The sequence below is a fragment of the Leisingera sp. SA32 genome, from assembly GCF_056033425.1.
In genome coordinates, this window is record NZ_JBVYHB010000021.1 from 1 (window position 1) to 57,671 (window position 57,671).

Here is a 57,671-nt window from a genome sequence, read left to right on the forward strand (position 1 = left end):
ACATCCTGACCCGCGGACCAACCGAGGTCAGACGAATGCCAAACGGTCATGTGATTTCCTTTCACTGGCGATCAGCCGCGGAGTGGCGCGACCAACACTCTTAACATTGCGAAACAGCACTCACCGGAGCCAGGTGCGTAAGACAGATCCGCAACATCAGGACAGATCCCGGGTGCCGCAGGTGTCTCAAGCCTCTCACCGCCGGAAAGCGGATTTACTGCTGAGTTTGCGGCGACCTAATGCGCAAAAGGGTTAACAGGAAGGAGGGAGCGGCTTGATGTCAACAAGCCGGCTTTTTTTGGCCGATTTCGGGTTCGTCATTCGCAACGAACCGCGCAACGGCGGAAAATCACCGACCCGGGCAGACCAATGCATCGACAACCGGGCCAGAACCAACCAGAATGGCAGGTTTTCAAATCTAGCGGCGGTGTCGCGGGGGCTGGCGGCACCGCCCCGCAAGGCGCCACAACGGCCTGCCTCGCGCCCCAGGAACGGCCCGACCGCATATGGAAAATCTGATGCGGTCTGGCGCGCGCGTTCAATGAGGCGGCTTCTCTCGCGACCGCCCTGATGGTGGCCAGATTGGCTCCGACTTGGAATCCATCGCGTTTGCCACATACTTATGGATTGATGGGACTTTACAGCACTCTCGACGGTGTAATGGAGCGCTCTGGGTGGCCAGGCGCGGTTTGGGTTAAGGGGTTTTGATTTTATGTACGCAAGACGCTCGAAGTTTGGGGACCACCCCCGGCCCAGGGAAAATTCTCCAGAATATGAACCTTATGGCCTGCCAGAGGAAAACCGGGCCGACCAGACCCTGGACACACGCGAGATGGCGCTTGCGCTATGGCGCGGAAAACTGCTGCTGGCGGTCTTCGCCATTGCCGGATTTCTGCTCGGGTTTGCGCATGTCAGCCGCCAGGATCCCGTGTACCGCGCGGTGAGCAGCATCCTCTATGAACCCGAGCGCATGCAGATCGTCGATATTTCAGAGGTGCTCGTTCAGCCGGAGACCGGTGCCGGTATCGGCAACCAAGTGGAAATACTCCACTCCACCTCTTTGCTGGGCAATATTGTCAGCGTGCTTGGTGCGGACACCATCCTGCAAGACAGCCAGGACACCGAGGCGGCCTCAGGTTCTGGCGACAGCTGGCGCAATGATACCGCGGCATGGCTGCTGAACACACTGCCAGAACCCGTTTCCCAGGAGTTGAAACGCTTCGGTTTTTCCGAGCCACCGACCGCCGCGGGAGCCGAGACCGATGAGCCGCCGACAGAGGGCGGGCAAATGGCGGCCAAACGGGATGCAATCGGCCATCTGCGGGATAACCTGCAGATCGAGGTCGTGAGCGGGTCCGGGGTGATTGAGCTGTTTTACAACTCGTCAGATCCCGTCAAAGCCGCTCTGATCGCCAATACGATCAGCGAGCAATACATCGCTTTTCAGAAAGAATCCAAAAACAGGGACGTCCTTGCGGCCATCGATTTGGTCAACAATCGCATCGAAGAACTCAGACAGAGGGTCGTGGACTCCGAAAGAAACTTGGAAACCACACGCCTGGACCTGGCACGGCGCCGCGCGCAGAGTGCTGATATGACCAGCATTCAGCTGGCCGCGAACAATCAGGAGCTGTCAACAATCCGGTTGCGCCTGTCAGAATCCCGCGCCCGTTTCAAACGGGCCGCAGCAGCGCTGGCGGAAGGCACGGATCTCTGGAGTGTAACGGAATTTCGCGAATCCGAACTGATCACCGATTTTCGCAGACGGGAGGTCGAAATCCGGGAAACGATTGCGCAGGAACGCGCCATAAGCGGCAGTATCGTCACACCGTCCAGCGTGCGCAGCGCCGCTCTGCTTGAGCAGACGCAACAGAGCATCCGAGAGGAAGCGGCCTATATTGTCGCCGCGCTTGAGTTCGAAGTCGCCTCGCTGGAACAGCGGGAGCAGCAGCTGGAGGTCATGGTCCGGGAACTGGAAATCACGTCGATCGAGCGGACCGCCGACGAACTCTTCATCTCCCGCCTTGACCGCGAGGTTCTTGCCAACCAGACATTGTTGCAAACCTTCGTCGTGCGGCAAAAGGAGATAACGGAACAGGCCAACCTGCAATCGGCCGATGCCCGTATCCTGTCCCGGGCCGAACCGCCCTCCCACCCGGACAGGGAGGCCAGCAACCGCGTCCTGCTGGCCTCCAGCGCAGGCGCTCTGTTCCTTTGCGCGATTTTCCTGCTTTTGCGGGAGCGGATGAACAATTCAGTCCGCGATCCGCGTGACCTGGCCGAAATCACACCGCTCCCCGTGCTGACCTCGCTACCGCTGACCGGGAAGCGCAAAAGCCTGCAGAAACGCGCGCGGGAATTCGTGACGCGCCCGAAGTGCCTGCTTGCTGAAAGCATCCGAAATCTGCGGACGAGTCTGCTTTACAGCGATCCCGACAACCAGCCGCAAGTCGTCATGTTGACGTCCTCCGTGCCTGGGGAAAGCAAAAGCGTCACCTCATTTCTGACTGCATTGGCCAGCCAGCACACGGAACATGATACCATTCTCGTCAGCTGCGATCTGCGAGATGCGTCCAATGCCCGCATCTATTCGAATTTTCCACGCCTGGTCCCGTCCAAGGCAAACTCCGGGATGATCGGTTACCTGCGAAACGATTGCAGCCTGGAAGACGCGCTGGCCCTGCACCCGGAGTCCGGGCTGCATATTCTTGCCGCGGGAAAGAAAGAACGCTTTCATCAAAGCCCGGCAGATATTCTGTCTTCCCCCCGCTTTGCCGAGATGATCGAGACCCTGCGCGAAAGGTACAGGCTGGTCATCCTTGATGCCCCGCCAGTGCTGGTGGCGGCGGATGCCCGGCTGCTGGCCCGGATGGCCGATAGCATTGTCTACATGGTGCATTGGAACCGAACCTCCAAGAATGCCGTGCGCGAAGGGCTGCGCGAGCTTCGCTCTGTGAACGCCCCTGTCGCCGGCTGCGTGCTAAGCTTGGTGGCGCAATCCAAAGCCCGGAGATACGCGGACAATGAGTTCATCTACAAACAGCATTATGCTGGCTATTATCGCTGACGCGCCGGGCCACCTGCCGTGATGAAAGTCTGCCACATCGTGGACAATGCCCGCCCTGGCGTCGGCGTGACCCAGGTCGTTTATGATCTCATGACCGCGGACGTCGCGGAATGCCGCGGTATTTTCACGGGCCAAAGTGAGCTGGACCCGCGATTTGCCGGTCTGGTCCGCCAAGGTGCGGTGGAATTGGCCGCATCGCCGCTGGAGCTGGTCCGCGCCCTGTCGCGGCTGCGGCGCGAGGGGGTCAGGCTGCTGCATGTTCACAGCCGCAAGTCAGCCTGGATCTTTGCGCTGGCCCGGCTTTTCGGGTTCCGGATTGTGCGCACGCAACATTTCGGAACACTTGCGGACGGCAGGCAGAAATGGCCGCAGCCCTTGGCCCACCTGCGCAACATCCTGACAGGGCAGAGCTGGTGGATTGATCGATGGGCTGCCGTGAGCCGGACCTCGAAATCCTATATTCAAGCCAGGTGGGGGATTCCGGACACGCGGATTTCAATCATCTTCAACGGTATAGACGTAGGCAAATTCACGCCGTGCCGGGCCGGCCACCGACCCACCCTGCGCCAACAGCTGGGCTGGGAGGCAGGCTGGATCGTGCTGATCTCTGTCGGCTCCCTGGTGGCGCGCAAACGTCATGATAGCACCATCAGAGCCTTTGCCGACATCCCGAACCGGCCCGACACTGCCCGGCTGGTCATTCTCGGCGAGGGCGACGAGCGGGCAGGGCTTGAACGGCTGGTGGCCTCCTGCGGGCTGGACGGAAAGGTCCTCCTGCCCGGCAGACGGGACGATGTGGCCGATTGGGTGGCCGGTGCCGACATCTTCGTACATGCGGCCCTGGATGAAGCTTTTGGCCTTGTCGTGGCCGAGGCAATGGCCTGCGGCATACCGGTCATTGCGGCAGGCGCCATGGGACCTGCCGAAATCGTGGAAGACGGGGAAAGCGGCCTGTTGGTCCCGGATGGCAGTGTTGCAGGGCTGTCCAGGGCCATGGCGCGCCTGATCGCGGACGGCGCTTTGCGGGCGCAGATGGGGCAGGTTGCCCGGAGCCATGCGGTGCAACGCTTTTCCCTCTCGGCCATGTCCCAAAACTATGCTGCGCTCTACAAAAGCGTACTCGCCATCCCGGTTGGTACAAATGGCTGACAGGCGGCAAGCAGATGTGCAGCAGGGGGCGCGGACCATACTGACACCGCACCGCAGCCAGCCCGGTCCCGCGCTGCGCATTCTCATGGTGCTGCTGGGACAGGAGGACAAGGCCAGTTCGCGGGTCAGGGGCTACTGGATCGCCGACGCACTGAAAGCGCGGGGCCATTCGGTCCGGATCCGGCATGCCGGGCGGCGGATGCAGTATCTGTCTCTGCTGGCCGCGGCCGGCAATGCGGACGCCATTGTGTTCCAGAAGAAGTACGGACGCTACGACTTGCTGGCCGCCCGTCTGCTGCGGCGACTGGGCAAGAAAGTGTTCTTTGACATCGACGATGCGCCCAGCCGCACGCAGGCATCGGCCACAATGCAGCGGGCAGACAGAATGATGGCCCTGTCCAGCGGCGTACTGGCGGGCAGCCAAGCGCTGGCCCGGATCGCGCGGCTGCACCAAAGGGCCGTTCACCTGTTTCCCTCCGGGGTCCAGCTGACGAACTACCGCGTCAAAACCCACCAACCCCAACAGAAAATCTGTCTTGGCTGGATCGGCAACGGCGCGCATTACGCGGATGACCTGATCCGAATACTGCGGCAGCCCTTGCAGCGTGTCGGCGCCCGGCGCCCCGTCATCTTCCGCATCGTGGGCGCCTGCGGGGTGCAGAAACTGTATGAGGCCTTTGCGGACATTGATGGCGTGACACTCGACTTCATCGACCAGATCCAATGGTCCGACCCCGGTGCCGTGGCAGATGCAATTGCCCCCTTCGACATTGGCCTCTACCCGCTTTCGCAGGACCCCTTCAACGAATACAAATGTTCCTTCAAGGCGCTGGAGTACATGGCCAGCGGCCTGCCGGTTGTGGCCAGCCGGGTGGGCGCCAACACTGAGACCGTCATCGATGCAGAGACCGGTTTCCTGTGCCAGTCCACGGAAGACTGGGTAAGGGCCATCAATACCCTGACCGACGACGCGGAGCTGAGGGCCAGTTTCGGGGCAAACGGGCGGGCGAGGGTCGAACAGCTTTACGATGTCGCCCGGCTGGCTGCCCGGCTCGAGGGTATTCTGCAGACCTGAGCCATGGACTGGCAGTGGGAGATGTCAGCGACCGGGGGCAGCACGCAGGGTCCAGGGCTGCAGATCGTGCCCTGTAAGCGCCTGCAACTTTGCGATATCGGCAGCATAGTAGCGGCGTAGCGCATGCCAGGTGTCAGGGGCGACTTTCGGGCTGTCCAGCACTTTGCTGTAGATCTGTGCCCGCAGCTTCTCCCGCAGGATCCGCGGGACGAAACGCCGGATCCGGGCCTTGGGCAGGTTCAGAAGCCGCATGAGCATCGCGCTGCGCGGCACGCCTCCCCGCTGGGTATGCACAATGGCCGGGCTGAAGTCCGGATCCACCTCCAGGAAGCGATAGATCTGCCGTGCAACCTCCGCCGGTCTGGACTTGAGGTCATCGAAATTGATGAAGTGGATACGCTCCAGACCGAACACATCGATCCAGCTTTGCAGCAGATCGGCCTGCAACCCTTTGCCGAGGCGCGACCGCTCCGAAACGTCAACAAACCCCTGTTCAGGATCCAGCCGCGCATCCTGAGTGATGAAATCCTCGAAACTGCCGCTGAAATACCCGCTGCGCATACGGAAAAGATACTCGGAAAACATCCTTTCCGCCGGATCCCGGACCGAGATCAGGATACGGGCGTCGGGGGAATGGCGTCTGATCAGACCGGGAACCTCGGGATGATAAATGTAATGTGACGCTTCCCCCGCCCATTTGACCGCTCCGGCCCCGGCAAAGAGCCCTTCATAGGGACTACGCGTCAGAAAGCGGCCGTTTACCCTGCCTTCAAGCGGCTCCCCCTTCTGCCGCAATGTCTCGGCATACCAGAACATCGGCTCCTTGATCTCTGCCATGAAGATTTCGGGATGCTGCGACAGCAGAAGATAGATCGTTGTCGATCCGCATCGCATGCCACCGATAAAAAACAGGTTCGGCATTGCCATTGTCTTGCCTCTTTTCCCACCGGCTGAAATTCAGGGGCCTGCAAGAAAAATGAACTTGCGCGCATCCAGCCACCAAAACTTGAATATGTTCCGGTTTCGCGACCCGGCAAGCGGATCGCTGAAGGAGACGTCCCCAGGCCCCGGAAGGGGGGGGCAGGGCAGGGCTGTCTTACCGCAGCGCCCTGAATTCCCGCCCAATCGAGACGAAGACGGCATGAGAATGCGCCCTCGGCTCTGCAAGCTCTTCACGCATGCGGTAGCGATATCCGGTGTTCAACGACCAGTCTTCCGTCAACGCATATTTGTACTCAGCCGTGAAACTGGCCCTGTCGGTACGGCCAGCGGTCTCATCGGTGATGGTATAGCCAGCCTTGAGGCCAACGCTGGAGAGGCCGTTGATTTCATGCGTGTAGTCGACCAGAAATGCGGTTCTCAGCACATTTCCGTCCTCCTCGTCAAAATCAACCCAGCGCCGCAGCTGCGCATTGAGGCCGCTGCGGGGCAGGTCTTGGCTCCAACCAAACGAGCCGATGATCTTCGATTGGCCGATGTCAGAATCCGCCGCCCCCAACGTGGCTGACAGCGCACCATTCGGCAGCTCAAGGCGGCGGCCGACGCTGATTGTGCGGATAGTGCCATCGTCGGTGACATACTGCTCCGCTTTTGCGGTCACAGTGCCGTTGGGCATATCCCGTTCAAGGCGCAGCAAGCCTTCCACCCCACTGCTTTTTGTTGTGGCTCCGAATTCCCTGGTATCGATCGAGGCATATCCGAGATTGGCGTCAAAGCGCAGAACCGGGGTCACTTCAATACTCACCCCGGCATAACTGCGCGAGGTATCGCGACGGGTCTGTTCGGCATCTTCGGCTTCATACAGCCGGTACCCCAGCCCCAGCCTGGCGACGGCCACCGGTGAGAGGCGAAAGCGCAGTTCGGACGCCGCTTCGCTGAGATCATTGTCAAAAAGATCCGGGTCCGTGGTGCCGGAATACCGGAAAGCCAGGTAATCTGCGCTAAACGACGCGCCGACAGGCGCCTCGCGGCCAAGCTCCAGCGCAACCCCCGCGGCATAGCGCTCACGGTTGCCCCTGCCGCTGAGATCGTCGAGATCCGGCGGCAGGTCAATCTCGCCATCGTCATCCATGATATCGTCAAGCGGCTCCAGGAACTCGATGTTTGACTGCAGATAGCCGATATTGGCCTCAAACCCCGCGTTAGCGCCCTGGCGGGCATAGCTCAGATCGAGGCTCTGGTCATCCAGCCCAGATTCCGCTCCAGGTCCGTTCACCCCCCGCAGCACGCCCGACGCGAGCAGGCCGAAGCGGTCCAACCGGGTTTCCCGGGTCAACCCGAAGGACAGCTCGGTCGAGGTGAAGGTCGTACTGCCAAGACTAACTGGATCAAGATCAAGATTGTCGGTGGTCTCCAGCCCCTGACTGAAGCCAAACACCATTTCCGTACCGCCGTCCTGGGCCGCAACAGGCAGCAGCCAGCAGAGGTAAATTGCACTTGCCAGAATGCTGCGATTGACCAAATGAAGTTCCACTAGCGCCTCAACCTTGCTCTTGTCCTTAGTTCGCTGTCTCGGCAGCGCCTGTCTGTTCAACCGCCATACGTACATGCGGTGTCTGCACCTGCCCAGCCGATCCTGTGACGTGTGTACCGTTTTGCCGACGGCAGGCCCCGGAAAATCTTCGCCCGAACAGGATTAGTTTTACGCCGTATTGGGATTGCAACATGCGGCGTCCTCAGGCCCCGCAACGCCGCTGTGCGGCTCTCCCTCGCGCCTCAGCCGGGCCTAGCTCCGGTTGTAGACGTCCTCATAGCGGACGATGTCATCTTCGCCCAAATAGGCGCCCGTCTGCACCTCGATCAGATACATCGGCACTTTTCCGGTGTTTTCCATCCGGTGGATTTCCCCCAGGGGAACATAGACCGACTGGTTCTCCGACAGCAGCTTGACAGTATCGCCCACAGTCACCTGGGCGGTGCCGGCAACGACAATCCAATGCTCCGAGCGGTGGACATGGCTTTGCAGGCTCAGGATGCCGCCCGGCTTGACCATGATCCGCTTCACCTGGAACCGGTCACCAAGGCACAGGGTCTCGTACCATCCCCAGGGCCGGTAGAACCGAGGATAATCCGCTGCCTGCGGCACCCCGTTCTGTTTCAGGACCGCAACGGCTTTCTTGATGTCCTGGGTATGGTCCAGATCGGCAACCAGAACCGCATCGCGCATGGCAACTGCAGCAATGTTCTTCAAGCCAAGCCCAACCAGCTGGATCCCGTCTTCTTCGCTCCGCAACAGGGAGTTCTCACAGTTGATCGCCGTCACCGGGCCCATTTCCGTCAGGCGCTCCTGCCCGTTTGCTGACAGGGCGTGCAGGGAATTCCAGCTGCCGAGATCGGACCAGTCAGATTCCAGCGGCACAGCCACGATGTTTTCGGCCTTGCCCATGATCGCGTCGTCAATCGAAATCGCCTCGAGATCCTCGTAAGGCCTGGCGCCAAGCCGGAAGAATCCCAGATCCTCTTCCCCCTGCGCAATCGCCGCATCGCAAAGCGCCAGCATATGCGGCGCATACGCTTTGTACGCCTCAAGAATATCGCAGACCCGGAACAGGAACATGCCGGCATTCCACAGCACGTTGCCTTCTTCCAGCAAGGCTGCGGCCTGCGGCCTGTCCGGCTTTTCCAGGAAACCGGCCAGCGGCACAGCCTGCCCGGCCACGGCCGACTCCGCCAGCTTGAGGTAACCGAAACCTGTCTCGGGGCGTTCCGGCACAACGCCGAATGTGACCAGCACGCCGTCCTGCGCCGCCTTTGCAGCCACCGCCACAGAGGCCAGAAACCCCTCGGTGTCGCGGATCATGTGATCCGAGGGCGCAATCAGCATCAGCGCCTCGGGCTGGGTCTTGAGGGTCAGCGCCGCCGTCAGCACCGCTGGCGCCGTGTTGCGCATGGTCGGCTCCAGAATGATGCGCCCATCCAGAAGCCCCAAAGCTGCCGCCTGTTCTTCCACGAGAAAGCGGAAATCTTCGTTGGTGACGAGGATCGGGGCATCAAAATCCGGCCCGCTCAGGCGGGAGAGCACAGTTTGGAAAAGGCTTTGTTCTCCGGCAAATGCAGCGAACTGCTTGGGAAACGCCCGCCGCGAACTTGGCCAAAGCCGTGTCCCCGAACCGCCGCACAGAATAATAGGATAAATCATTGAACACTCTCCAACCACGGTCTTAATCTATCCTGAAACCATCCATGATCAATCTTTGCCCCGCAAGACCTATGAACCGTGCCGACTTGCCCCTGTACAGGTGGGCGGCTATCACGAGTTTAACGGCTCAGGATCCGATGTGCGGCCCAGCACAGGGGCCCGCTGCATCCAGAGGGTCAAGGGAGAGGTGGTGATCGTGTGGTCGTCCTGGTTCCAGAAATTCGGCGAGTGGACCGGGCAGGGTGTGTCCTTCTCTGATCCCGCGCCGGACACGCCGCTTTGCGTGATCGGGGATGTGCATGGTTGCCTGCCGCTGCTGGAGCGCATGTTGCAAAAGGCACCAGGGGATCACCGGATCATTCTCGCCGGGGATTATATTGATCGCGGCGAGCAGAGCGCCGACGTGCTGCGGTATCTGAGCGCGCGTCCGGATCTGACCTGTCTAATGGGCAACCACGAGGACATGCTGCTGCGCTTTTTGCGGGCTCCCGGTCGCGAAGGCGGGCGCTGGATCCGCAATGGCGGGCTGCAGACCCTGGCCTCTTTCGGCATCCGCGGTGCCCGGGGCCAGATGACCGGAGAGGAGCTGCGCGACTGCCGCGACCGGCTGCAGGATGCGATGGGCGCGGCGCTGATCGCCTGGCTAGCGCAGCTGGAGACCTCGGTGTTGTCGGGAAATGTTCTGGCCGCCCACGCCGGAGCGGATCCGCGCGTTGCCCCGGATGCGCAATCGGAGGAGACGCTGATGTGGGGGCACCCGGAGTTCTGCCGCACCGCACGGCGGGACGGCCTCTGGGTGGTGCATGGCCACACCATCGTCAGCGAGGCCATTGCGCAGCAGGGCCGCATAGCGGTGGATACGGGGGCCTATGCCACCGGGATCCTGTCTGCTGTCTGCCTGGATGGCAGCGCCCCACGGTTCCTCTGCGCGAGGTAGCATGGCCCTGCACAGATCATGAGGGCGTAACGCGGCCTCAGAAAGCCGACCCTGCTTGCGATTGCTACCAGGTTTCGGCTGGCTTGCATTAGACAGCGCCCGATTGGTCCCTTGGGTCTTTGCCCAGGACGGCAGATATGACCGGGGCACCGCGTTGTACGACTGCGGCACAACCACCAGCGAAGCGTTCCCAAGACTGCAAGGAGCGTGGAAAGCGCAACAATACAACATAATACAGATTACAGGTGATGCGAGTGTACGCGGGCACATTCCAGAGTGGGGTGCGACAATTCTCCTGTCTCGCTGAAAACCCAAGGGCTGCCCCCGGCTTCCGCCCCGCAACCTTTTGCTCAGAACAGAAAGTCATCCGCGTCCAGCTGGACCGGCTGCAGATCCTCCAGAAAGATCCAGCCCTTGCCGGTGCCCAGCAGCGTGCCGCCATCCTGGCGACTGAAAGAGAGGTCCTGCTGCCCCTCCGCGCCAGTGCCGCGCAGGTCCAGCAGGTCACGTCCGGGCGTGAAATCCGCAACCGTGTCGCGGCCATGGCGCTTGCCGAAGACAAACATATCATCGCCGCCACCGCCCTTCAGCCAGTCCGCCCCCTGGCCGCCATCCAGCCGGTCCACGCCGCCATGGCCCTGCAAGCTGTCCCGTCCGCCGCCGCCCTTCAGCACGTCGCGGCCCGTTCCAGCCTTCAGCAGATCGCGGCCGCCGCTGCCCTCTAGCCGATCCCCGCCGCCGCCGCCCTTCAGCGTGTCACGCCCGCCGCCGCCCTGCAAACTGTCCCGGCCCGCGCCGCCGGTCAGGTGGTCGCGCCCGGCCAGCCCCCAGATGCCGTCGCGCCCCGCGGTGCCCGCAATCCGGTCGCCCCCGGCGCCGCCCTGAAAACTGCCGCCCTCCAGGGTCTCGCCCGCCGCCTGCCGTTGCGGGAAGTCAAACCGCAGGTCCTGACCGAAGACATCCTCCAGCTCCAGCCGCCCGCCGCCGGCCTGAACCACCGCGATCCGGGTGTCGCCCATCTCCAGGTCGATGCCATAGCTGCGGCCGCGGCTCTCCAGCTGGGCGGGGCTGTAGAGCCCCTCGAACAGCGACAGGTCCAGCCGGTCCGCGCCGGGGGTGAAATCGCGCAGCGTCACCCCCTCGGCGGCCGGATCAATGACAAAGACATCCGCCCCCGCGCCGCCCGCCAGCGTGCCGCCACCCGCTCCCGCCACCAGCACGTCATCGCCGGCATGGCCATACAGATCCACCCGCGCCGCGCCGCCTTCCAGCACGTCATTGCCGCGGCCGCCCTCCAGCCGGTCCTGGCCCGCGGCCGCCTGGCGCAGCACCCCCAGATCGTTCAGCGCCAGGGTGAACTGGCTGATGCCGCCGGTGGCGGTGGAACTGGCAAAGATCTGCAACTGATCCCCCAGCACCACCGCCTCCAGCGCGGTCACGTTCTGCAGCCCCAGCCCCGGCTGATGCGCCAGGCTCTGCAAATGGATCAGCGCGCCGCCCGGCGTCAGGGTGAACAGGCTGAGCCCGCCGTCATTGCCCGCCGCCAGCACCAGAAGGTGGTCCTGCACCTGCACCACCTCCAGCGCCGAGAGGCCGCCGAAACGGGTCATCGCGCTGTCCTGCAACTGCGCCTCCAGCATCAGGCTGCCATCGGCGCCCACCCGGAACAGGCACAGGCTGCCGCTGCCCGCCGCCCCCAGCAAGGCCCAGGCGCTGTCGCCGGCGTCAAAGCCCTCCAGCACGCTGACACCGCCCACCGACAGGCCCTGATCAGTGCCCAGGGTGCCGGCTGCGCGCAGCCCGCCGCCCGTCGCATCCACCGCAAACCCGTGCAGCCCCTGCCCGTCTGCCGCCAGCAGCACCGCGCCGCCCCCCGGCAGCGGCACGCAGGTCAGCAGCGCCGCGGGCTCCAGCGTATAGGCGCTGTCCCCCCCCCGGATCGCCACCGCCCCGCCAAGGCTGCCGTCCGCTTCCAGCCGCCAGCCCTGCAACTGGCCGCTGCCCGCCGCCACCGCATAGACAGCCGAGCGCCCCTCCGCCAGCGCCTGCAGCGCCACCGCGCCCAAGCCCTCGCCCGCATCCCCGGCCGCCAGTTGCACGCGCTGCTGGCGGCCGGGGGCGCCGTCGTCACCCAGCTGGTAGAAGGTCAGCTCGGGGCGCGCCGTCTGCGCCTGCACCAGCCGCAGCGTGCCCTCCGCCTCGGCCAGCTGGAAGGCACCGGTGCGCAGGGTGGCCTGACCGTGCAGCTGCTGCCCCGCCAGATCCGGCAAGCTGCCATCCGCCGCCAGCTGCCAACGGCTGAGCCCCCCGTTCAACCCGTTCACCCCGAACAGCACTGCCGCGCCGTCCTGCACCGCGATCTCCAGATCGCGCAGGTCGGGACCAAAAATCATGTCCTGGTCCCCGAAACGCCCGGCAAAAGCCAGCCCTGCCACCAATGTCATCTTCCGCGCTCCCCATGCCGCCACCGCAGGCAGACTGGCCGCACGCCCAGGCAGAAGGCGGGAAGCAAACCGGGCAAAATCAGGGAGATTGTTTACAGCTTGACGACAATTGCGCGAACAGGGCGCAAACAACCGCGAACAAGGCAGGAACGCGACGGCGGCCCCCGCGGTCGGCTCCGGGGTGTTGCGCGGCCGGCGTACGCGGCCTTAGCGGCGTCTTGACCCCGGCGTGGCAGGCTGACGCGCAATCCCGATCCCAGCCACAGGAGCCCCCGATGAGCGACCAGACCCCCGCCCAGGCCTCAGCCGTTCTTGCCCTGCCCTACCTGATGCCGTCGCAGGCGCAAAAACATGTGACCCACAACGAGGCGCTGCAGATTCTGGATGCGCTGGTGCAGCTCCGGGTGCAGGCGATTGAGGCCGAGACCCCGCCCGCCAGCCCCGCCCCAGGCGAAGCCTATGCGCTGGGGTCCGCCCCCACCGCGGCCTGGGCGGGCCAGGCGCAGCGGATCGCCGTCTGGCAGGGCGAAGGCTGGCTGTTCCTGGCGCCGCGCCCCGGCTGGCGCGCCTGGGATCTGGGCGCGGGCGAGCTGCGGGTCTGGGACGGCAGCGCTTGGCTGCTGCCGCCCGCGCAGACCCAGAACCTCGGCCCGGTCGGCATCGGCACCAGCGCCGATGCCGCCAACCCGCTGTCGGTCGCCGGCCCGGCGACGCTGCTCAATCATGCGGGTGCGGGCCATCAGCTCAAGCTGAACAAGGCCGCGGCTGCCGACACCGCCGCGCTTCTGTTCCAGACCGGCTGGAGCGGCCGCGCCGAGATCGGGCTGGCGGGCAATGACGATGTCTCGGTGAAACTGTCGGCCGACGGCAGCAGCTGGACCACCGCGCTGGCGTTGCAGGCCAGCGGCCGCGCCGGCCTCGGCACCGCCAGCCCCGCCGCGCATCTGGAGATCCTGGGCGGCAGCGACGACTACCTGCTGGCGGGCGATGGCAGCCCCGATTTCCGGCTCGGCGCCGACGGCAACGGCAGCTGCTCCGGCGCCTGGAGCGGCGGTGGCGCCGATTACGCGGAATGGTTCGAATGGGCCGACGGCAATCCGGCAGGCGAAGACCGCCGCGGCCTGTCGGTGGTGCTGGAAGGCGCAAAAATCCGCCCTGCCCGCCCCGGTGAGACCCCCATGGGGGTGATCAGCGGCAACCCGGCGGTGGTGGGTGATGGCGACATCGACGGCTGGAAGCATCGCTGGCTGCGCGACGACTACGGCAGCCTGCTGCGCGATGCCGACGGCCAGCCGCGGCCCAACCCCGCCCATGATCCGTCACAGGCTTACGTGCCGCGGAAGGAACGCCCGGAATGGACGCTGGTGGGGCTGCTGGGCAAGCTGCGCCTGCGCCGCGGCCAGCCGACAGCGCCGGGCTGGATCCGCATGCAGCAGGTCTCGCCGCAAGTGGAGGAATGGTTGCTGCGCTGAGACGCCCGCGGCCTTAGCCCTTGGCCCCCTGGCCGCGAGCATAGACATCCTCGTAGCGGATGATGTCATCCTCGCCCAGGTAGCTGCCGGTCTGCACCTCGATCAGCACCATCGGCACCTTGCCCGGGTTCTCCATGCGGTGCACCGCGCCCAGCGGGATGTAGACGGACTGGTTCTCGGTCACCAGCTGCACCTTGTCATCCACCGTGACCTTGGCGGTGCCCTCGACCACGATCCAATGCTCCGAGCGGTGGTGGTGGCTTTGCAGGCTCAGCGCCGCACCGGGATGCACATGGATGCGCTTCACCTGGAAGCGATCGCCCACCGCCAGGCTTTCGAACCAGCCCCAGGGGCGGTGGTCCTTGGGAAGCTCGGTGGCCTGGCGCGCGCCCTTGGCCTTCAGCGCCGCCACCGCCTGCTTCACATCCTGGGCGCGGGAGGCGTCCGCCACCAGCACCGCATCCGGCATCGCCACGGCGATGATGTTATCCAGCCCGATGCCAACCACCTCGAGGTTTTCATCCTCCGAGCGCAGCAGGCTGTCGGCGCAGTCGATCGCGGTCGCGTTGCCGCTGGTGGCGACGCCATCGCCGTCCCGCTCCGTTTCGCGCCAGACCGCGTCCCAGCCGCCCAGATCCGACCAGCCACCGGCAAAGGGCACCACGGAGAGGTTTTCCGCCTTCTCCATCACCGCATAGTCGATGGAAATGTCCGCGGCACCCTCCCAGGCCTGCGGATCCAGCCGCAGGAAGCCGAGATCCGGTTGCCCCTGCGCCACCGCCTGGCCGACCGGCGCCATCAGCTCCGGCGCGTGCTGCCGGAAGGCCGCCAGAATGGCCTTGACCGAGAACAGGAAGATGCCTGCGTTCCACAGGTACTGGCCCGACTCCAGCATCGCCTCGGCGCTGGCCTGGTCGGGTTTTTCGACAAAGCGTCTGAGCCCGATGGGCCGGGGCGCGAAATCGCCGGGGTCCTCTGACAGCTCAAGATAGCCATAGCCGGTTTCCGGCCGGTCCGGCCTGATGCCGAAGGTGACCAGCTGCCCCGCACGTGCCGCCGCTTCGCCCGTCGCCACCGCGGCGCGAAAGGCCGCGGCGTCGGGCACCACGTGATCCGAGGGTGCCACCAGCATCAACCCTTCCGGGTCGGTCTGCTCCAGCCACAGCGCCGCCGCCAGCACCGCGGGCGCAGTGTTGCGCCCCTCGGGCTCAATCAGCACCGCGCCGGGATCCAGCCCCACACCGGCCAGCTGCTCGGTGACGATGAAGCGGAAATCGGAGTTCGTCAGCACCATAGGGTTGGCAAACCCCTCCCCCGACAGCCGCCGGGCCGACGCCTGAAACAGCGTCTCCTCACCGGTGAGCGGCACGAACTGCTTGGGGTAGCTCTTGCGCGACAAGGGCCACAGCCGGGTGCCGGAACCGCCGCAGAGAAGGGTGGGGGTGATCATTGTATTGCGCTGCCTCCCCGCAGAATCCGGACCGAAAAATCTCCGGCCCCCCGCATGTATAACCCGCCGGAAAGTTCCAGCACGGTTGTTTTCACATAGCGCCTCAGCATGAACTCCAGCGCCTTGGAGCCGTCTTCTGCAAGCGGTGAACGCCGGCGCAACCGGGCAATCTCAAAGCGCCTCCACCGGGAGTTCCCCATCACAGAAACGCATGAATTTGCCGCACCGCTCTTGTAGATAGGCCTGGTCTGCCGGGCTGAACATCTCCTGATAGCGGCCAGAAACCCCTTTGTTGAAGTTATAAACACGCCGTTCTCCCGACAACAAGGCCTGCAGGGTTTCATTGGCTTCAAGCGCCTCTCTCTGACAGTTGACCAAGTTGCGCAGAACCTCCAGCACACCTTGCGTCTCACGGGTGATCTCGTCGTAGGAGAACGGAATGCCCATACCGGATTTCAGCCATGGAATAGTGGCCCGCTCCAGCAGCCGCGCCATCACGTCGATGCTTTCGCGGTGCGATTGGATGGCGGAAAAGAAAGGCTTGTTCTTGTCGCCCTCTTTCCGGGCGCGCGCTCCAGCTTCAAAGGCAGAGAGCGCAGCATCTCCAGGGTGTCGATAAGAGATCAGCACCCGAACATCGGGACGGTCAAGAACCTCAGTATAGCGGGGCTGAAATTCCGCATGAGTTTTGATCGACAGATTTTCGCCCGGCTCAAGCCGGTCGGCGACCCCCGGCAGATTAAAAAGGTGGTTGTCCCGCCAAAAGACCCGGTGGCGTTCCAAAGGCCCTGTCAGAACCCGCTTGCGCAAGGCATCCTGAGGCACACCTGAAGCTTCACAAACCGCTCTGGCGAGATGCGCCAGATAAGTGCTGGCCGACTTCTGCTGACCGTATACAACGAGGATCATTGGACGATTCCTTCTTGAAAACGGATACGGCCTGAAAGCCGCATATTAAGAATCACTGGCCGAAAATCACTTGGCCCTCAGATTATCCAGCCCCTGGGCCAGGAACCACTGATATGTCCCGCGGATGCCCTCCTCCAGGCCGATCGAAGCCTGCCAGCCCAGCCGCGCCAGCCGCGACACATCCATCAGTTTGCGCGGGGTGCCGTCGGGCTTGGACGGATCGGTCAGGATCTCCCCCTGAAACCCGGTGACCTTTGCTACCAGCTGGGCCAACTCTAGGATCGCAACATCCGCGCCGCAGCCCACGTTGATATGGGACAGCATCGCCTGCGTTTCGCGCCGGTAGGCGTCCGCGTCCAGTTCCATCACAAACAGCGAGGCCGCGGCCATATCGTCCACATGCAGAAACTCGCGCCGGGGCGTGCCCGAGCCCCAGATGGTGACGCTGTCCGCGCCGGTCTGCACCGCCTCGTGGAAACGGCGGATCAGGGCAGGCAGCACATGGGAATTCTCGGGGTGGAAATTGTCGCCCGGCCCGTAAAGATTGGTCGGCATCACCGAACGATAATCAACCCCGTACTGGCGGTTGTAGCTTTCGCACAGCTTGATGCCCGCGATCTTGGCGATGGCATAGGGCTCATTGGTCGGCTCCAGCATCCCGGTCAGCAGCGCATTCTCCGCCATCGGCTGTGTCGCCATCTTGGGATAAATGCAGGAAGACCCCAGCTGCAGCAACTTCGTGACCCCGGCCTCATAGGCGGCGTGAATGACGTTGCATTCGATCATCAGGTTTTCATAGATGAACTGCGCCGGATAGCTGTTGTTGGCAACGATACCGCCCACCTTGGCCGCGGCCAGGATAACCTGATCAGGGCGTTCTGCCTGCATGAAGCCGCGCACCGCGGCCTGATCGGTCAGGTCCATCTCTGCACTGGTACGTGCGATCAGTTCCAGATCCTCGCCCGCCGCTCTGCGCGTCTCCAAACAGCGCAGGATCGCACCGCCCACCATACCGCGGTGGCCTGCCACATAGATCTTTACCATTGGCTCAACTCTCTACGCTGACCGACAGCGCGTAGCCGTGTTCTTTCAGCAGCGCATGGCGGCGGGCAGTCTTCAAGTCCTCGGCAACCATCTCAGCGCACATTTCCTGAGTCGAAATCTCCGGCACCCAGCCCAACTTTTCCTTGGCCTTGGTCGGGTCGCCCAGCAGCGTCTCCACCTCAGCCGGGCGGAAATACCTTGGGTCGATCCGCATGATGACATCGCCAGGTTTCAGAGCCGGCGCCTTGTCGCCGTCAATCGCAGAAACGGTGGCAATTTCCTCCACCCCCTTGCCGGAGAATTCCAAGTGAACCCCCAGCTCGGCCGCCGACCACTGGATGAACTCGCGCACCGAATACTGCTTGCCGGTGGCGATCACGAAATCTTCTGCCTCATCCTGCTGCAGCATCATCCACTGCATCCGCACATAATCCTTGGCGTGGCCCCAGTCACGCAGCGCATCGATGTTGCCCATATACAGACACGGCTCCAGACCTTGCGCGATATTGGCCAGGCCGCGGGTGATCTTGCGGGTCACGAAGGTCTCGCCGCGGCGCGGGCTCTCGTGGTTGAACAGGATGCCGTTGCAGGCATACATGCCATACGCCTCGCGGTAGTTTACCGTGATCCAGTAGGAATAAAGCTTGGCAACCGCATAGGGGCTGCGCGGGTAGAACGGTGTGGTTTCACGCTGGGGCGTTTCCTGCACCAGCCCGTAGAGTTCCGACGTTGAGGCCTGATAGAAGCGGGTCTTTTTCTCCAGCCCGAGAAAGCGAATCGCCTCCAGCAGGCGCAGCGTGCCGATCCCGTCCACATCCGCCGTGTACTCGGGGCTTTCGAAGGACACGGCCACATGCGACTGGGCGCCCAGGTTATAGACCTCGTCCGGCTGCACTTCCTGCAGGATCCGGGTCAGGTTCGACGTGTCCGTCAGATCCCCATAATGCAGTTTGAACCGAGCGTGGTCCGCGTGCGGATCCTGGTAGATGTGATCCACCCGCTGGGTATTGAAGGAGGACGCCCGGCGTTTGATGCCATGCACCTCATATCCCTTATCCAGCAGGAACTCCGCCAGATAAGATCCGTCCTGGCCGGTAACGCCGGTAATAAGAGCTTTTTTCATGTCGCAACCTGTCAAAGAGTGGTTAGAGCCGCCATAGTTCGTGCTTAGTTCCAGAACCTGCGGAATTGAAGCAGAAGTTATATCCTCACACGTCCTGCCGGCAGGCTGCAGTCAGGGGCCAGGCCGATGCCTGCGGATCGGGATCATAGCCAAGCCGGACACAGAGACTGTCATAAGCGGGCGCCTGGCGTAGATCCGCAAGAACCTCATCCGACACCTCCTGGCGCGGACGCGCAGCGATTTCCGTGCCGCTGCGACCGCTATCGCCGGACAGGCTCAGCGCTGCAAGCCGCTGCCGGAAGTCCTGGTCGACAGTCAGCTCCAGCAGCTGACAGATCTTGCGCATGCCCGCCTCAGGCGCGGCAATAAAGGCCTCGTAGTGCAGGATGTCCACGTCCGCGTAGTGATCCAGGAACAGATGATAGCGAAGAGCGTATTCCTCCAGCGTCCCCGGCGTAAAATGCACCCAGTTCTGACGTCGCAAGCTGAGCCAGGAATCCAGCGGATGGCGTACCGTCACCAGACTCAGCACGCGATACTCCGGCGCCAGCAGCTCTTTCATCGACGGCCGCTGCGGCAAGCCGCTGCCATCTGCGCCGCTCGTGCAGAAGTGGCTGTGACTGTGGTCGCGCAGCACCAGGTCGCGCCCCTCCGCGCGACTGTCTGTCGCCAGCGCTGCCAGTCCGGCCCGAAAAATTCGCGTCAGCACCGTCTGATCCGGCGGATTGGAGCTTTTCTTGGCCAAGCTGATCAGATCGCGCGGCACAAAGGCCCCCTGATACCCCAGGGGGCTGAACGGATCGACCTCGCTCAACAGGCGGGTGCAGGGCAGCGCAGCGATCGCTTTGGCCAGCAGCGTCCCCCCTGTGCAAGCAAAATGATGCACGCTGCGCAGCAGCGGGCGGTTGTTGGGAGCCACGCCCCCAACGCTTGCCAACAAACGAGCCGCCTCGGGCCGCCGCATCGCAGCCGCCACCCGCGCCGGATCCTTGGCCCAAAGCCGCTCAATCTGTTGACGACCTGACACAGGAGAGGTCACGCTCCGTCATCCTCAGCCAGGGCCGCCAGCTGCCGCAACAGCTCCTCCTGCGCATCTCTTTCCTGCAGCAGAATTCTATAGCGCTGCTGCAACTCGGCCAAATCGGCAGCACAAAGATCCAGTTTTTGCTGTTGCACCGCCTGCTCCTGGGCTGCAGCTTGCTGTTGCACCGCCTGCTCTTGGGCTGCAGCTTGCTGCTGCGCTGCAAGATCGGCAGCAGAACGCTCAAGCTGTCTCGCCCGCTCCAGCGCTTGGACATTGCGCCAAGCTACCACGTGCGGCCGGTCAGGATCCTGCGACGCCGCCTCAGGCCAGCTTGCATAGCCCAGATCCGCCAGCCGCTGCTGCAACACCTCCAGTGAGGGCGCCGACTCGTATAGAATTTGGCTGCTTTCCTGCACCCGGATGGTCTGAAAGCGCTGCAAGAGCGATGCCGCCTGCAAGGCCTCCAGCAGCGCCAGCGCCTGGCCCGGCGCCTCGATCACCAGCAGCCCCCGGCCTGCCTTCTCCAGGTCGCCGCTGGTCAGAAGATCCGCAACCGCGCGTGTCTCGACCGGCACCCGCGCCTCGATCCGGAGTCCGGGGAACAGGCGGTAGAGCGCATCTGTCGGTGCGCGCAGGCTGCTGAGTTCGGCATAATTGCAACGTATGAAGGTGGCTGGTCCGCCCTGTGGCGACACCGCAGCCTGCACCACCTGCACTGACGCGAACCGATGCTCCAGCGCCCACAGGGCGGGCAGCGCGTCGGGATCTGCCTCGACCAGAATCACCGGGTCGAGACCGGCCCGGACATACCCTTCGGCCGCTTCACCGCGTCCGGCGCCGATATGCAGCACGAAATCCGCAGGCAAGGAAAGCGTGAACGCCACCATCTCTATCGGCTTTCGCGTAAGCGGCGCCGGGCGCTGCGCAGCGGCGCCATCATCCGGAACGAGCGTGAATTGCGCATCTGATGCAGCTGTCCCTTCAGCCCCGCCACCTGCTGTGCCTGAGCCTGAGCCACCTGCTCCATCTCCGCCAGCCGTACCCCCGCGACTTCCAGGACTTCGCTCTTGGTCCGAAGGCGGTCGTGAAACTGCTGCAGCTGCGCCTCTAGGGTGCGCAGCTGCGCCTCCAGGGTGCTACGCTCCTGCGCCTGACGAGCCTCTTGGGCCTCAGCTTCACTCTGGACCTGCTCCAGCTGCGCTTCCAACGTCAGCTTCTCCCCGTAAAGCTGCTCCATCTGCTCATACATACTGGATTGCTGAGCCCGCAACAGCGCGCGTTCCTCATCCCCGTCGCGCGCCGCCAGCCAGTTCAGCAAAGCTTGATCCAAATCTTCCGGTTCGGGCTGGGCCAGCGGCACTGCCGCCGCCACAAACTCTGCCGCCAACCGCCGCAGCGCCGGGCTGGCCTGCAGCCGATCGCGGGCCAGTGCCAACAGCTGCACGTCGGGGGCATCAGCGGCAGCTTCCCGCAAGCACTCCTGCGCCGCCCAGCCTGCGTCCGACTCCATCTCAGCCATCTCTGCACCGCACAAGGCAAGCAGCGCAGCAGGTGCCAAGCGGGCGGCCGCGGCATCGGCCAGCACCACTTGGCGGCGTGCCTGGCGCCAGAGTGCCAGCACAGCTTCCGCCTCGGCCTGCACCTGCGACAAGGCCACAGCCAGTTCCGCCCCGTTCTGCAGCGCGACACAGAGCGCCTCTGCCGGCGAAGGCACCAACAGCAGCACCCCCTGCCGTGCTGCCACAGCGGCATCCGGCAACGCCGGGTGCACGGTTACCTTGCAGCCGGGCTGCAGCGCGGCCTTCAGGGCCGTCGCCAGCACCGGATCCGCAGCCCAAAGCCGTACCCCCTGCGTGAATGCCGCAGCGGTCGGGGTTGCCGTTTCACCTTTATCGCCTGCCATATGCTCCTTCACCGCCAACTTGCACCGCCGGCCTCATGATATGATGTTCCATTAGCGCCGCATGCACATCTGCGCCCGCACCTGCAGCCTTTTACGTGTGCAACGAAGCGGATGGCAAGCCGCCCCACCGCGCCGTCTCCTTTTGGGCAGGACATCTCCCGCACAGGCTGCTATGGCTCTCAGGTCGGATTCAGCAGACAGGCAGAAGAACATGATCCGGGTCTTCAGAACAGGCAGGCACGCCCGCCGCACACCACTCAGCTATCCGGCGCTGGCGCCGCTGTTTGACGGTCATATCCGCGAGGTGGAGACGCCGGACCAAGCCGACCTCTATGTTTTTGCTCATGTCCTCGACATCGCGGACGCGCCGCAGGCGCTGGTTGAAGACTGGAGACGCCGACGCCGCCCCATCGTGCTGCTGTCGGAAGAGCCGTTCTGGGATACCCTCTGGACCGCCCGACCTCTGGAACGGCACATACTGGCTGACAGCCGCTGGGGGCGGCTGCCGGTACATCAGCTGACCCATCACAACAGCCCGATATTCCAATTTTCCAAAATCCCCTATTACCTTCTGACCAATCACCGCTTCGCCAACGCCTATGCAGCACGCTTTGCACGCAATGCCCGGCACAGCCCGGCGGATTGGCAGCGCGCGTTTCTGCACTGCCGTACTCATCTGACTTTTTTGTTTGAGCGCCGCGACGGAGAGCATCATTCGGTCCGCTGGCCAGAAGCCGATATCATCGGCCTGTGCCACTGGCGCACCAAAGTCGCTGAATTGTGCCACAAGGGCCGCATTGAGCGACTGGGCCGTAGCTGGCAGCCAGGGCGCCCGCCCCGCAGCACGCTTGCCGACTGGCATCTGGACAAGTTGGCGCGACTGGATGGCTACGCCCGGGTGATGGGGGCGTTTGAGAACACCCATCAACCCGCCTATATCACCGAAAAACTGTTCGACGCCTTCGCATGCGGCGCCCTGCCTGCCTACCGCGCCAGTCCGCAGCACCGGGTGCATGAGTTCAACCTGCCTGCGGCAAGCTGGCTCAACCTGCACGGGCTAGCCCCGCAAGCGGCGGCGGCGCAGCTCGACGGGCTGAACTGGGCTGATGCCAGCTGGCTTGAGACGACCTGCGGCGCCTATGCCCTAGCGCAGCAGAAACTGGCAGATCTCCTGGGCGCGCCGCACAACTGGGTGCAGGAACGCCAACGGCTGCAAGACGCGCTTTTGACAGAGCTCCATCTGATCCTGGACAGCCGGATCGCAACCGCCATCTGAGGGCTGCCCGGCACTGCACACCAGCCCCCCCCGGGCGAAAGAGGGGGGGCCGCTTTGACGGGCCTCACGCCCTTACAGCATCAGCAACGGCTCCAGCCGCTGCGCTTCCGCGCGCAGACTGTCGTCAAGAAAGAACAAGTTCAGTTCGCAGGCCACCGCCTGTGCCGCCTGCCCTGGCTCTACCGGCACATGCAGCAGCCTTTCGCGCCCGCCTGGCGGCAGCAGCGCAGGCTCTGTCATCGGCCGGTCCTCAAAACCGCCCCCCGGCATGAAACAGCGTAGCACCAAGCGGCAGGAGATCATCCGCGGGCTTCTCAGCGCCAAAAGCAGCCCCACATGGCGTGCCTGCACCAGCTCCTGCGGCTGCACCCGCATGCCCAGGCAGGCCCAGCGACCACTATCGGCATCATCGACCTCCAATGTCAGCTCACCGTCGCCCCCACCGCCTGCAAGCAACCGGGCCTGGCCTTCCGGATCACAGGACAGCCACAAATCGGGCCCCAGATCCAGATGCCCCGCCCGAACTTCCTGACGCGCGCCGCCCGCCAGTTCAGCAATCTGATCACGCAGCAACGCCAGCGCAGGCAGCGCGGCAGAGGTATCTGAAAGGGTCACGAGCAGTCATCCTCAAACTTATGATGCGGCGCGCAACTGTAGGGGAAACCACTGCAAATGCAAGCCGACTCGGCAAGCGGTTGAGAACCCTCCGCCGGGCTGCTAGAGGCGGTAGGGCTGCGGCCCTTCGAAGGCTGCTCCAGTTGCGGATTTCACTAATGACTGTCTTGCCTACCATTGCCGTGATCCTGCCGCCGCTCGCAAGTGCCGACGGGCTTGATCGCACCCTGAGCAGCCTGGCGGCCCAGGCCGGCGCCTTCCGCCTGCGCTGCCATGTCGTGCTGGCGAGGTCTGACGCTGACGCCGCCGAAGAACAGCTGGCCTGGTGGCAGGCCCGCACCTCCCGCGCGACCGCTCCCGCCACTCTGCGCCCCTTGGAAATCAGCCATCAGCGCACCGCCGCAAAAGGGTGGTTCGATGACCTGAATCAAGGCGTAGAAGCCTGCGCAGACGCCGATCTTCTGGGGTGGTTGATGCCCGGCAGCACCCTGGCACCCGACTTGCTGCAGCGCGCCGCCGAGGCTATCGAGGCATTTGAGCCGTCGCAGCTGTCTTGGATGAACGGCAGCGCTCCGGGGCCGATGCCGACGCAAGCGCTGAAAGCCGGCCTCTGTGACGGCATTCACTGGCCCGCGCTGCCCGCCACAGGCACCTTTTTTCGCCCCTGGCTTTGGCACAAGGCGCATATGGACCCGGCGGTCCAGGACCCGGATCCAGGCACCGCGGCCTGGGCCCTGTGGCGCGCGTTCAGCCGATACGCGGGCCTGATCCAGCTTACGGCCGAATACACGCATACCGAAATTGGCGTCAGCGATCCCCTGCTGCCAGATCCAGCCGCCCTTGAAGCACAGCTATCAAAAGCCGAGCGCCGCGCCGCATTGGCAAAGCTGGCCACGACACCGCCATCCGGCGCGCCCGTCTGGCGCCAGCTCGGCAGCTGCAGCACCCGGGGGGATCTCGCAATCCAGGAGTTTTCTGCCACCGCTGCGCTCCTCCAGCGATGCCATCAGGTGCTGGACCATCCAGCCCCGGAACAATCTGATCCATGCGCAGAAGCGCCCGGCCGGGAAACGGCCCGCGCCGCCGCCCGCAAGCCAGATTCGGCAAAGGCGTTGATCCGCTTCGAAAACAACATCTTGTCCTATGACAAAGGCTGGCAATATCCGGCTATCACGGAACAACACGCATTCCTCCAGCTCAGTCGTCAAGGCGCGGTTCCTGCTGGCGTCACCTATCTGGCTTACCCCTGGGCCACGCTGATCGACAAGATGCACCGCAAGACCGCCGATCTGCAAACCCATCTGGCCCATTTCCGTGCTTTCTGCGCCCAGATCCCCAAGGACACCATCAAAGTCACCGTCTGCCAGCACATCAAGATGAAGGACGAGCTGGAGTTGTTCCGTCTGGCCGGGGTCTCGGAGATCTTCTGGTCGCATACCACACATGCTGATCTGCAGATCGGCCGCCGCCGCGGGCTGCGGCTGCATCCCTTCCCGCTGTTTCCGGTGCAGGCCGCCGATGCGGACACTGTCCCGGCTCCTTCCGGCGAACGACCGCATCTGTTTTCTTTCATCGGCGCCCGCGCCAATCAGCACTACCTGACCGGCAGCCGCAATTGGATCCTGGACCTTCTGCAGGACGATCCACGCGGATGCATCACCGGCCGCAACAGCTGGCACTACAACAAAGTGGTCTACGACCATCAAATCCACGCTGCAGGCCACCATCGAGAACAGTCAAAAGCTTTTGTCGACACCAACGCCTCCGAGGAATTTCGCACCTCCCTACGCGCCTCGGTATTTTCACTTTGCCCCTCCGGCACCGGCCCCAATTCGATCCGCCTTTGGGAAAGTCTGGGTCTCGGCGCCGTGCCGGTGATCCTTGCCGACAGCTGGGCACCGCCGGGTGATCCGGCGCTATGGCAGGCAGGCGCCGTCTTCTGCGAAGAGACCCCCGAAGCGATCCGCGCCCTACCCGACCGGCTGGCCGCCCTGGTCGCCGACGCACAAGCGATGGAGCGGTTGCGCCACGGCGCGCGCCAACTCTGGGCGCTCTATGGTCCGGACAGTTTCATCTATGATTTGCAGAAATTCATGCTGGACGCGGCAGACCGGAACGTCTCGCGTCCGGACATGCTGGAAGATCTGACGGAGAAACTGGCAACAGACGGGACAGCAGAAACCTCCCAGAGCGCGGCCGCTCTCTACCTCAGCAGCCTGACATCCCGCCTGCTTCTGGAAGGGGAGGCCGCTCTGCAAACCCATTCAGAAGATGCGCGCGCCCAAACGGCCGAAATCCGCGCCCGCGCCGCGCTGACGGACGTGCACCCGCTGACCGCGCAGCTGGATCAAACTCAGGCGTTGCTGTGCCGTCGCAGCGGCCGGGATCCGGCCTCCCTGCACCCGACCGCCACTGCCGCCCCGGCATTGGTCCGGCGTGGACCTCTGCGGGTCTGCCTGATGGGAAAACATTCCAACCGCACCCCGCTGGCCTATGACCCGTTCCGGAAACTGGCGCGCGATCGCATCACAGTGGTGGACACGCTGCAAGACGCCGACATCCTGTTGACCGGCTTCAGCGCCGACCTGCGCGAGCTGGCACCGACCCTGGCCGCCGCGCAGCAGCAAAACCCCGATCTGCAGCTGGCGGTACTGTCGGAAGAACCGCTGTGGGACAGTATCTGGAACGGCGACCTGGTGTCCCGCCACCAGCATCTGGAGGCGGGCGGGCACCGACTGGACTACCATGTGTTCAATCACTGCAATTGCGCAGTTTTCGATTTTGAAACCATCCCCTACTTCCTGCTGACCCGCACGGATTTCCAGGCCCGCTACGAGCTGGGGCTGGCGCGCCATGCGCGGCTCAGCCCCGCCACGCTGCTACAGCACTGGCGCGGAGCACCGGTGCCCGCGGCCTTTTTTGCCGAGGTGCGCGACACCCCTGCCTATGCCAAGACCTGGCCGGAACACCAAGTCGAGGGGCTGAGCGTCTACCGCACCGATGTCGCGCGTCTCACGGACCTCCCCGGCACTTTGCGCGAAGGCCGCGGCTGGCGTCCCGGCGCCAAACGTCAGGCCCTGGCGGACTGGCATCTGGACAAGCTGGCCACCCTGGACATGCGCACCCGGGTGCTGGCCGCCTATGAAAACACCCATCAGCATACCTACATCTCGGAAAAGCTCTTCGACGCCTTCCTCCTCGGTGCCTTGCCGACCTATTATGCGGGCCCCGGTCACCGGGTGCATGAACTGGTGTCAGGGACGGCGATGATCAACACGTACGGGCTGACGGCCACCGAAGCCGCGGAACGGATTACCAACGCGGCCCCCGATCGCGCCTGGGCCGAGGCTTGGCTGGACACCGCGCATCAGCTGCACATCCGGTTCAGCGATCTTGATGCCATCGCCCGGGAGCGTCGCCGGGTCACCTGCGCCGTACTGGAAGCCTTGGAAAGCTGCCTGCCATAAACCTGCGCCACACCCCATCACGCGTCCGTTTCTGATCCCGCTCCGGAGGACCCCCTATGCCAAACACCGATTTCAAGCGTCGCATGGATGACCGGCTAGCCCGCTGGTACCGGGGAGAGGCGCCGCATGCGGACCCCAAGCGGCAGCAGCGGCGCAAATATATCGCCGGCCTGGTCAACAAGACCGCGATGTTCAATTATGCCCGCCGCATGGACCTGCCGCTGCCGGAGCGTTTTGCCGAAGCCGAAGGGCTGGAGGCGCTGGATTTCACTGCCCTCCCAGAGCGAGTGGTGGTCAAGCCCAACAACGCCGCCAACAATGACGGCGTGCTGCTGTTTGACGGCGCGCAGGAGGTGTTCACAGGTGACCACGTGCCGCTGGAAACGCGCGCAGAATACATCCGCCAGCGCTACGAGGCCGGACTTTTTTTCAAACCTGGCAGCAAGATCATCGCCGAGGAGTTCATCCAGGATTTTGATCCCGCCTTCACTGTGCCGCGCGATTTCAAGGTCTATGTGGCAGGCGGACGGCCCTGGGTGATCCAAGTGGTCAACCGGGTGGGCCCCAAGGCAGAATGGAGCCACCGCTTTTACAGCCAGGACTGGGTAGCCTACGATCACTTTCAGCGCGAAAACAAACTGGCGCCGGCGATCCCTGCGCCTGCCCATTTCGACGAGCTCCTGGCACTGGCCACGCGCATTGCGCAGGATATCAACTGCTTCATGCGACTGGATTTCTACATCACGGCCAGCCGCGTGGTGTTCGGCGAGTTCACGTCCTACCCGAATGCCGGGCTGCAGTTCACCCGGATTGGCAGCGCTGTGCTGTGCGATCTGATGGATCGCTACCCCGACCCTTTCTGAGTCAGACAGGAGTTTCCACGCCATGCCGCAGCACCTCTTTCTGTCAGGAACCGCCCGGGCCGGCACCAGCGCCCTGGTCAATATCCTGAACCAACACAACCACATCCTGCTCGGCCAGGAACGCTATTTCAAAAAATTCCGCCAGAATGCGATCCGCCCGACCCATTTCGAAAAGGATCGGTTCCTGGATATTCGCGAGGGCGACACCCACGCCCATGGCGGCCTCTTCGTGCCACAGCTTCGCCGCCGCTATGACAATGCGGTCTACATCGGCGACAAATACCCGCCGATGTTCCGGCATCTGGACCATGTGCTCGCGGAATTCCCCAAGGCCCGCCATATCTACATTCTGCGCAACCCGCTGTCGGTGGTGGAAAGTTATGAGGCCCGCTTCCAGAACCCTGAGGACACTTGGAACCTGGACTGGCGCGCCGGTCTTGCCGCCTGGAACGATAGCGTTGCCCGTGTCGCCACGTTGCCAGAGGCGCAGCTGAAACAGTTTCTCTTTGTGCAATACGAAACCATCTATGCCAGTCCCCGCGCCATCAACGCGCTGTTCACTCGGCTGGGGCTGAGCAATCTGGAGACGGAAACCCTGGCGCCCTTCACGGAGAAATTCACCCTCCTCAACACCAAGCTGGTGCCCCGCCGCGATGACATTCGCGCCCATGTGGCCCGCGAGGCGGACTGGGCCGCCTACAAGCAGCTCTGCGCGTTGATGGCAGACGCCTGCTGACATTTTTATTTGAAATAGTTAGAGGTCTTTTCATGCTTTTCCTTGTTTACGGTCAACAAAAATCCGCCAGCACCTTTCTCGCCAATCTTGCGCGGCAAGCCTGCCACGCAGCAGGGGCTGATCCTGATGCGGTGAAAAAGCGCCTGTTCACCGGGAAGCTGGAAAAGAAACGTAGCTTCTGGAACGGCCCACTGTTTGCCGTCGCCGACATCGCCGGGCAGATGCATCAGGGCGAACATACCGTTGTCAAAACCCACTCCAAATACCGTCTCGGATACGCCAAGACGCTGGTGCATCCCGACATCCGCATACTGATCTCCTACCGCCATCCCGGCGACGCCGCTTTGTCTGCCTTTGAAGCCGGCGAACGGGCGCGGCGGGAGAACCTGCCGTGGCCGTTCTTCGCCAGTCTCAGGACACCGCAAGAAGCCATTGACGCCATGGCCAAAATCGTCAGAGAAGATACCACACCTTGGCTCAAATCCGGGCTGGGCACCGCCTTCAACTATGACACGCTCACCCGCGAGAGCGAACAGGTCATCGGCCACCTGGCCGAGTTTCTCGGGGTCGAAAAGGAACAGCTTCTGGCTTATCCCGGCGTCGCCAAGCTGATTGAGGGCAAAACCAGAGTCTACAATTTCAACAAAGGCATTGCAGGCCGCCACCACGATGTCTTCAGCGCCGCGGATCTTGCCTATCTGCAAGACCGATGCGGCCCCTTTATCCGCTTCTGCAAGGGTGAAATCGGCCTCAATGACCTGTGAAATCTCCCCCCGCTCCCCACTGTGCCCCGGCCTGTCTGACTGCGCCGACAGTCGCCAGGACGGGCCGCTGAAGCCTGCGCGCACAGACTTGGCGCCTGGGGTCTTCCTCAATGCCGATCCCGCCTTGAAATTGGCAGGACACTACAGCTCTCCAGCCGGGTATTTCCTCGACCTCACTGTGGCGCCGCGCGGTCAGGGGGACTGGTTCGGGCTGCATCTGGCGCTGCAGCTACCACCGCTGCAAGATCTGGCCTATCTTGGGTTCATCTGCCGCCTCGCCTCGCCAGAACCGCAGATGCTGCGCGCCAGCTTGCGGTCCGGCACCCGGGACGGCGGTTTCCGCGACTGTTTTTTTGACAAGCACATCCAGTCCTCGGAACGTGCCCACAGCCATCTGGATGCGCTGTATCTCGATAGCCGCCCAGATCTTCCGCTCAGCGCCCCCTGGCGTGAACTGGTGCTGTTCCTGCCTTGCCAGGACTTTGATCTGAACCTGATGCATCTGCATCTTTTCTCGGTGTAAGGCTTCTCCTGTCATGTACCCGGATCCGCCTCTCGACCTGACCATTGCCATCCCTAGCCATGATGACAACGACCAGCTGACCCGACTGCTGCAACATCTGACCGCGCTGAACATTGCGCGGCACGTGATCGTGGTGGACGATGGCTCCCTTCCCGCCCCTACGATCGAAGCGCTGACCCGTGGCAGCGGACTGCAGCCGGACCGTCTGACCCTACTGCGCCAGGACCGGGTTCTAGGGGCCGGAGCGGCGCGCAACCGGGCGCTTCGCCATGTAAAAACCCGGCATCTGTTGTTTCTGGATTCCGATGACCTCCCAACCCGCGAGCTGCGCAGCCTGTGCCAGGCGCTGGCGCATGCGGAACCGTTCGACTTCTGCATTTTTCAGCACCATGACAGCCGGATGGCACGCGACAGGCTGTGGGGGCAGATGCCTTCCGACCAGACGCTCTGGCGAGAAGCCGGCCTAGCCCAAGGCGGGCTACGCGCGGTCGCGGATGCGGCCGGGCAACTGCTGGCACAGACAGCCAATTACCCCTGGAACAAGATCTACCGCACAGACTTCCTGCTGGAGAAGGACATCCGCTGTTCTGAAACCCTGGTACATAACGACATCACCCTGCATTGGCAAAGTTTCCTGCGGGCGGAAACAATTCTCAGCAGTGCCCGAACCGGTGTCATTCACTTTGTGCAGCCGGACGGCAACCGTCTCACCAACCGACTGGATAGCGCCCGGTTACAGGTTTTTGAACCGCTGGAACAGATCGCTCTGGAAATCGCCAGCCGCCATTGCGCCGGGCACCCCGCCGCTTCGCCATATGCTGTGGCGTTCTTCGGCTTTGTTCTCGGGTTGCTGGTTTGGGTACAGGGCACTTTGGCACCGAAATTTCAGACTGCACTGAAACACCAGGGCACGGCCTTCTTGCACCGTCACCTCAGCCGCGACCTGATGCGCCAGCTACAACAGCAGCGACCCGCTGACTGGCAACGAGCCGCAGAACTGTTTTCCTTGCCCAGCTGACACCGCTGACCTGTCAGCGATCGCTCCCCCAGGGACGGCCCCTCAAACCGGCGCGGTGAAGAACGCGGGCGCCGCTTCGCCCCGCTCCAGGCAATCGGCAAAGCTGCGCGCCGCATCCAGCGCCTCGCGGATGGTCACATCCATGTCGAGATAGCGATAGGTCGCCAGACGCCCGACGAAGGTGACGCCCTTGGTCTGTTCCGCCAGCTTGACGTAATCGGCCAGCAGCGCCTTCTCCGCCACCTGACGGATCGGGTAATAGGGGATGTCGCCGGGCTCGGCGAGGCGCGAGAACTCGCGGTAGAGCACCGACCCCTCGTGGCTTTCCCAAGGGCTGAAATGCTTGTGCTCGGTGATGCGGGTGTAGGGCACCTCTTCCTCGCCGTAGTTCATCACCGCGCAGCCCTGGTAGTCGCCCTGATGGGTGAAACGCTCGAAATCCAGGGTGCGGTAGCCGAGGCGACCAAGCTCGTAGCCGAAATAACCGTCCAGCGGCCCGGAATAGAACACGTGGTCATAGTCCGCACCCATCTCGGCGCTGAACGCGGTCTCCAGCTGCACGGTGATGTTCGCGTGGTCGAGGATCTTCTCGATCATCGCGGTATAGCCGTTCTCCGGCATGCCCTGGAACTGGTGGAAGAAGTAGTTGTCGTCGTAGTTGAAACGCACCGGCAGCCGCTTCAGGATGCTGGCGGGCAGCTCCGAGGGGTGCATGCCCCATTGCTTGATGGTGTAGCCCTTGAAGAACGCCTCATAAAGATCCTTGCCGACAAAGCGCATGGCCTGCTCTTCGAAGGTCTGCGGATCCTCGATGCTGGTGTCGGCCTGTTCATTCACGATGAAGTCATGCGCCTCTTCGGGGCGCAGGGTCTTGCGGAAGAACTGGTTGATCGTGTGCAGGTTCACCGGCAGCGAGAAGACTTCCTGCTCCCCCGAGAGCCCGCGGGTGGTCGATTTCACCCGGTTCTTGTAGGGTTTGAAGGTCTCGAAGGCGTTGACGTAGTCCCAGACCTCGGCGTCGTCGGTGTGAAAGATATGCGGCCCGTAGACATGCACCATGACGCCGGTGCCGGCATCGCGTTCGGTATGGCAATTGCCGCCGATGTGCAGGCGGCTGTCGATCACGGTGATGTCATGGCCTGCCTCGGCCAGATGGCGGCCAATGACGGCCCCCGAGAGGCCTGCGCCTACGCATAGAAATTTCATATGTCTGTCCTGTTCCGTGTTCCTGTCAGCTGCCCGCCTGCGCCGGGGCAGGCAGCATCTGCGCCGCGATCTCATCCAGCAGGGTCCAGACCTGTTCGGCATTCTTTCGTTTTGCGTCCGCCTCCGGCCCGTCTTCGAGCAGGTCGAAGCGCTGGCCGTTGCGGCGCTGGTATTCATGGCGCCAAGCCTGCGGGCGCTCCTTGACCAGCGCTGCCACTTCGCCCGCGAGGCGGTCCAGTTGCGCTATCTGATCCGGGTTGTAATAGGCTTTTGCCGCCAGGGGCTGAGCTTTGGGCACGGCCGTCTCCACCGCCTGGTCCAGCGCCTGCGTCATCAGCGGCCGGTCAAAGAACTGCGCGTCCAGCGCCTGTGCATCCTCTGCAAAGGCCGCCTGCAGGCGCTCCGCATTTGCGCGGTCCAGCTTCAGCTTGTTGCGGTGGCGGTTGGGCTGGCCTGCCAGCGCGCGGCCGATGGCCGCGCCGAGCGAGAGGCGCAGGAACCGCGGCACCTCAAGCTGCATAAAGCGGGACTGGATCCGCCGCATCGCTGCCAGTTCCTCCAGCCCCAGAGATTCATTGGTGCTGGGAATCTCATCCAGCGCAAATGGCGCCCCCTGCAGAACCTGGTTAAAGAAATCGCTCACCACGTCCTGATCCCGCAGCTCTTCCCTGAGGAAGGGGCGCAAGGTGAACCGCTCCCCAAACACCTTTTTCCAGCCGGCGAACCGGGGCGCGTAATAGAGCGGAGGCTTCTGGATAATGTTTCCCACAAACTTGTCCAGCGTCCCCTTGGCGACCCCGGCTTTCACCCGCTGGGCATAGGCGGAGAGCGCGCGGCTGGCATGCGGGCGTACATAGGCGATGATGCGGGCGCTGGCGGCGTGGTCCGGCAGGAATTCCTGCAGCGCCGCCTGAAGGACGTCCGGCTGAACCGAGGCGAAATATTCCGCCGAAATGATACCGATATCCGCCTCATTCTCCTGCACCCAGCGGGCCTTTTCGCCGAATAGACGGGGGCGCGCCTTGGCGCGCCGCTCTTCACTGCCGCGGTTCGGGTTGAGGGAATTTGCCAGCGCGCTGGCGTTCAGCTCGGGCTGAACGGCAATGGTGGCGGTTTCGCAGCGGCAGGCCCCGGCTTGCATCGCTTTTTGAATCGAAGAGGACCCGCATTTGGGATCCCCGATGTGAATGACAAGTTCCCGGATCATATCCTGCCCCTGACGCTGCTTCCGGGTGCGGTTGTACGCAAGGCGGCCCCATAGCGCCAGCTTTCTTTGCCGCCGCGCCCCTTGCCCTCCTGCCCCGCTGCTGCTGCAGGAATTTTCTTTGGCACTTGCCCGCAAAACCGGCTAAGCAGCCTCCCAAGAAAACCATCAGGCCGGTCGGCCGCAGAACATTACAGGTACCCAGGTTGAAACGCACATTGATCCTCCATATCGGCGCCCACCGGACCGCGACCTCTGCCCTGCAGGAATATCTGCACGCCAATTTCGACCCGCTGCAGGAAAAAGGCTTTCTCTACCCGTTCCGGATCCGTCGTCACATGAAGATGATGAACAATCTGTTCAGCGGCGAACGGTCCCCCGCGGATGTGGCTCAGACCCTCACCACACGGGCCGACAAGCGGGCCCATCCGATCCACACGGTGATCCTCAGTGACGAGGATGTCTGCATGCGCCGTGACCTGTCCGTGCTGGCCAAGTTCCGCGAATGGTTCGACGTCAAGGTGGTCTTCACCCTGCGTCGCCAGGACACTTGGCTGGAAAGCTGGTTCTTCCAGAACATCAAATGGCAATGGAACAGGAAACTGAGCCATTGCACCTTCGATGAATTCATGGCGATGCGCGAGGATTTCCACTGGATCCACTACGACCGCTACCTACGCCATCTGGAGAAGATGTTCGGGCAGGACAACATCATCGTCAACGTGCATGAGCGCGGCCAGATGAAGGGCGGCCCGATCGAAACCTTCTGCGACAACATCGGCCTGACGGACCGCGCAGGCTTCCGCGCGCCCGCGCATATCAACGAAAGCTATTCACCGGCGATTTCGGAATTCATGCGCTGCCTGCCGCTGGACGAGGCGCAGCCGGGCTACCGCGGCGTGCTGACCGCCGCCTGCGCCGAAATCGACAAAGCCTTGAACGGCGGCGGCAAGAAACAGTCGGAACGGCTGATGCCGCCGCAGCAACGCGCTACAGTAATGGCGGGCTATGCCAAAGGCAACCGCGCCGTGGCGCGGCGTTATTTCGGGCGCGAGGACCTGTTCTTCGACCCGCTGCCCGATGCCGATGCGCCGCTGGCACAGATGCAGCTGCCTGCCGACAGCTACGCGCTGATGCGTGATCTGGTCACCCCGCTGATGCAGGCGGTGATTGCCCATCAGGCCGCTGAAAAGGCGGAACTGAAGGCCGAGCAGCAAAACAAGCCGCAGTAACCCGGCCTTTACGCTGGAAGCCTGGGCCGGCCACCACCGCGCCCGGCCCAGAGCCTATTCTGCCGCCTGGTGCTCCTGTGCTGCGGACACGCCCAACTTGTGCTGCCAGTACTCATTGCTGGTCAATTTGCCGTAGCGGCCGCGGTAGTCGGCGGCGAGCTGGTCATAGGCCCCCAGAAACGCCCGGGCATTTGTCGCAAACCGCTTCACCTCGCGCCAGGCCGCCGCTTTGGAATGGCGCACGGTGTAGACTTTCGTACGGTCCGCATTGAGGCAGCTGATCTCCGCCGCCCCCCAGATATAGCCGATGTGCCCGCGGTTCTGCGCCTCCAGGGTGATCTTGCGCCCCAGTCGGCCAAACCCCGGGATCAGCAGCCCGTTGAGGGTCAGCTTCATCAGATGCCGCTTCCAGGCGGCCGGCGGGTGGTGGCGCACCGGCGGCAGCGGGGTCTCCGGTGTCAGCGCCTGCCAGGCCTCGGCGCCGGTCAGTGCCTTGATGTCGGCCCGGCGCTGCGCCATGTCGGCGTTGTCATCGAAGAACTGTGGCCCCTTCATCACATCCTCGACCGCGAGGTTGATCGCGGCCAGCGTGCCGTAATGCATCCGCGGCAGGTTGCGCAGGAAGAACCACAGCGCAATCTTCAGCACGCCCCTGGCGCCGATCTCGATCTGCGGCAGGCTGAGGTGATGCGCCATGTGGCTGCGCAGATCCAGGTACCAGGTCTGCGGGCTTTCCTTCTCGGTGAAGCTCTCCTGGAAGGACACCACCCCGTTGAGGCGCACGATGTTGAAGTCATTGGCCAGCGAGAAGCTGACATCATCGCCGCGCACGAAAAACGGGAAGGCCAGATGCTCGGCCTGGTCCACGGGGAAGGCAAAATACCACCAGCCGCCATAAAGCGACCGCGGCGCCGGGCCGGAGACCTGCCATTCCATCCCCGCCATCTGCGCGAAGTCGCGCAGGTCAGTGCCCATGTGCAGCGGCAGGCAGCGGCGGTCGAAACAGGCGCCGTTCTCCCACACCGCCCAGCGGTGCTGCTCGCTGATCATCGCACCAGCCACCGCCGTCGCGGGATCCTCGGCGTGGGCCAGCAGCTTCCAGGTGCGCTCGAGGCTCTCCATGTGGATGGAGGCATCGTCATCCATGAACAGGCAATGCGTGGCGCCGCGGCTGCGCGCCTCAAGGAGGCCGCGGGTAAAGCCGCCCGCACCGCCCAAGTTTTCATTGGGAATGACCGTCACGCCGTCGCGCGGTGGCAGCTCCACCGTCTGGCCGTTGTCGGTGACGATCAGCTCCACGTGATCCTTCATCCAGGAGCGGTCCCGAAACGCACAGAATCGCTCCACCGTGCGCGCCACTTCTGCCTCGCGCCGGAAGGTGGTGACGGCCAGCGCCAGCTGCGGCTGGCGGCGCGGCGCATCCGCGGTCTGCCAGGCTGCGTCTGTCAGCGTGGCTTGGTCACCGATCGCCTGCAGCTCAAAGAACATCACGCCCTTGCTGCCGGTGGCAGGCAGCAAGGCACTGAGATCCAGTCTTGCCTGCCCATCGTCTGAACCGGCGTCCAGTTCGACGATCCGGTCCAGCCGCTCCCAGGAATGCTCGGGCCGGGCCAGAATGACCGTGACCGCAAACCGCCCCTTGCCCCGAAGCAGAAGATACAGGCTTTTCAGACCGCAATGGCGCTGCCAGGTTCCCGCATTGAACAGGTTGAACCAGGTGTTGAACTCGGCCCGGCTGTCCTCGAAGAAACGAAAGCCGCCGTCCTCCGCGGGCCCCGCCTTGCCATGCACCCGAACGAAAAGGTCGCGCTCAGTGCAGACGCCGGCCTCCGGCCACATCAGTGATTGCAGCGTGGAAAATTCCGCCGCGCCCGTATCATTCGCCAAAACTGTCACACCTTACCCCATTCAACTGTCCCAGACTGCAGGCTGCTTACTGGAGCCGCGCGCAGAAATAAATTCCTCTTTGTCGGCCGCTCCGGAATTTGCCTGCCCAAGCGCTATTCCAGCATCGCCTCATGCAGCGCGATCGCCTCGTCGAGATCCTCGAAATACCGCATCCGGCCGCTTTCCAGCACGATGCCGGCATCGCAGAACTGGCGCACCTGCCCCATCGAGTGATTGACCATGATGGCGCTGGAATGCTTCATGCGGTCGGCAAACAGCGCCCGGCTCTTGCGCTTGAAGGCGCGGTCGCCCACCGCCGTCACCTCGTCGACCAGATAGGTGTCGAACTTGATGCCCATCGAGGCGCCAAAGGTCAGCCGCGAGCGCATGCCGGAGGAATAGCTGCGCATCGGCATGTGGTAGAATTTTCCCAGCTCGGCAAAATCCTCGACAAAGGCCACCAAGTCATCGGTATCCACCCCGTAGATGCGGGCGATGAAGCGGACATTTTCCGCCCCGGTCAGCTCCTTGTGGAAGGAGCCGCTCAGCCCCACCGGCCAGGAGATGGTGCCGTCCGACACCACCCGGCCGTGATCGGGCTGCAAGGTGCCCGCGATGATCTGCAACAGCGTCGACTTGCCCGCGCCGTTGCGCCCCAGCAGCGCCAGCGACCGCCCCGAGGGCAGCGTCAGGTTCAGGTTGTCGATCACCACCTTGCGCTCGCCCTTGAGCTGGAAGCTCTTGGTCAGGTTCTCGAACCGGATCATCGCCCGCCCCTCAGCTGCGGTCGCGGATCGAATAATAGACCAGCGCCAGGATCGCCCAGCCCAGCAGCAAAAACAGCCCCGCCAGACCGGACAGCACGAAGCGGCGCGGATATTCCGCCTGCTCGGCCAGGTCGGGCTTGATGTAGGTGGCGAGATAGCGGCTCTGGCGGGCCGCATCGTCGCGCGCCACCTCCAGCGCCGTCAGCGCCGCGCGATAGGCTTCCTCGGCATATTCGCGGTCCACCGTCAGCCGCTCGAATTCGGAGATCAGCGACGGGTAATCCTCACCCACCGCGCCGGTGTCGGTATTGCTGGAGGCAAAGGTCTGGCGTTCGCTGTCGATGCGGGCGCGGATCACCTCGATCTGCTGCTGCGCCTTTTTCAGCCGCACGTCGCCGGGGGCCACACTGCCCGCGAGCAGGTCATATTCGATCAGCGCCTCGGCCAGCTGCTGCTGGAGGTTGTTCATCACCCCCATGCGGCCCTGGATGTCGGCGGCGGGGTCGACGATGCGGGTGCGGGTGCGGAACTGGGTCAGCGCCTCGCGCGCCGCCTTCAGCCGCTCCAAAGCCTCCGCCAGATCGGCCTCGGCATAGCGCATCGCGTCCGTCCGGGCCTGATCGTTCAGCGCGTTGATGCGGATCTGGCTTTCCTCGACGATGGCCTGGGCAATGGCGCGGGCCGTGGCCGGATCAAAAGCGGTGACCTGCACCTCGGTCAGGCCGGAGCCGCTGTCATAAGCGATGCTGACCACCCGCTGCCAGAACCAGACCAGCTCCTCCAGCGTGGCGTCGGGCCAGAGCGCAAACACCCAGTCGCCGGGCCAGTGCTGGCTGTAATGGGCGCGCAGATCGACCCGGTCATTGACCGCCGCGGCCATTTCCTTGCTCTGGATGAATTCATAGAGGATGTCGCTGTCGGAGGCGGCGCTATTGCCGGCAAAATTGGCCAGCCCGCCCAGCAGATCGTTGGCGCCAGAGCTTTCCTGGCTGCGCACGGTGAACCCGGCGGTGGAGGCATATTGGTCCTCCGCTACCGCAAACAGGTAGAACACCGCCGCCGCCAGCGGCGCCAGCACCAGGAGGGTGAAACTGGCGATCAGCCCCCAGTGGCGCTTCTTCATCCGCGCCGGGCGGGCCACCGGATAGGCCGGGGTCTCCGCCAGCTGCGCCTCCAGGCTTTCGGCCTTGGCCTGCAGCGCCGCATGGGCGGCTTCGGCCTTGCGCGCCTTGCGGCGCAGCTTCTTCAGCTTATTGCCGCCGCCGCCCTGTCGGTTCTGCCCGCCGCCCGCACCGGGCAGCGTTTCGACATTGCCCGCCGCATCAGGGGCCTTGTCCTGCTGCGGTTCAGCCGCATCAGTGGCACCGGATTTTCGGCCAGTGCGGAATTGGGCTGCAGCCTTGCGCCGCGCCGCCGGGCGGTTCTGAGTCATATCTGCTTTTCCCGGCTTGCAGCCGTTTGTAATTGCCTCGTCTTTCTTTCATAGTATCGCCTGCACAGCGCATATTCACAATGGGTATTCATGACCAGCACCACGCCTGCGGCGCCCCCCGCCCTGCCCCCGGCCCAGCCCCCTGCCGCCGGGCGAAACCGCCGTTTTGCCAGCCTGCGCACCATCGCGGCGCTGGTGCTGCGCGAGATGTCGACCCGCTACGGGCGCACCCCCGGCGGCTACCTCTGGGCGGTGCTGGAGCCGATGGCGGCGATCCTGTTCCTCAGCCTCGGCTTTTCGCTGGTGATGCGCAGCCCCTCGCTGGGCACCAGCTTCCTGCTGTTCTATGCCACCGGTTACCTGCCGTTTAATCTCTACAACGTGATCGGCAACACCACGGCCGGGGCGGTAAAGTTCTCCAAACCGCTGCTCAAATTTCCCGCCGTGACCTGGCTGGACGCCGTGGCGGCGCGGTTTCTGCTCAACCTGCTGACAGGCGCTTTGGTGGCGATCCTGCTGCTAAGCGCTGTATTGCTTGTGGTCAAAAACCGTACCGTGCTGGATCTACCGCCCGCGGTGCTGGCCATGGCTCTGGCTGCCGCGCTTGGACTGGGCGTGGGCACGCTGAACTGCGTTCTGCAGGGCCTCTATCCGCTGTGGGAGGTAGCCTGGTCCGTGATCACCCGGCCCCTGTTCCTCGCCTCCGGGGTGTTCTTTATTTACGAGGACCTGCCGCCCCTGGCGCAGGAGATCCTGTGGTACAACCCGCTGATGCATGTCACCGGGCTGATGCGCACCGGCTTTTACCCCACCTATACCGCGGCCTATGTCAACGTGCCTTATGTTCTGTTCACCAGCCTCATCCTGCTGGCGCTGGGGCTGGTGCTGATGGGCCGCTACCACCGCGACATCCTGAACCGCTGAGCGCCCGCGCCCGGCACGGGCTCAGCCCTCGCGGGCCAGCCGCCGCACCTCTGCGTGGTTCACCGCGGTGCGGCGCAGCAGCCCGTCGCGAATGGCGCGGCCAATCAGCCGCAGAAACAGCCGGCGGCTCCCGCCATGCTGACGCACCTTCAGCAGCCATTTCGGCAGCACCACCAGCAGCACCGGCCAGAACATCCAGCCCGCCGCCATACGGTACAGCAGCAGCAGGTTGCGGTGATAGTAATAGACCTTCCACAGCGGCACGAAACGGCCCCGCTGCGCCGCGTCCGTCTGGCCTTCTGCCTTGTGCCGGAAGGTCGTCAGATCATGCTCGAACCGCACCGAGGGCTCGAAACCGATCCGCCCGCCCGCCTTGGTCAGCCCCAGCGTATAGATCCCGTCATCGCCGTAGATGAACAGCTCCGGGTCCGGAAAGCCGATGCGCCGCACCGCCGCCGCCGAAATGAAAAAACCGACAAAGGAGGTGACATCGATCTGTAGGCTCTCCCCCTCATAATCCGACGGCTGCACATGAAAGCCGGAACGGCCGCCGCCGAACAGGGTGCGCAGGAACTCGCGGGCGTGCCAGAACGGATTGCGCGAGGGGCGGTTCATCTCGCAGATGCGCCCGTCCGGGAAATAGACCGCCGCCGCCACGGCGTCCCATCTGCCGCTGCCCTCCCGGTGCGCGGGCAGCGCATGAAAGGCGCGCAGCCCGCCCGGCTCCGGGCGGCCGTCATCATCCATCACCACCAGCCAGTCGGGATCATGCGCCTCTACCGCGCGGCGCATCCCCATTTCAAAACCGCCCGCCCCGCCGCGGTTGGTCTCGCTGCGGCAGACATCGAGCCGCGCATCGTCCTGCGCCGCCAGCCAGGCGGCGGTGTCATCGCTGGAGGCATTGTCAGCCACCACCACCGCCGCCAGCTCCTCGGCCGGGCTGTCGAGCAGCCGCGCCAGCGTCACCTTCAGCTGCTCCAGACGGTTGTGGGTCACCACCACCGCCACCAGCCGCCCGGCCCCGGCCGCTCCGGCCACCCCCGCCGCGCCCGCAAGAGTATCTGAATTCGGGGCTGCTGTTGCCTCTGCCGTCATCACCGGGGGCTGCTCCTTTTGTCTTTTGTCCTGTCTGCCTGCGGCAGCGGTGCCGAAAGCACATAATTCCCCGCCCCTGTCAAATGCTTTACCCCCCATATGCCGCACCGCGCCAAAGCATTTGACAGAGCGCCGGCAAGCCGCCACCTAAAGAGACATGCAAACCGCTCTCATCACCGGCTCGGCCGGCTTTATCGGATACCACCTCGCCGCCCGGCTGCTGGACGCAGGCTGGCGGGTCATCGGGCTGGACTGCCTGTCGCCCTATTACGACGTCACCCTGAAAGAGCGGCGCCACGACATGCTGGCGCAGCATGCGGAGTTCACCCCCGTCATCGCCCGGCTGGAGGATCCCGGCCTGCTGATGGACCTATTCCGCCAGCACCGCCCCGATGCGGTGATCCACCTCGCCGCCCAGGCCGGGGTACGCCATTCCATCGACGCGCCGCGGGATTACCTCGAGGCCAATCTGATCGGCACCTTCGAGCTGCTGGAAGCCGCCCGCGCGCATCCCCCCAAACATCTGCTGATGGCCTCCACCTCCTCGGCCTATGGTGCCAACACCGAGATGCCGTTTCACGAGCGCCAGCAGGCCGACCACCAGATGTCGTTCTATGCGGCCACCAAGAAGGCCAATGAATCGATGGCGCATTCCTATGCGCATCTTTACGGGCTGCCGGTGACCATGTTCCGCTTCTTCACCGTCTATGGCCCCTGGGGGCGGCCCGACATGGCGCTGTTCAAATTCACCCGCGCGATGCTGGCCGGAGAGCCGATCGAGGTCTACAACCACGGCCGCATGAGCCGCGACTTCACCTATATCGACGATCTGGTCGCAGGCATCACCGGGCTGATCGCGGCGGTGCCAGGGGATGCGCCGGTGCCGGAGCTCGACAGCCTCAGCCCGGTGGCGCCCTATAGGGTGGTCAACATCGGCGCCAGCAAGCCGACCCCGCTGATGGACTATATCGCCGCGCTGGAAGACGCGCTGGGGATCGCGGCGCAGAAGACCATGCGAGAGATGCAGGCCGGCGACGTGCCCGCGACCTGGGCCGACACAAGGCTGTTGACCGCGCTCACCGGCTATCACCCGCAGGTCAGCGTGGCCGAAGGCGTCGCCCGCTTTGCCGCCTGGTACCGGGACTATTACAACAGCTGAGCCTTCCGACGGCACAGCCCGAAAAGGTCAGCACTATTGACCAAATGTTTCGCACGCGAAACATTTGATCCGATCCGGACCTATCAACGTAACGCCAACCTTGCCGACAAAAAAACCGATTTCCGCCCTGTCAGGGCAAGTATATGTCACTAGGTTGAGGCAAACACCTGCGGGTGAAACAAGAACGGGAAGAGGGGCATCCCATGCGCATTGCAATGATTGGCACCGGCTATGTCGGGCTGGTGTCAGGCGTCTGTTTTTCGGATTTCGGCCATGACGTGATCTGCGTCGACAAGGACGCGGCCAAGGTGGCGCGGCTGCAGGCGGGCGAGGTTCCGATCTATGAACCGGGCCTGGAACAGCTGATGGAAAAGAACGTGGCCGCCGGGCGGCTGAGTTTCACCGATGATCTGGCAGCGGCGGTCGACGGGGCGGAGGCGGTGTTCATCGCCGTCGGTACCCCGACCCGGCGCGGCGATGGCCATGCGGATCTCACTTACGTGATGGCCGCAGCCGAGGAGATCGCCGCAGCGTTGACCGGCTATGCGGTGGTGGTGACCAAATCCACCGTGCCCGTGGGCACCAACCGGCAAGTGAAACAGGTGATTGCCAAGACCAGCCCCGCGGCAGACTTCGACGTCGCTTCCAACCCGGAGTTCCTGCGCGAGGGCGCGGCGATCGAGGATTTCATGAAACCCGACCGGGTGGTCGTCGGCGTGCAGAACGACCGCGCCGCCGAGGTGATGGCCGAGATCTATCGCCCGCTGTACCTGCGCGATTTTCCGATCCTGACCACCGATCTGGAATCAGCCGAGATGATCAAATACGCGGCGAACGCATTTCTGGCGGCCAAGATCACCTTCATCAATGAAATCGCGGGCCTCTGCGAACGGGTGGGGGCGGACGTCAAGGAAGTCTCCCGCGGCATTGGTCTCGACGGACGCATCGGCAACAAGTTCCTGCACGCAGGCCCGGGCTACGGCGGCTCTTGCTTTCCCAAGGATACCGCAGCGCTGGCGCGGATCGGCCAGGACCATGGCTTTCCGATGCGGATCACCGAGACGGTGATGCGGGTCAATGACGAGGTGAAAAGCCGCATGGTGGAAAAGCTGCGCGATGCCTGCGAGGGCTCGTTCAACGGCAAGACCGTGGCGGTGCTGGGCGTCACCTTCAAACCCAATACCGACGACATGCGCGAGGCCCCCAGTCTGACCATCGTGCCGGCCCTGGTCGGCGGTGGCGCCCGGGTACGGGTGGTGGACCCGCAAGGCCGCGCCGAGGGCGAAGCGCTGTTGCCCGGCGTCAAATGGGAAGACGACCCTTACAAGGCGGCGCAAAACGCCGACCTGGTGGTGCTGCTGACCGAATGGAACGAGTTCCGTGCCCTGGATCTGAAGAAGCTGGCCCGCAAAATGGCCCATCCGCGCATGGCGGACCTGCGCAACATCTATGCGGACAAAGCGGCCAAACGCGCTGGGTTCGAGACATATGTCGCGGTGGGCCGCGCCACCGGTGAATAGGCCCGGTTCGGACCAAATGTTTCGCGCGCGAAACATTTGGTCACCCATGCTGACCTAATTTAGCCTCTGATTTTTCGCAGACCCCAGAGACTAAAAAGGGCTTTTCCTCGGAAAAGCCCTTTGCATATTTCGGGAAGGCTGCAGGCTGACGCGGCCTGATTAGACTCTATTCAGAGCTTTTTCAGCCAGGCCTGCAGCGCCTCCACCAGCGCGGCGCTGACCCCGGGACCGCTGATCTCGATCTTCTGTTCGCTGGGGATATAGCCAAGGCGCACGTCTTTCGGCGCGGGCAGGGAAATCCGCTCGCCCGGTTGGGCGGCGTCCCAGTCATGCGCGCCACGCAGCCGCGGGCGGCTGACCAGCGGCTCGACCGGAGCCTTGGGGGCGGCAGGGGCAGAGGGTGCCTGTGCAGGGGAAGAAACAGACTCTGACACGGGAGATTTTTCAGGTTCCACCGCCAACAGCCCGGTCAGGATTGCCAGCTCGCTTTCGGCAGTGCTGCGGTCGCCGGCTTGCAACGCCTGTTTGGCGCGCTCGGCAAAGCCCGGGTCGGTCTCAATGGCACGGGCCAGCGCCAGGCCCAGTTTCTCGCTGATCGCGGTGGGGTGGAACAGCACCGCGTCCAGCGCCTCGACCAGGGTGACGAAGCTGCCGATCTTGGAGCGCTTGGCGCGGGTGGCATTGCCGAACAGCGTTTGCAGCGCATCCTTGCGGCGGCTGAACACGCCCTCGCGGCAGGCGCGCACGGCAATGCGGGCGCGCTCGTAATGGCTGAGGTTCACCCGGATCTCGTTTTCCTCGACCATCGCCACATAAGAGGCCTCGGCGCTGCCGGGACGGATCACCAGCGCCTTGATGGTGGCGAATGCAGGGTCTGACGTCTCGGCATAGAGTCTCTTCAGTGCGGTCAGGCGACGCCAGCCGGAGATCAGGCCATGGCTGCGCCCGCCGGACGTCTCTTCCAGCGGCACGACCTCGGCCGGGGTCTGCTGGCCGCGGCTGCGGATCGAGGCGATCAGCGCCTGCAGCTCCTCCGCGTCCTGTTCGATGCGGTCGCGCACCAGGTGGTTCTCGTCGATCGCCTCCAGCGGCAGCTCGGCGATCATCAGCCCCTTGGCGCGGGCGGTCTCCAGCACGCCGGACAGCTCCTGCAGCGCCGCCTGGGCGGAGGCATCCGACGCCACCTGGGCAATCGGCGCCGCCCCCACCGCGCCCGCGCTGCCAAGCGCCGGTCGGCCCGCCGGGGCCGGTGTCAGAAACCCGTCCTGCGCCGGGGAAAGCCGTTTGCGTTTTGCCATTGTCCTGTCCTTTGCCTCTGCCTGCCTGCGGGGCTGTCATGCTACCCTGAACATCTTGTCAGCGTGTTAGACCGCCGCGCGCTGGTCGCTCTCCTGTTGCAACGCCTCGCGCCGCCACACGCCGATCAGCAGCTTCTTGAAGGCGGCGTAGGTCTCGTCAAACGTCTCCCGCCCGCGGGCATAGGTCTCGCGGTTGAAGTCGCGGTAGTCGGCCTCGTAGATGCCCGAGACCTGCTCGCCGGCCTGGCCGATGAGGGCGGTGTAATCCTGTTTGTGGGGGCTGAGCACCCGACCCATATAGGCCTGCATCAAGGCCGCCAGCTCGCCCTGCTGGGCGCCGTCGTAACGGGTGATGACGGTGCGCACCGCATCCCATTCAAAGCTGATACCGGGCCGCCCCAGGGCGCGCGCGGCCAGGTTCTCGCCCTCCTCGATCGAGGCAAAGGTGGAATGCAGCATGTCAAAGAACCGCCCCGTGGAGTCGAACTCAAGGAAAGACGCGCCCATCGGCACCAACAGGATGTCGGCGGCCGACAGCCCGTTGATGGTGAGGTAGCCAAGCGCGGGCGGCGTGTCGATGAAGATCACGTCGTACTGGTCCAGCACGCCATCCGCCTCCAGCCGTTCGGTGAGCGCATCCCACAGCTTCCACGAGCGCGCCGCCATCCGCCAGACCGGGATCTGGAACTCCGCCCAGTACAGGTTCAGCTGGGCGCCGATCAGGTCGATGTTGGGCCAGTGGGTTTCCTGGATCACGTCCTGCGCGGTCATCTCCATCGCCGCATCCAAGGCGGCGTCCAGCGGCTGGGGGGCATCGCCCCGGTCGAGCCGGCGCTGATTCTCCAGCCGCAGATGTTCGCCGTAGTGGCGGGCCAGCAGCGGGAAGGCGGTTTGCCATTCGTCGTCGACGCGGCCACCGAAGATCGAGGTCATCGAGCCTTGGCTGTCGAGGTCGACCACCAGCACCTTGTAGCCGTCGAGCGCGGCCGACATCGCCAGATGCGCCGCGGTGGAGGTCTTGCCGACGCCGCCCTTGAAGTTGGCCACCGCCACCATCTTGGCGGGCAAGCCTTCGGGGCGGTAGGGCAGGTAGTCCTTGGCCTTGGATCCCTGGGCGGCGAAGAAGGCGCGCAGGCGCAGCACCTCGTCCAGCGTGAACCACTTGGCGCCGCCCTCGGTCTCGGAGCGGCCCTGGGGCAGGTCGGGGTTGGCCTTCAGCACGCGGCGGAAATGGGCCTGGGCGACGGGGATCAGATAGCGGGTGATCTCCCAGGTGGAGAACAGCCGCAGCGCCTTGCGGCCTTCTTCGTTAAGGCCGCGGCTGGCCAGATCGGCGCGCCCCTGCGCACAGGCGGTGGCGATGTCGGCAAAGCCTGCGGTGCTGGTCGGCGCATCCAGATCTGCTAGCGCGCTGTCCGGGTCGATGCTGAAATAGGGCGGCAGGCTGCTGCCGGGTTTTGCGCTGTCTTTCCTGTGGATATCGCGTGCCATGGTGGGGTGCCTGATGCTCTGCCTGATGTGATCGCACCGGGGGTGCGGCCCCCGGCGGTGTGCTGCGCCAGCGTCGATGTGCTGTCTTTTTTGTATAATACTCAAAAACATCGCACATGAAAGAGATATGCGCACAGCTTTTGTTTTTTCTAAGCAAATCCGGTGGTTGCAGCGGGCAAATTCGACCGGATCTGGAGCTGCTGAAAAACTTTTTCTGTTATTTATGAGTTATCTATTAGTTAGGGCAGCCATGGTGCGGCTGCAAAGCCCTTTTTTTGTGGGCGTTGAGGCTGGATTTTCGGGGGGTGGTGACTCTGAAACCCCGATGAAATGAATCCAAACCCCCGAGGGGGTGACTCTGATCCCCCGTTGCTGCGGCATGTGGATAACCTTAGGGTGGGCGTAATCAAAACCACGATAAAACGAGTCGCCGGATCGGGGCAGCAGATCCCGGCAGGCGGCAGAGCGGACACGGGCAGGCAGATGGCAGCAGAGCTGACAGCGGGAGCGATTCCGCCGGAAGGGCAGGGGGATTTTTTCCTCTGCGATATCTTCGGGGCGATCCCCAAGAACGACCTGGTGTCGATGGAACATCCGCTGTTCTCACTGTCCACCCGGCCGGACCGGCGCATCCTGAACTACCAGCACAATGGCGCCGAGATCACCGTCACCCCCAGCGTCAAGGGGCTGGCGACGATCCACGACAAGGACATCCTGATCTTCTGCATCAGCCAGCTGATGGCGGCGCTGAATGCCGGGCGGCAGGTCAGCCGCACGCTGCACCTAAAAGCGCATGACCTGATGGTGGCCACCAACCGCGAGACCTCGGGTGATGCCTATCGCCGCTTGCGCGAGGCGTTCGAGCGGCTGGCCGGCACCCGCATCACCACCAACATCATGACCGGCGGCCATGAGGTGACAACCGGCTTCGGCCTGATCGAGAAATGGGAGATCGTGCGCAAGGCCCGCGGTGGCAAGATGGTCAGCGTGGCGGTGACCCTGTCGGACTGGCTGTACCGGGCGGTGCTGTCGAAATCGGTGCTGACGCTGAGCCGCGATTACTTCCGCCTGCGCAAGCCGCTGGAGCGGCGCATCTATGAGCTGGCGCGCAAGCACTGCGGGCGGCAGAACAGCTGGCAGGTCTCGGTGGAGGTGCTGCTGAAGAAATCCGGATCCGCCAGCCCGCGGCGGGTTTTTCGCAAGATGATCCGTGACATGGTTGAGGCCCAGCCCCTGCCCGATTACGCGCTGGAGGAGCTGGAGGGCGACGTGATCCGCTTTACCCAGAAGGCGGCGGTGACCGAGGCGGCGCTGAGCGCGCCCAGCCTGAAGCCTGCCACCCTGGACGCGGCCCGCGCGCTGATGCCCGGGGCGGATGCCTATGCGCTGGAAGCGGAATGGCGCGCCATGTGGGTCCGCTCGGGCGCGCCGCGGCTGCGGCAGCCGGATGCGGCGTTTCTGGGCTGGGTCCGCAAACGCGCCGCGCGCTAGCCGACGGTATCGCCCGGTTGCGGCTGGGGATTTTGAGTATTTCGGACCAGAAAGAAACCGGCGCCGCAGGCCGGGGGCACCCGCGGAAAAGGACAGGTTTGCTGACCTTTTGTTTCGCGCGCGAAACATTTGGTCCGGTCCGGACCTTTTGGGCGGCTGCGTCGGCACGGGGGCCCCGCGCAATAGATCAGGCCCGCCCTGGCCAGTGGCAGCCGGGACGGGCCGGGTCAGGCGGCGGCGCTCCCCCCGGAGCCGCGGCCTGTGGACAGTGGCCTCCCCCTAGCCGCTGCCTTCCTTCAGCGCCTGCGACATGCTGGCCAGAACCGGGCTGATCAGATAGTCGGCCAGGGTCTGGCGGCCGGTCTCGATCATCGCCTGGGCGGGCATGCCGGGCAGGGCGCGCACATTGGGCAGGGCGGCCAGCTCCGCGTCCGCGATGCGGATATGCACCGGGTAATAGGCCTGGCCGGTGTTGGCATCGACGCTGCTGCCCGCCGCCACCATCACCACCTCGCCGCGCACCGGCGGGGTGGAGCGGAAGCTGTAGGCGGTGAGCTGCACCCGCGCCTGGCTGCCCATCGAGACCTCGTCGATGTCGGCCACCGCCACGCGGGTCTCCACCAACAGGCCGGCATTCTCGGGCATCAGCTCCAGCAGGGTCTGGCCCGGTTCCACCACCTGGCCCAGGGTGTTGATGTTGAGCCCCACCACCCGGCCATCACGCGGGGCGCGGATGGTCTGGCGCTCGGCCACGTCCCAGGTGGCATCCAGCCGCTGGCGCAGATCCAGCAGGCGCTCCTGCACCTCCTGGCTCTCGGAGGCGATGCGGGCGGCGCGGTCGCGTCCGGCCTGCAACTGGCGTTCCTGCATCTCGCCGATGCGCTCCTGCACGTTGCCGCGGTCGCTTTCCAGGGTGCCGAGCGTGCCGATCAGCCCGCTCTGCTGCATCTGGCGCTGGCTGATGCGGGTCTTGGGCACCAGGCCCTTCTCGAACAACCCGGCCAGATCCCCCAGTTCCTCCTGCACCAGCGCCAGCTGTTCTTCCGTGGCGCGGATGCGGGCATCGCGGCCCTTGAGCTGATCCCTGAGCTGGGTGATGCGGCCCGCGATGATGTCCATCTGGCCCTGATGCAGCGCCCGGTTGGAAAGCAGCAGATCATGCTGCACCGCCACCAGCTGCGCCAGGGCGGGGTTTGCGGCGATCAGCCGGGCCAGTTCCGGGTCGGGGGCCAGCGTGGGGCGGCCCGCCTGTTCCGCCGTCAACCGCGCCTGCTGCGCCAGCAGGCTGGCCAGCTGGCCGTTCAGGATCGCCAGCTGCGCCTGGATGCGGCGGCCGTCGAGCTGGGCAATCACCTGGCCTTCGGCGACGCGGTCTCCCTCGGCCACCTTCAATTCGCGTAAGATTCCGCCTTCGAAATGCTGCACCGCCAGCCGGTCGCCGGCCACGTTGAAGGCACCGGAGGCCACCACTGCGCTGGTCAGCTCTGCCTTGGTGGCCCAGAACACCAGCCCGCCAAACAGGCCAAAGCCGCAGACCACCAGCCACAGCACCAGCTGGCGCACCCGGGTGGGCGGATGTTTGGGCAGCACCACATCGGGGCTGTCGGAGCGCGGCATCAGGTTGCGAAAGCCCCCCTGCGGCGTCGGCGCGGCCGCTTGTGGGCGCGGGGTCGGGGGGCGGGTCTCATGGTCCACCAGGCTCATGCGCTTTCTCCTTTGGTCCGGGCGCCGTCGTTCCCTGTTTCCGGGCCAGCCTTGGTGCCGCGGTGGCGGAAGGGGGCGATCTTGGGATCGTCATGGGCCCGGCTGGGGGCCATCGGTTGCGCCGCCGCCTCGATCACCTGGCGGGCCTCGCCAAAGCGCATGATGCGGCCCTGCTGCAACAGGGCGGCGTGGCTGACCCGGCGCAACAGGCTGAGCCGGTGCGTCACTGCCACCACCACGGCGCCCCGGGCGCAGGCGGCCTCGATGGCGCGGGCCAGCGCCTCTTCGCCCTCGGGGTCGAGATTGGCGTTGGGCTCATCCAGCACGATCAGCTTGCGATTGCCAAAGAAGGCGCGCGCCAGGCCGATGCGCTGGCGCTGGCCGGCCGACAGGAACTCGCCGCGCGGGCCGACCGGGGCGTTGTATCCGCCGGGCAGGGCCAGGATCATCTCATGCACCTGCGCCAGTTTTGCCGCCGCCACCACGTCGGAGGCGCGGGCGTCGGGGTCCATCAGGGCGATGTTTTCCGCCACCGTGCCCTGGAACAGCTCCACCCGCTGCGGCAGGAAGCCGATATATTGGCCGATCTGCGCCGGATCCCAGTCGGTGAGCGCGGCATCGTCGATGCGGATATGGCCGCGCACCAGCGGTTGCAGCCCCGCCAGCGCATGGGCCAGCGTGGTCTTGCCGGCCCCCGACGGGCCGATCAGCCCCAGCGACTGGCCCGGTTTCAGATCCAGGGTGATGTCGAGCAGCAAGGGGTCGGGACGTCCCGGCAGCACCACGGTGGCATTTTCCACCGACAGATGGCCTTCGGGCGCGGGCAGCGGCAGCCGCTCCGGCGCATCGGCCAGATGGGCCAGGAAGGTGTTCAGCCGGTCTTGCGCGCCGCGCGCCTTGAGGAACGCGCGCCAGCCGGAGATCGACTGTTCCACCGGTGCCGCGGCGCGGCCCAGCAGGATCGAGGCGGCAATCATCAGCCCTGGTGTCAGCTGGTTGTTGATGACCAGCACCACGCCGACGCCCAGCACCGCGATCTGCAGCCCCATGCGCACGGCCTTGGCCAGCGAGGTCATCAATGCCACCCGGTCGGTGGCCAATGTGTTGAACACCAGCGCCGAAAACGCCTTGAGCTGCCAGCGCCCGATCATCGGGCCGGTCTTGCCCATGGCGTGGATGAGGCCTGCGTTCTGCATCATCTCCGCCACCGCGGCATTGGTATCATTGGCCTGGGTGGTGGCCTCCTCCATCGGTTTTCGCGCCGCCATCTCGCTGATCAGGCCAAGGCTGAACAACAGCGCCAGCCCCACCAGCGCCACCAGGCCCAGGACCGGGCTGAACAGGAAGATCAGCAGCAGGAACACCAGCGACCAGGGCGCATCCAGGAGCGCCAGGAACAGTGGGCTGGTGACAAAACCGCGCAGATCCTGGATGTCGCGGATCGGCTCGCCCGCGCGCAGGGCGGGCGGCAGGCGGCTGTCGAGCAGCCCTTCCAGAACGGCCGGGCTGAGCCGCGCCTCCAGCCGGGTGCCCAGGCGGGCCACCAGCCGTTGGCGGATCATGTCAAAGAGAAAAAAGAACACCAGCGCAAGGGCTGCGCCGGTGGTCAAAGCAATCAAGGTTGGAATGCTGCCCGAGGCCATGACCCGGGCAAACAGTTGCAGCATGTAGAGCGGCGCTGTCAGGACTAGGAGATTCACAAAGATGCTGGCCGTGAAGATGGCGGCAAGCACGCCCCGTTGCCCGTCAAATACCCGTCTTACCTTCATTGTCGTAGCCCCCCGGCTGCACGAAGTGAAGTTATGAAATCTGGAGAACAGCGCCCTGGTCCAAGGATGCAATCCTTGGCCGGGGACCAAATCGCTGTCCTGAACCAGGGCTGGACGGGCCCGGAGTGACCTCCGGACCCGCCGTTCCTAGGGCTCAGACGGCTTCTGGACCCCAGATGTTGTCGTAGCTGTCATCGAAGCCGGTGTCCGATGTCAGCACCCGGATCGCCTCGTAAGAGCCGGCATCCCCGGTGGTCACCGCGTTGATGCCGACGCCGCCGATCGGGATGGCGTCCTGGCCCAGCGAGGTGAACGGTGCCTCACGGCCGGTCAGGCCGAGAATGTTCACCGTGGCGCCGCCTGCGCTGATGCTGGTGTCGGTGCCGTTGTCGGTGACGGTGGCGCCGCCGCCGTCGAGGGCGCCGAAGGCATCCTGCGCCGAGGTGCCCAGGCCGCCGTCCACGTTGGTGACGCGGAACAAGAGCACGTCGTGGTCCTGGTCGATGTCGAAGTCCTTGATGGTGTCGGTGCCGTCGCTTGAGGCAAAGCTGGCGCCATCCCAGGTCAGGTCGATGATGAAGACATCCTTGCCGTCGCCGCCAAAGAGGCAATCATCGCCTTCGCCGCCTTTCAGCCAGTCATTGTCGTCATCGGTCCCGCCATACAGCGTGTCGTTGCCCGCGCCGCCATCCAGGAAGTCGCCGCCGGTGCCGCCGCCCAAGACGTCATCGCCGTTCTCGCCATAAAGGCAGTCGCGGTCGGCATCGCCGTACAGGGTGTCATTGCCTTCACCCCCCTGCAGCACGTCCTTGCCGTTGCCTCCGTGCAGCCTGTCGTTGCCGTCATTCCCATCCAGGAAGTCGTCGCCATTGTTGCCTTTGACGGTATCGTTGCCATTGCCGCCGTGGCCGACGTCATTGCCTTCGCCGCCGCACAGCTTGTCGCGACCTTCGCCGCCGTACATGGTGTCGTTGCCGGCATCGCCATACAGCTTGTCGTTCCCGTCTTCACCGAAAAGCCGGTCCTGATCATCGCCGCCCTTCAGGGTGTCGTTGCCATTGTCGCCATAGAGCGTGTCGTTGCCCGCATCGCCCTTGACGCAGTCGTCGCCCTCGTCGCCGTCGAGCACGTCATTGCCCTGGCGACCGGCCAGCCGGTCGTTGCCATCGCCGCCATGGCCATGGTCGTCGCCGCGACCGCCGATGATGACGTCATTGCCGCCTTCGCCGAACATGGTGTCATTGCCGGAGCCGCCACGGATGCGGTCATTTCCGTCCTCTCCGCCATCTTCAGGCGTGTAGCAGTCGGGGCAGTCGACGTCCTTCAGGCCACCGTTGTCCGCAAGCAGCGTCGCCTGCGGGCTGTCGTCTTCGTCGTCGCAGCAGTCCCAGTCGATGTCGTAGGAATGGTCGTCATCGCCCAGGTTGTCGCCGCTGTCGCCGAAGATCAGGTCCCCCTGAGCGCCGCCTTCCAGCACGTCGTTGTTGGAGCCGCCGCGCATGGTGTCATGACCGGCGCCGCCGTTGACGTCATCGCGGCCCGCGCCGCCATCCATCAGGTCGTTGCCACGGCCACCCTGCATCAGGTCGTTGTCGTCTTCACCGAACATGGTGTCGTCGCCGCCCTGACCATCCATGGTGTCGTTGCCGTCACCACCCAGCATGCAGTCGTCGCCGTCGACCTGCTCGTCCTTGTTGCCGGTGCCGCTGTCGGCGCCAAAATCAAGGTCGTCGTTCTGCGACTGGCGTTCGTCGCCGAACATCTCGTCGTCGCCGGTGCCGCCGATGACCAGATCATCGCCCAGACCACCTGACATGCGGTCATTGCCGCCCTGGCCATGCATCCGGTCGTTGCCGTCGCGGCCATACATGGTGTCGTCGCCGTCCTGGCTGGTCTCGCCGGACTGGCCGTTGTCGCCCCACATGCAGTCGTCGCCGCCTTCACCATCCATGCAGTCGTCGCCGAGCTCGCCATAGAGGTAGTCGCCGGCATCGCCATCGGCGGCGCTGTAATTGCCGTCGGCATCATCGCCGAAGATCACGTCATCGCCGGTGCCGCCAAAGACGCTGTCTTTGTGCTCGCCGCCGAGCAGGGTGTCATTGCCGGTTTCGCCGTCGATGTAATCGCAGCCCTGTTCGCCGTCGATCCAGTCGTCGCCGTCATCGCGCGGATCGGCCGGGTTGCCGATGCCGTCGGCATTGCCGCCGAACAGGTAGTCGTCGCCGGTGCCGCCGTAGATCTCGTCATGGCCGTTCTGGCCTTCGATGTAATCCTGGCCTTCCTCGCCATCGAGCCGGTTGTTGCGTTCGTTGCCGTAGATCGCGTCATCGCCATGGCCGGCCGAGGCATTGTCGCCGGCATCGTGGTCGTTGAGATCGATCACATTGCCGTCGGTGCCGCCCCACTCGGTGGTTTCATCGTTGTAGTCGGGATCGAACTTGTTGTCGCTGTAGCGGATATCACAGGTCGGATCACAGACCTGCCAGTCGGGGTTGAAGTCTCTCTTACCCATTGTAAACGTCCTCCTCATTAACTGTCCGGGGCAGGGCAGCGGTTGCTGCCTGGGTCCTGCCCCCGCCGGTGCCGCGGCCGCACAGGGCGGTTCGGCAAAAAGGCGAAACTATGCCTTATGGTGGTATTGCAGCCCAGATGCCGGGCCAGCGCTGCCCCCAAATGGGGACAAATTCAGTGTCTTATTCTGCGCGGCCGGGCCCAAAACCGGTCCAGTCGGTCAGGATCTGGCCGAGAGCCTGCGCCTTGTCCTGCAACGGGGCGTGCCACCAGGCACCGACCGCCAGGGCGGCACCGGCCAGAAGCGCCGCCGCCAGCGCCCCCCGCCAGCGGCGACGCGGCGTCGGCGCGGCTTGCGCCAGCGCCTCGGCCACCGCGGCCTTCAGCACCGGTTCGAACTCGATCCGCAGCGCGCCTTCCATCCGGTTCACCGCCTCTTCCAGCTGGTCGATGCGGGTGCTGAGCGCGGCGCGGTCAGCGGCTGCTTTCTGTTCGGCCTGGGCGCCGAGGCCGTCGTTCAGGGTCGCAAACATCTCCGCGATGCGCTTGTGCAGCGCCACCAGATCCGCCTGCGCCGCCAACGGCGGAGCGTCCGGCCCGCCCTGGCGCAGCGCATTGGCGATCTGCGCCAGCACTGCGGCGCTCAGCCGGGGCGGCTGGCCTGGGGTGGACTGGCCCTGTGCCGTTTTGCCCGGCGGCGTTTCCTCCTGACCGGAGTGGTCCAGGAGAGATTTCTCCTGGGTGGGTTGGTTGGCGGGTTTGTTGCGGGGCGCCTGGGCCTGCGCAGGTCGGGAGCTGCGAGCCCGCGCGTGCGCGGCTGGCGCGGGGCTGCCGGCTGGGGCGGGCGGCCCCTGCACCGGGGCTTCCAGCGTCAACTTGTTCATGACGCCCTCCCCAGCGAGGCCTGCCAGGTCAGCCGCTGCGCCATCTCGGCGCGGCCACCGGCCTGCATCTTGGCCAGCACCCGCTTGGCATAGGTGTTGAAGGTCTGTTCCTTGAGGCCCGCGATATGCGCCGCCTCGCGGTTGGTAAGCCCCAGCTGGATCAGCGCCGCCACCCGCGCCTCACAGGGGGACAGGCCCATTTTCTGGGCCAGCATCTCGATCCGGCTGCGGGCGGGCTGGCGCGGCAGGATCGCCACCACCAATGGTTGGTCTGCGCCGGCGCAGCGATAGCGGGTCAGCGAGACCGGCAGCCGCATGCCGCTGTGGCGGTCCTCCAGGAACAGGATCAGCTCGCGCGGCCCGACCGCCGGGCCGCGCTGCGAGCGGGCACATTCGGCCACCGCCGCATAAAACCCCGCGGTCTCGCCCGGGCTGGCGCAGCTGAGCCGCCCGCCGCGGTCGCTGAGCAGATCACCGCCGTCCAGCATGTCGCGGCCGGATTCGTTGCAGTGCAGCAGCTGCCCGGCGCCATTCAGCACCAGCACCGCCGCGTCGGTCTTCTTGGAGATGGTCCACAACAGCGCGCTGGTCACCGCCGCCTGGGTCTCGCCGGCCAGCTCGCGCAAGACATCCTCGCGCAGCACCGGCCAGATCGCCTGCAGGATGTCGCCGCAATGGGCATCATGCGGGCCGCCGTCCAGATGCAGCGCGATCAGATCCTCGCTGCCATCCTCGAAGCTGTGCGAGAACAGCGCCCAGCCCTGCCCCGCCAGAAGCTGGGCCGCCAGCGTCTCCGGCAGCCGCGCCGCCAGCATCCGCGCGGCGCTGCCGCCGGGCCGACGCAGGCGCAGCTGCCCGGCAGCGCCGGGGCTGAGCAAGCGCCGCAGCGCCCCCCCGGCGCTGTCGCAACAGCCGCCCCCCAGGGTTTCGGCGCTGGTCAGCACCGGCGCCCGGCGGTGGCCGGGCTGCACCAGTGCAAGCTGTGTCAGAGAAGAGATCTGCCTTTGAAGTGCCTTCGAATATAACAATTTGCCCGTCTGTGCGACGGTTGCATTCAACATACCCATGTTGCCCCCCGGCATGACATAATGAATGTCCTGAAGGTAGCACAGCGGCCCGAAGGGCAAACCGGGCAGAGGGGGTACGCCAAAGGCCGAGGCCAGCGGTCGGGGCGGCCCCGGAGAAGAGGCGATTACTACCATGGGGGTAGGGGGCCGCGGCCGGGCTGCACGATTCGACACGCCTGTGGTTGCTTTCGGCAAGCCTCAACAGTTCTTAAAATTGTGCGCGCCCCCCCCCGGAAACATTGCGTTTCCACCTTCGGAACAGTGCTGCGGCGGGCGCGGGCGGCTTTGGGATTGCGTGAAAAAACAGCGCGCTATCGCGATGGTTGCAGCCGCAGCCGGGCCATGCGGGTAAAAAGCCCTGCGCCGAGAGGCGAAGTTTCTTAACAATAAAGGATAGATTCGCTAGGGTTTAATCACCGCAATGCGCATCAGAAGTGTTTGAGCACCCCTCTGCGTGGCCCGGCCCAACGTGTTTTTTCCAGGCGTGTTCTGTTTTTGTCACGATCCGGAAACGGCGCTGTTTTGGCAGTGTCGGGGCATCGGGCGGCAGCTGGGGACAGGGATCCAAGGAGCGTGGACGCATTGCAAAAATCCAGCAGCCCGCGGGGGTGGGCTGTCGGCAAAATTGCGCTCTTGGGGGGACGGTCCGGATGCAAGATCCGGCCATGTTACGAGTAAGGGAGTTTTTATGCCTGTTCACGTTGTGGGGGAAAGCAGGCTTCTCAGGGACATGTTTCTGTCCATCTGCGAAGCCCATGATTATGTCACCGGACAATGCTGCGGCACCTTGGCGGAATTGCCGCCGCTGCCGCAGCAGGATCTGGTTCTTTATTACAGCCATGACACCGGCGCCGGGCTGGAGGCGGCGCTGCAGGGGTTTCGCGCCCGCAACGGCGCGGTGCATCTGATCCTGATCACTGGCGACGATTGCGCGCCGGCCGAGCAGGCCGGGTTCAGCCAATACGCCGAGGCGGTGATCCCGGAACGCAAATCCGCCGATGCGCTGATCGCCGCGCTGCAGGTGGTGCAGGACGGCTATCGCATCGTGCTGCCCGACAGCGCCAATGCGCAGATGACGGTGCAGCGCCAGCCGGCCCAGCCGCGCAACGGCCCGACCGCCAACGGCCACGGGCTGTCGGAGCGCGAACAGCTTATCCTGGCCAAGCTGACCGAAGGCTCCACCAACAAGAGCATCGCCAATGAGCTGGGCATCTGCGAGGCGACGGTGAAGGTGCATCTGCGCACCTGTTTCCGCAAGATCGGCGCCAAGAACCGCACCCAGGCGGCGCTCTGGGCCTCGGAACGGCTGCCACGGCCGCATTAGCCGCCGCCCGGCAGACCACCGCCAGGCGCGCCCGCGCCTCGACCCGGCATGGTCCGGGGAACCCCGGCCGCGGGTGCGGCGTTGAGGTGCCATGTTCTATGCATTGATCGGCCTTTGCCTGCTGATAGCGGTGTGTTTTGATTTCCTGATCACGACGGTTGCCATCACCGACAGGAAATTGCCCTCGCGGCGGGTCTCCAGGGGCACCTGGCGACTGCTGAAACACGTGCTTCCGAAAACACCCGGCGGGCGCACCCTGATCGGGCCGCTTGTCATGGCCTCAATCGGGGCGTTCTGGATCTTGACCACGGCTGTGGCCTGGCTGCTGATCTTCCAGGCCTCGGAGACATCCGTGGTGCTTTCCAGCGCGCAGCAGCCTGCGGGCTGGCTGACGGACCTCGGTTATGTGGGAGAAGCCCTGTCCACCCTCGGCGGCGGCAAAACCGAGCCGGGATCCACCGTCTGGGAGCTGGCCACCGTGCTGGTCGGGGTGAATGGCATGATCGTGCTGACGCTGTCGGTCAGCTTCGTGCTCAACACCACGCAAACCGTTGCCGCCGGACGCGCCTTCCTGGCCCATACGGCCGCCATGCAGGCCATGGGCGGCCGACCGGGCGAGGATCTGAAGCCGCTGGCCGATCTGGTGTCCGATCTCAACAGCGTGCCCCATGCCTTGTATTACTCCGCCTCCGACCCCGCCCTGCGCCTG

45 protein-coding genes (1 of these 45 running past the window's edge) are annotated in these 57,671 nt (G+C 64.4%); 20 read left to right on the forward strand and 25 right to left on the reverse strand.

Annotation, left to right across the window (positions count from 1 at the left end; genetic code table 11):
• Window positions 1-832 precede the first annotated feature (832 nt).
• The 3 genes from AC0IPL_RS20210 to AC0IPL_RS20220 are packed head-to-tail and all read left to right on the forward strand — an operon-like array spanning window position 833 to window position 5,291.
• Window positions 833-3,067, forward strand: a complete 2,235-nt coding sequence (locus tag AC0IPL_RS20210) for a GumC family protein (protein WP_474276925.1) — start codon at window positions 833-835, stop codon at window positions 3,065-3,067.
• Between the two features lie 21 nt (window positions 3,068-3,088).
• Complete coding sequence (locus AC0IPL_RS20215) at window positions 3,089-4,216, forward strand: glycosyltransferase family 4 protein (RefSeq protein ID WP_474276926.1); 1,128 nt, start codon at window positions 3,089-3,091, stop codon at window positions 4,214-4,216.
• A complete protein-coding gene (locus tag AC0IPL_RS20220) occupies window positions 4,209-5,291 on the forward strand; it encodes a glycosyltransferase family 4 protein (protein WP_474276927.1) in 1,083 nt (360 codons plus the stop codon). The genes AC0IPL_RS20215 and AC0IPL_RS20220 overlap by 8 nt, the downstream gene beginning before the upstream one ends.
• A 24-nt stretch (window positions 5,292-5,315) precedes the next feature.
• On the opposite strand, the gene AC0IPL_RS20225 is transcribed toward AC0IPL_RS20220, so the two are convergent.
• From AC0IPL_RS20225 to AC0IPL_RS20235, 3 genes are all read right to left on the reverse strand, one after another.
• Window positions 5,316-6,212, reverse strand: a complete 897-nt coding sequence (locus AC0IPL_RS20225; RefSeq protein ID WP_474276928.1) for a sulfotransferase family protein — start codon at window positions 6,210-6,212, stop codon at window positions 5,316-5,318.
• Between the two features lie 175 nt (window positions 6,213-6,387).
• On the reverse strand, window positions 6,388-7,839 hold the full coding sequence (locus AC0IPL_RS20230) for a hypothetical protein (RefSeq protein ID WP_474276929.1): 1,452 nt from the start codon (window positions 7,837-7,839) through the stop codon (window positions 6,388-6,390).
• Window positions 7,840-8,016: 177 nt separating this feature from the next.
• On the reverse strand, window positions 8,017-9,429 hold the full coding sequence (locus tag AC0IPL_RS20235; RefSeq protein WP_474276930.1) for a mannose-1-phosphate guanylyltransferase/mannose-6-phosphate isomerase: 1,413 nt from the start codon (window positions 9,427-9,429) through the stop codon (window positions 8,017-8,019).
• A gap of 55 nt (window positions 9,430-9,484) precedes the next feature.
• Here AC0IPL_RS20235 and AC0IPL_RS20240 point away from each other — a divergent pair, with 55 nt between their 5' ends.
• Complete coding sequence (locus AC0IPL_RS20240) at window positions 9,485-10,366, forward strand: metallophosphoesterase family protein (protein ID WP_474276931.1); 882 nt, start codon at window positions 9,485-9,487, stop codon at window positions 10,364-10,366.
• Between the two features lie 350 nt (window positions 10,367-10,716).
• Here AC0IPL_RS20240 and AC0IPL_RS20245 read toward each other — a convergent pair whose 3' ends face one another.
• Window positions 10,717-12,810, reverse strand: coding sequence for a calcium-binding protein (locus AC0IPL_RS20245; protein WP_474276932.1), 2,094 nt, complete (start codon window positions 12,808-12,810; stop codon window positions 10,717-10,719).
• A 275-nt stretch (window positions 12,811-13,085) separates the two neighbouring features.
• Here AC0IPL_RS20245 and AC0IPL_RS20250 point away from each other — a divergent pair, with 275 nt between their 5' ends.
• Window positions 13,086-14,282 (forward strand): DUF2793 domain-containing protein, encoded by a 1,197-nt coding sequence (locus AC0IPL_RS20250; protein ID WP_474276933.1) that lies wholly within the window; start codon window positions 13,086-13,088, stop codon window positions 14,280-14,282.
• Between the two features lie 13 nt (window positions 14,283-14,295).
• Here the strand turns inward: AC0IPL_RS20250 and AC0IPL_RS20255 are convergent, their stop codons facing one another.
• The 7 genes from AC0IPL_RS20255 to AC0IPL_RS20285 all read right to left on the reverse strand — a co-directional run bounded on the left by AC0IPL_RS20255 (window position 14,296) and on the right by AC0IPL_RS20285 (window position 21,735).
• Window positions 14,296-15,732 carry a mannose-1-phosphate guanylyltransferase/mannose-6-phosphate isomerase gene (locus tag AC0IPL_RS20255; protein WP_474276934.1) on the reverse strand — a complete coding sequence of 479 codons (1,437 nt, stop codon included), beginning with the start codon at window positions 15,730-15,732 and terminating at the stop codon, window positions 14,296-14,298.
• A 171-nt stretch (window positions 15,733-15,903) separates the two neighbouring features.
• Window positions 15,904-16,641 carry a hypothetical protein gene (locus tag AC0IPL_RS20260; RefSeq protein ID WP_474276935.1) on the reverse strand — a complete coding sequence of 246 codons (738 nt, stop codon included), beginning with the start codon at window positions 16,639-16,641 and terminating at the stop codon, window positions 15,904-15,906.
• 66 nt (window positions 16,642-16,707) lie between these two features.
• A complete protein-coding gene (gene fcl / locus AC0IPL_RS20265) occupies window positions 16,708-17,685 on the reverse strand; it encodes a GDP-L-fucose synthase (RefSeq protein ID WP_474276936.1) in 978 nt (325 codons plus the stop codon).
• Window positions 17,686-17,689: 4 nt separating this feature from the next.
• Complete coding sequence (gmd, locus tag AC0IPL_RS20270; protein ID WP_474276937.1) at window positions 17,690-18,808, reverse strand: GDP-mannose 4,6-dehydratase; 1,119 nt, start codon at window positions 18,806-18,808, stop codon at window positions 17,690-17,692.
• 85 nt (window positions 18,809-18,893) lie between these two features.
• Complete coding sequence (locus AC0IPL_RS20275; protein ID WP_474276938.1) at window positions 18,894-19,847, reverse strand: hypothetical protein; 954 nt, start codon at window positions 19,845-19,847, stop codon at window positions 18,894-18,896.
• The gene (locus AC0IPL_RS20280) at window positions 19,844-20,719 is read right to left on the reverse strand and encodes a class I SAM-dependent methyltransferase (protein ID WP_474276939.1); all 876 of its coding nucleotides are present in this window, start codon (window positions 20,717-20,719) and stop codon (window positions 19,844-19,846) included. Before AC0IPL_RS20280 ends, AC0IPL_RS20275 begins: the two co-directional genes overlap by 4 nt.
• Window positions 20,720-20,721: 2 nt before the next feature.
• On the reverse strand, window positions 20,722-21,735 hold the full coding sequence (locus AC0IPL_RS20285) for a hypothetical protein (RefSeq protein ID WP_474276940.1): 1,014 nt from the start codon (window positions 21,733-21,735) through the stop codon (window positions 20,722-20,724).
• A 211-nt stretch (window positions 21,736-21,946) separates the two neighbouring features.
• On the opposite strand from AC0IPL_RS20285, the gene AC0IPL_RS20290 reads away from it, so the two are divergent.
• Window positions 21,947-23,011 carry a hypothetical protein gene (locus tag AC0IPL_RS20290; RefSeq protein ID WP_474276941.1) on the forward strand — a complete coding sequence of 355 codons (1,065 nt, stop codon included), beginning with the start codon at window positions 21,947-21,949 and terminating at the stop codon, window positions 23,009-23,011.
• Between the two features lie 72 nt (window positions 23,012-23,083).
• Here AC0IPL_RS20290 and AC0IPL_RS20295 read toward each other — a convergent pair whose 3' ends face one another.
• On the reverse strand, window positions 23,084-23,626 hold the full coding sequence (locus AC0IPL_RS20295) for a hypothetical protein (protein ID WP_474276942.1): 543 nt from the start codon (window positions 23,624-23,626) through the stop codon (window positions 23,084-23,086).
• A 158-nt stretch (window positions 23,627-23,784) separates the two neighbouring features.
• Here AC0IPL_RS20295 and AC0IPL_RS20300 point away from each other — a divergent pair, with 158 nt between their 5' ends.
• The 6 genes from AC0IPL_RS20300 to AC0IPL_RS20325 all read left to right on the forward strand — a co-directional run bounded on the left by AC0IPL_RS20300 (window position 23,785) and on the right by AC0IPL_RS20325 (window position 30,997).
• On the forward strand, window positions 23,785-27,093 hold the full coding sequence (locus tag AC0IPL_RS20300) for an exostosin domain-containing protein (protein ID WP_474276943.1): 3,309 nt from the start codon (window positions 23,785-23,787) through the stop codon (window positions 27,091-27,093).
• A 56-nt stretch (window positions 27,094-27,149) separates the two neighbouring features.
• Window positions 27,150-27,956, forward strand: coding sequence for an ATP-grasp fold amidoligase family protein (locus tag AC0IPL_RS20305; protein ID WP_474276944.1), 807 nt, complete (start codon window positions 27,150-27,152; stop codon window positions 27,954-27,956).
• Between the two features lie 22 nt (window positions 27,957-27,978).
• Window positions 27,979-28,692 carry a sulfotransferase family protein gene (locus AC0IPL_RS20310; protein ID WP_474276945.1) on the forward strand — a complete coding sequence of 238 codons (714 nt, stop codon included), beginning with the start codon at window positions 27,979-27,981 and terminating at the stop codon, window positions 28,690-28,692.
• 32 nt (window positions 28,693-28,724) lie between these two features.
• Entirely contained in the window at window positions 28,725-29,456 is a 732-nt protein-coding gene (locus tag AC0IPL_RS20315) for a sulfotransferase domain-containing protein (protein WP_474276946.1), read from the forward strand.
• A 124-nt stretch (window positions 29,457-29,580) separates the two neighbouring features.
• The gene (locus AC0IPL_RS20320; protein WP_474276947.1) at window positions 29,581-29,979 is read left to right on the forward strand and encodes a hypothetical protein; all 399 of its coding nucleotides are present in this window, start codon (window positions 29,581-29,583) and stop codon (window positions 29,977-29,979) included.
• A 13-nt stretch (window positions 29,980-29,992) separates the two neighbouring features.
• A complete protein-coding gene (locus AC0IPL_RS20325; RefSeq protein WP_474276948.1) occupies window positions 29,993-30,997 on the forward strand; it encodes a glycosyltransferase family 2 protein in 1,005 nt (334 codons plus the stop codon).
• A gap of 42 nt (window positions 30,998-31,039) precedes the next feature.
• Here AC0IPL_RS20325 and glf read toward each other — a convergent pair whose 3' ends face one another.
• Complete coding sequence (gene glf, locus AC0IPL_RS20330; protein WP_474276949.1) at window positions 31,040-32,203, reverse strand: UDP-galactopyranose mutase; 1,164 nt, start codon at window positions 32,201-32,203, stop codon at window positions 31,040-31,042.
• A 25-nt stretch (window positions 32,204-32,228) separates the two neighbouring features.
• On the reverse strand, window positions 32,229-33,410 hold the full coding sequence (locus AC0IPL_RS20335) for a hypothetical protein (RefSeq protein ID WP_474276950.1): 1,182 nt from the start codon (window positions 33,408-33,410) through the stop codon (window positions 32,229-32,231).
• A gap of 203 nt (window positions 33,411-33,613) precedes the next feature.
• Between AC0IPL_RS20335 and AC0IPL_RS20340 the strand changes: the two genes are divergently transcribed.
• Window positions 33,614-34,639 carry a hypothetical protein gene (locus tag AC0IPL_RS20340; protein ID WP_474276951.1) on the forward strand — a complete coding sequence of 342 codons (1,026 nt, stop codon included), beginning with the start codon at window positions 33,614-33,616 and terminating at the stop codon, window positions 34,637-34,639.
• 54 nt (window positions 34,640-34,693) lie between these two features.
• Here the strand turns inward: AC0IPL_RS20340 and AC0IPL_RS20345 are convergent, their stop codons facing one another.
• The 3 genes from AC0IPL_RS20345 to AC0IPL_RS20355 form a co-directional block, all read right to left on the reverse strand.
• Window positions 34,694-36,526, reverse strand: coding sequence for a glycosyltransferase family 2 protein (locus AC0IPL_RS20345; protein ID WP_474276952.1), 1,833 nt, complete (start codon window positions 36,524-36,526; stop codon window positions 34,694-34,696).
• Between the two features lie 113 nt (window positions 36,527-36,639).
• Window positions 36,640-37,293 carry an ABC transporter ATP-binding protein gene (locus tag AC0IPL_RS20350; protein ID WP_474276953.1) on the reverse strand — a complete coding sequence of 218 codons (654 nt, stop codon included), beginning with the start codon at window positions 37,291-37,293 and terminating at the stop codon, window positions 36,640-36,642.
• A 10-nt stretch (window positions 37,294-37,303) separates the two neighbouring features.
• Window positions 37,304-38,725, reverse strand: a complete 1,422-nt coding sequence (locus AC0IPL_RS20355) for a KpsE/RkpR family capsule polysaccharide export protein (RefSeq protein ID WP_474276954.1) — start codon at window positions 38,723-38,725, stop codon at window positions 37,304-37,306.
• A 90-nt stretch (window positions 38,726-38,815) separates the two neighbouring features.
• Here AC0IPL_RS20355 and AC0IPL_RS20360 point away from each other — a divergent pair, with 90 nt between their 5' ends.
• A complete protein-coding gene (locus AC0IPL_RS20360; RefSeq protein ID WP_474276955.1) occupies window positions 38,816-39,649 on the forward strand; it encodes an ABC transporter permease in 834 nt (277 codons plus the stop codon).
• Between the two features lie 21 nt (window positions 39,650-39,670).
• Here the strand turns inward: AC0IPL_RS20360 and AC0IPL_RS20365 are convergent, their stop codons facing one another.
• The gene (locus AC0IPL_RS20365; RefSeq protein ID WP_474276956.1) at window positions 39,671-40,744 is read right to left on the reverse strand and encodes a glycosyltransferase; all 1,074 of its coding nucleotides are present in this window, start codon (window positions 40,742-40,744) and stop codon (window positions 39,671-39,673) included.
• Window positions 40,745-40,901: 157 nt separating this feature from the next.
• Between AC0IPL_RS20365 and AC0IPL_RS20370 the strand changes: the two genes are divergently transcribed.
• Window positions 40,902-41,903 carry an NAD-dependent epimerase/dehydratase family protein gene (locus tag AC0IPL_RS20370; protein ID WP_474276957.1) on the forward strand — a complete coding sequence of 334 codons (1,002 nt, stop codon included), beginning with the start codon at window positions 40,902-40,904 and terminating at the stop codon, window positions 41,901-41,903.
• 203 nt (window positions 41,904-42,106) lie between these two features.
• Window positions 42,107-43,423, forward strand: coding sequence for a UDP-glucose dehydrogenase family protein (locus AC0IPL_RS20375; protein WP_474276958.1), 1,317 nt, complete (start codon window positions 42,107-42,109; stop codon window positions 43,421-43,423).
• Between the two features lie 170 nt (window positions 43,424-43,593).
• On the opposite strand, the gene AC0IPL_RS20380 is transcribed toward AC0IPL_RS20375, so the two are convergent.
• Both AC0IPL_RS20380 and AC0IPL_RS20385 read right to left on the reverse strand, forming a co-directional pair.
• On the reverse strand, window positions 43,594-44,721 hold the full coding sequence (locus AC0IPL_RS20380; RefSeq protein ID WP_474276959.1) for a ParB/RepB/Spo0J family partition protein: 1,128 nt from the start codon (window positions 44,719-44,721) through the stop codon (window positions 43,594-43,596).
• A 66-nt stretch (window positions 44,722-44,787) separates the two neighbouring features.
• Window positions 44,788-46,212: an AAA family ATPase gene (locus AC0IPL_RS20385; protein WP_474276960.1), complete on the reverse strand. Its 1,425-nt coding sequence runs from the start codon at window positions 46,210-46,212 to the stop codon at window positions 44,788-44,790.
• Window positions 46,213-46,339: 127 nt separating this feature from the next.
• Here AC0IPL_RS20385 and AC0IPL_RS20390 point away from each other — a divergent pair, with 127 nt between their 5' ends.
• A complete protein-coding gene (locus AC0IPL_RS20390; protein ID WP_474276961.1) occupies window positions 46,340-46,546 on the forward strand; it encodes a hypothetical protein in 207 nt (68 codons plus the stop codon).
• A 149-nt stretch (window positions 46,547-46,695) separates the two neighbouring features.
• A complete protein-coding gene (locus AC0IPL_RS20395; protein WP_474276962.1) occupies window positions 46,696-47,703 on the forward strand; it encodes a replication initiator protein A in 1,008 nt (335 codons plus the stop codon).
• A 279-nt stretch (window positions 47,704-47,982) separates the two neighbouring features.
• Here the strand turns inward: AC0IPL_RS20395 and AC0IPL_RS20400 are convergent, their stop codons facing one another.
• From AC0IPL_RS20400 to AC0IPL_RS20420, 5 genes are all read right to left on the reverse strand, one after another.
• Window positions 47,983-49,407 carry an HlyD family type I secretion periplasmic adaptor subunit gene (locus AC0IPL_RS20400; RefSeq protein WP_474276963.1) on the reverse strand — a complete coding sequence of 475 codons (1,425 nt, stop codon included), beginning with the start codon at window positions 49,405-49,407 and terminating at the stop codon, window positions 47,983-47,985.
• Window positions 49,404-51,176: a type I secretion system permease/ATPase gene (locus AC0IPL_RS20405; protein WP_474276964.1), complete on the reverse strand. Its 1,773-nt coding sequence runs from the start codon at window positions 51,174-51,176 to the stop codon at window positions 49,404-49,406. Before AC0IPL_RS20405 ends, AC0IPL_RS20400 begins: the two co-directional genes overlap by 4 nt.
• A gap of 154 nt (window positions 51,177-51,330) precedes the next feature.
• On the reverse strand, window positions 51,331-53,688 hold the full coding sequence (locus tag AC0IPL_RS20410) for a calcium-binding protein (protein ID WP_474276965.1): 2,358 nt from the start codon (window positions 53,686-53,688) through the stop codon (window positions 51,331-51,333).
• Window positions 53,689-53,869: 181 nt separating this feature from the next.
• A complete protein-coding gene (locus tag AC0IPL_RS20415) occupies window positions 53,870-54,571 on the reverse strand; it encodes a hypothetical protein (protein ID WP_474276966.1) in 702 nt (233 codons plus the stop codon).
• Window positions 54,568-55,542 carry a helix-turn-helix transcriptional regulator gene (locus AC0IPL_RS20420; protein ID WP_474276967.1) on the reverse strand — a complete coding sequence of 325 codons (975 nt, stop codon included), beginning with the start codon at window positions 55,540-55,542 and terminating at the stop codon, window positions 54,568-54,570. Before AC0IPL_RS20420 ends, AC0IPL_RS20415 begins: the two co-directional genes overlap by 4 nt.
• Window positions 55,543-56,368: 826 nt before the next feature.
• Here AC0IPL_RS20420 and AC0IPL_RS20425 point away from each other — a divergent pair.
• Both AC0IPL_RS20425 and AC0IPL_RS20430 read left to right on the forward strand, forming a co-directional pair.
• Complete coding sequence (locus AC0IPL_RS20425) at window positions 56,369-56,962, forward strand: helix-turn-helix transcriptional regulator (protein ID WP_474276968.1); 594 nt, start codon at window positions 56,369-56,371, stop codon at window positions 56,960-56,962.
• A gap of 91 nt (window positions 56,963-57,053) precedes the next feature.
• Window positions 57,054-57,671: the 5' portion of a hypothetical protein gene (locus AC0IPL_RS20430; protein WP_474276969.1), read on the forward strand. The gene runs 168 nt beyond the window's last position; only the first 618 of its 786 coding nucleotides appear in the window; the start codon lies at window positions 57,054-57,056; the stop codon falls past the right edge of the window.

Excerpts from the sequence above, each read along its gene's own strand:
- AC0IPL_RS20230 (WP_474276929.1), bottom strand. The coding sequence starts at position 7,839 with ATGTACGTATGGCGGTTGAACAGACAGGCGCTGCCGAGACAGCGAACT.
- AC0IPL_RS20300 (WP_474276943.1), top strand. The coding sequence starts at position 23,785 with ATGACTGTCTTGCCTACCATTGCCGTGATCCTGCCGCCGCTCGCAAGT.
- AC0IPL_RS20395 (WP_474276962.1), top strand. The coding sequence starts at position 46,696 with ATGGCAGCAGAGCTGACAGCGGGAGCGATTCCGCCGGAAGGGCAGGGG.
- AC0IPL_RS20290 (WP_474276941.1), top strand. The coding sequence starts at position 21,947 with ATGATCCGGGTCTTCAGAACAGGCAGGCACGCCCGCCGCACACCACTC.
- AC0IPL_RS20250 (WP_474276933.1), top strand. The coding sequence starts at position 13,086 with ATGAGCGACCAGACCCCCGCCCAGGCCTCAGCCGTTCTTGCCCTGCCC.
- AC0IPL_RS20375 (WP_474276958.1), top strand. The coding sequence starts at position 42,107 with ATGCGCATTGCAATGATTGGCACCGGCTATGTCGGGCTGGTGTCAGGC.
- AC0IPL_RS20280 (WP_474276939.1), bottom strand. The coding sequence starts at position 20,719 with ATGGTGGCGTTCACGCTTTCCTTGCCTGCGGATTTCGTGCTGCATATC.
- AC0IPL_RS20305 (WP_474276944.1), top strand. The coding sequence starts at position 27,150 with ATGCCAAACACCGATTTCAAGCGTCGCATGGATGACCGGCTAGCCCGC.
- AC0IPL_RS20415 (WP_474276966.1), bottom strand. The coding sequence starts at position 54,571 with ATGAACAAGTTGACGCTGGAAGCCCCGGTGCAGGGGCCGCCCGCCCCA.
- AC0IPL_RS20245 (WP_474276932.1), bottom strand. The coding sequence starts at position 12,810 with ATGACATTGGTGGCAGGGCTGGCTTTTGCCGGGCGTTTCGGGGACCAG.
- AC0IPL_RS20425 (WP_474276968.1), top strand. The coding sequence starts at position 56,369 with ATGTTTCTGTCCATCTGCGAAGCCCATGATTATGTCACCGGACAATGC.
- AC0IPL_RS20325 (WP_474276948.1), top strand. The coding sequence starts at position 29,993 with ATGTACCCGGATCCGCCTCTCGACCTGACCATTGCCATCCCTAGCCAT.
- fcl (WP_474276936.1), bottom strand. The coding sequence starts at position 17,685 with ATGGTAAAGATCTATGTGGCAGGCCACCGCGGTATGGTGGGCGGTGCG.
- AC0IPL_RS20215 (WP_474276926.1), top strand. The coding sequence starts at position 3,089 with ATGAAAGTCTGCCACATCGTGGACAATGCCCGCCCTGGCGTCGGCGTG.
- AC0IPL_RS20360 (WP_474276955.1), top strand. The coding sequence starts at position 38,816 with ATGACCAGCACCACGCCTGCGGCGCCCCCCGCCCTGCCCCCGGCCCAG.
- AC0IPL_RS20225 (WP_474276928.1), bottom strand. The coding sequence starts at position 6,212 with ATGCCGAACCTGTTTTTTATCGGTGGCATGCGATGCGGATCGACAACG.
- AC0IPL_RS20405 (WP_474276964.1), bottom strand. The coding sequence starts at position 51,176 with ATGAAGGTAAGACGGGTATTTGACGGGCAACGGGGCGTGCTTGCCGCC.
- glf (WP_474276949.1), bottom strand. The coding sequence starts at position 32,203 with ATGAAATTTCTATGCGTAGGCGCAGGCCTCTCGGGGGCCGTCATTGGC.
- AC0IPL_RS20220 (WP_474276927.1), top strand. The coding sequence starts at position 4,209 with ATGGCTGACAGGCGGCAAGCAGATGTGCAGCAGGGGGCGCGGACCATA.
- AC0IPL_RS20390 (WP_474276961.1), top strand. The coding sequence starts at position 46,340 with ATGCGCACAGCTTTTGTTTTTTCTAAGCAAATCCGGTGGTTGCAGCGG.
- gmd (WP_474276937.1), bottom strand. The coding sequence starts at position 18,808 with ATGAAAAAAGCTCTTATTACCGGCGTTACCGGCCAGGACGGATCTTAT.
- AC0IPL_RS20235 (WP_474276930.1), bottom strand. The coding sequence starts at position 9,429 with ATGATTTATCCTATTATTCTGTGCGGCGGTTCGGGGACACGGCTTTGG.
- AC0IPL_RS20335 (WP_474276950.1), bottom strand. The coding sequence starts at position 33,410 with ATGATCCGGGAACTTGTCATTCACATCGGGGATCCCAAATGCGGGTCC.
- AC0IPL_RS20210 (WP_474276925.1), top strand. The coding sequence starts at position 833 with ATGGCGCTTGCGCTATGGCGCGGAAAACTGCTGCTGGCGGTCTTCGCC.
- AC0IPL_RS20385 (WP_474276960.1), bottom strand. The coding sequence starts at position 46,212 with ATGGCACGCGATATCCACAGGAAAGACAGCGCAAAACCCGGCAGCAGC.
- AC0IPL_RS20400 (WP_474276963.1), bottom strand. The coding sequence starts at position 49,407 with ATGAGCCTGGTGGACCATGAGACCCGCCCCCCGACCCCGCGCCCACAA.
- AC0IPL_RS20255 (WP_474276934.1), bottom strand. The coding sequence starts at position 15,732 with ATGATCACCCCCACCCTTCTCTGCGGCGGTTCCGGCACCCGGCTGTGG.
- AC0IPL_RS20350 (WP_474276953.1), bottom strand. The coding sequence starts at position 37,293 with ATGATCCGGTTCGAGAACCTGACCAAGAGCTTCCAGCTCAAGGGCGAG.
- AC0IPL_RS20310 (WP_474276945.1), top strand. The coding sequence starts at position 27,979 with ATGCCGCAGCACCTCTTTCTGTCAGGAACCGCCCGGGCCGGCACCAGC.
- AC0IPL_RS20285 (WP_474276940.1), bottom strand. The coding sequence starts at position 21,735 with ATGGCAGGCGATAAAGGTGAAACGGCAACCCCGACCGCTGCGGCATTC.
- AC0IPL_RS20380 (WP_474276959.1), bottom strand. The coding sequence starts at position 44,721 with ATGGCAAAACGCAAACGGCTTTCCCCGGCGCAGGACGGGTTTCTGACA.
- AC0IPL_RS20410 (WP_474276965.1), bottom strand. The coding sequence starts at position 53,688 with ATGGGTAAGAGAGACTTCAACCCCGACTGGCAGGTCTGTGATCCGACC.
- AC0IPL_RS20315 (WP_474276946.1), top strand. The coding sequence starts at position 28,725 with ATGCTTTTCCTTGTTTACGGTCAACAAAAATCCGCCAGCACCTTTCTC.
- AC0IPL_RS20260 (WP_474276935.1), bottom strand. The coding sequence starts at position 16,641 with ATGATCCTCGTTGTATACGGTCAGCAGAAGTCGGCCAGCACTTATCTG.
- AC0IPL_RS20355 (WP_474276954.1), bottom strand. The coding sequence starts at position 38,725 with ATGACTCAGAACCGCCCGGCGGCGCGGCGCAAGGCTGCAGCCCAATTC.
- AC0IPL_RS20365 (WP_474276956.1), bottom strand. The coding sequence starts at position 40,744 with ATGACGGCAGAGGCAACAGCAGCCCCGAATTCAGATACTCTTGCGGGC.
- AC0IPL_RS20370 (WP_474276957.1), top strand. The coding sequence starts at position 40,902 with ATGCAAACCGCTCTCATCACCGGCTCGGCCGGCTTTATCGGATACCAC.